Raw genomic sequence first — 56,488 nt, 5'->3', positions numbered from 1 at the left:
TGGAGGTGCACACCGGCAAAGGCATCTTCCTGGTGGCCGATGGCAGCGGCGAGGCGCCGGCGCAACCGCGGGCTGCCGCGCTGAACGCCGATGGCGCACCCGGGGCGGCTGCGCGCGCGCGTTCGGTCCTTGTGTTGCGCCGTGCGGTGCGTTTCGACCGTGGCCGCCAGTACATCGAGCAGTTGGGGCGGCGTTTCATGGCCAGCGGCCACAAGCTCATCGAGGTCTCGTATTCCGATGCCGAGCATGCGCAGCAGGTGCTCAAGGGCCTGCCGCGCTTCGACGCCTGCGTGATCCAGTCCGTCTACCACGCCATCACCAGCGGCATGCTGGCCACGCTGCAGGAGAAGACCCCCGCAGTGTTGTACGACGGCATCGCCATGGTGGGCAACGGCTTCGACTCCATCGGCACCGAATGGGGCGAGCCACTGGCGCTGGCCGCCGCGTTGCTGCACCGGCGCGGCCACCAGCGCCTGTGCTTTGCCGCGACCTCGGTGCCGCTGCTGTCGACCACGCTCGGATTCCGCCGCTGGGCGCACCTGGCCCAGCACCAGCCCGGCGTTTCGCTGCAGACCATTCGGCTGCCCTTCATGCCCGACGAGGGCTATGTCGAGGCGCTGGTGGCCGAGCTGCGCGCCCTGCAGGACGCCGATGGCCGCCTGCCGTTTTCGGCGCTGATCGTGTGGGGCATCTGGGACGGCGCGCGTTTTCGCCAGATGCTCGAGGAGGCCGGGGTGTCCGTGCCCGGCGCGCTCAGCGTGGTGCTGCTGGGCCGCACCGACCAGCAAAACGAACACGCCGACTTTTTCGAAGTGGTGGGCGCGCGCATCGAGGACCAAGTGGCGATGATGTTCGAGGCCACGAACCGCCGTTGGGCCGACCCCACGCTGCCGTTCGGCGCCGAACTGGCCCCCGTGACCCACCGGCCCGGCGCGTCGGTGGCGGCCCCCGCCGAGCGCGCGGTGGCCACGGCCCGCTGAACGCGGCTCAGCCCTTGCGTTGCGCCACGCGGCGCACGGTGTCTTCGGTGAGCGCGACCGATTCGCCCAGATTGGTTTCGGGATCGAGCCAGCGCGGCAGGTTGTCGGGCACCGGCGTATGGCGGAATTCGGGGTGTTCCTGGATGGCCGTGAGGTAAGGGACCTTGTCCGACTGCGCGCGTTGCGCCGCCTCGTACAACACGTGGTGGGCCTTCGGGCGGCCGATCTCCAGGCCCAGCCGCATCATCGCGGTCTCGGCGGCGATCAGGCCGTTGGTGAGGCCGAGGTTGTGGCGCATGGCGGCCTCGTCGGCCTGCAGGCCCTGGGTGAGGCGCGCCAGGAAGGCCACCAGCGACAGCGCGGTGATGCCGATGTCGGGCAGCAGCACATCGGTGACGAAGCTCGCCGAGCCGTCGCCCTCGTCCTGGCGGACCATGGCCTCGATGGCCACGGGCACCCGTCCGCGCAGCAGGCGCGCCATGCCGATCATCGACATGGCGGTGTTCGGGTTGCGCTTTTGCGCCATCGTCGAGCTGCCCATCTTGCCCAGGTGGAAGGCCTCGGCGACCTCGGCGATCTCGGTGCGCATCAGCAGCACCACGCTGGTCCCGATTTTTTCGATGGTGGCTGCCAGCAGCCCCAGCGTGGTGCAGTAGTCGGCCGCACGGTCGTACGAGGCACGGGAGGGCATGAGGTTGGCCTGCAGGCCCAGCAACTCGGCCACGCGTTGCTCGACCGCGCGCCCCACCGCGCCGGTGGCCCCATAGGTGCCGATGGCCCCCCCGAGCAGGGTGGGGAAAGAGGGCGCGAAACGCTCCGCCAGACGCTGGCGCTGGCGGTCCAGCTCGTCGATCCAGGTCGCCACCTTGAGGCCGAAGGTGGTGGGCAGGGCGTGCTGGCCATGGGTGCGGCCCGCCATCGGCGAAGCCTTGTGCGCCAGCGCCAGCCGCGACAGGTGGGCGATGGCGTCGTCCAGGCCTTGCACCAGCAGGCGGTGCGTCTGCGCCATCTGCAGCGAGGCGCCGGTGTCGAAGATGTTCTGTGTGGTCGCGCCCCAGTGGATGTAGCGCGCGGCCGGTTCGCCGCACAGGGCTTCGAACTGGTGCAGCACCGGCACCAGCCCGTGCTGGGAAAAGGCGATGTCGCGGGCCAGGCGTTCGCGGTCGAACAGGCTGGCTTGGCCCTTGGCCGCGATGACCTCCGCCGCCGACGCCGGGATCAGTCCCAGCTCGGCCTGCGCCCGCGCCAGCGCGACTTCGACGTCGAGCCAGGCCTGCAACGTGGCCGAATCGTTCCAGATGCGTTTGGCATCGTCGCTGAAGCAATAGGACGTCATGAACGATTCGAACATTCCAATGGGCATGGGGTCTCCGGACGGCTGTGGATGGGTGTGTATTGTATTGTATTTGGCGTATTGCGTATTCTCAAGTATTCAATACAATGTTCCTCAGGCCCGCGTGGCCGCCCACTACCACAACAGAAACAGGAGACTTCCCATGCAACGCCGAACCGTATTGAAGATCGCCTCAGCCGGTGCCTGCGGCCTCGCCCCGGGCTGGGCGCTCGCCCAGTCGGACAAGCCGATCTCGATGGTGCTCGGGTATTCCGCCGGCGGCACGACGGATTTCGTCGGTCGGCTCGTGGCCACCGAGATGAGCAAGGTATTGGGCCGCCAGATCGTGGTGGACAACGTGCCGGGCGCCAGCGGCATGATGGCCGCGCAGAAAGTCAGCCACGGGCCCACCGACGGCAGCGTGATCTACCTGGGCGGCACCGACACCATCGTCATCCCCATGGTCAACGACAAGACCAAGGTCGACTGGCGCCGTGATTTCCAGCTCATCGGCAGCTCGAGCTTCGTCTCCATGGTGTTCGCCGTGAGCGCCAAGTCGCCCTACCAGTCGATGTCGGAGCTGCTCGCGGCCTTGCGCAAGGGCAAGAAGGATTTCAACTACGCCACGCCCGGCATCGGCACCATGCAGCACCTGTTCGGCGCGCTGATCAACGAGAAAGGCAAGGTCGCCATGCTGCACGTGCCGTACAAGGGCGCGGCGCAGATCAACACCGACCTCGTCGGCCAGCACGTGGACAGTGCCATCCTGACCACCACCTCGGCCTTGCCTTTCATCAAGGACGGCTCCATGCGGGCGCTGGCGATCGCCGACAGCACGCGTTCCTCCATGCTGCCGAATGTGAAGACCATCGGCGAAGAGGAGGGCTTCTCGTCGCTTTCGCTGCCGCTGTGGCAGGCATTTTTCGTGAAAGCCGGCACGCCGCCGGCCATCGTGGCCGCGTATGAAAAAGCGCTGATGACGACGATGGCGAATCCCGAGGTGCAGAAAAAAATGCGCGATTCCGGCGCCACCCCGTGGGCCACCAACGGTCGCGACATGACGGCCTATGTGGCGCAGCAGGTGCCGGTCTACAAGGAAGCCATCGACGCCGCTAAGATCGTCGCGGAATAGCGCGCCGCGGGCCGGAACATTTCGCGCGGGGCTGGCCGCGCGTCAGCCTGCCGTCCTACAGCCGGGTTGCGGGTGCGGCCCTACAAACGAAGACGGATCTCTACCCGCCTTGCCCGCCATGACCGCCCCCCTCGCACACTTCGCTTTCAAAGTCCTCACGGTCAACATCCACAAGGGCTTCACCTTCTTCAACCGCAAGTTCATCCTGCACGAGTTGCGCGATGCGGTACGCGCGGTGGCGGCCGACGTGGTGTTCCTTCAGGAGGTGATGGGCACGCATGAGAAACACGTGCAGCGCGTGCCGGGCTATCCGGATACGCCGCACTATGAATTCCTGGCCGACACCATCTGGCCGCAGCACGCCTACGGCCGCAATGCGGTGTACCCGCACGGCCACCACGGCAACGCGGTGCTGTCCAAGTTCCCCATCGTGCATTATGAAAACCGCGACGTGTCGATCGCCGGCCCCGAGCGGCGCGGCCTGCTGCATTGCGTGCTGCGCGTGCCCGGCCAGCCGCACGACATCCATGCCTTCTGCGTCCACCTCGGCTTGCGCGAGTCGCACCGCCGCCAGCAATTGCACCTGCTCAGCCACATGATCAAGGCCGAGTCCGATCCCCTGGCCCCTGTGGTGGTGGCAGGTGACTTCAACGACTGGGGACGCCATGCGCATCGCATCCTCGAGCGCGAGGCGGGCTTGAAGGAAATTTTCGTGCAGGCCAACGGCCAGGCCGCGCGCACTTTCCCGGCGAAGATGCCGATGCTGCAACTCGACCGCATCTATGTGAAGAATTGCAAGCTGCATGCACCGATTCCGATGCCCAAGAAACCGTGGTCGCACCTGTCCGACCATGCGCCGCTGGCGGCGGTCATTGAAATTTAGTTCAGCGCTGGCGTCCGGGATGGATGTGCTGACGCGCCACCGTGGCCGCGGCCAGGCCCAAGGCCAGCAGGGCGAATGAGCCCGGCTCCGGGACGCTGGCCGGCTGGCCGTCGAACAACGCGTACGCGATGTGAATGTCGTAGAAGTCGCGGCCCACGGTCCCCGTGCCGTAATCGGTGACTTCCACCTTGGCGTAATGGCCTTCTGCGGTCAGTACGGCGAAAGTGTTGCCGACGTCGAGCAAGCTGCCGCCCGGTGGACCTTCGATGAATGGGGTCGAATACACGTAGCCCAGCAGATCGGTTTCGGTGATGCCGGCGAAAGGCGTGTTGCCCAATGCCAAGAGCGCAGCCGTCGAGTTGAGGAAAGCCGGCTGCAACTGGCGCGTGGTGCCCGTGAGCTGGTTCCAGAAGATGTCGGCCGTGGGCGACACACCGCTGATCGTGCCGCTTTCGAAATCGAACTGAAAAGTCCCTGGGATCCAAGCGCTACCGCTGTTGATCAAGCTGGCTTGGCTGGGCATGGACCACGCCAGAGCGAGGCCGAGCAAGGCGAGGATGGCTTTGTGTTTCAAGACAGGCTCCTTTTGCAGTCCAGTTGCCCATCATACGGAGGCGCTGCAAAAAGCGGGCCCATCGGCCGAAAATTTTTTTGTTCCGGGTTCAGTCGGCCTTGACCAGGCGCAGGTGCGTGATCTCCGACGGTGCGCCCAGCCGGTTCGGCGGGCCCCAGTAACCGGTGCCGCGGCTTGTGTAGACCCATAGGTCCTGGAGCTTGTGCAACCCGGCCGTGAATGGCTGTTGGAACCGCACGAAATGGTTCCAGGGCCAGAACTGGCCGCCGTGCGTGTGGCCGGAGAGCTGCAGCTGGAACCCTGCCTCGGCTGCCGCCTGCGCACTGCGCGGCTGGTGCGCGAGCAGCAGGTGCATGCCCGCGTCCGAGGGCGCGCCGAGCATGGCCGCGGCCGGATCGCTGCGGTGCGAGGGATCGAAATGGTGGGCGCCGTAGTCGGCCACGCCGGCCAGCACCAGCGGCGCGCCGTGCTGCAGCACCACATGCTCGTTCATCAGCACGTTCACCCCGAGCCGTTCCAGTTCGGCCACCCAGGCGTGCGCACCCGAGTAATACTCGTGGTTGCCGGTGACGAAATAGGTGCCATGGGTGGAGGACAGCTTGGACAGCGGCGCCACGTGCGGCGCCAGCTCGGCGACCTTGCCGTCCACCAGATCGCCGGTGATGGCCACCATGTCGGCGTCGAGGGCGTTCACCTTGCGCACGATGGACTGCAGGTAGCCCCGCTTGATCGTCGGGCCGACGTGGATGTCGCTGATCTGCGCGACGGTAAAGCCGTGCAGGGCCTCCGGCAGGCCGGTGATCGGCACGTCGACCCGCACCACCGCGGCCGTGCGGCGCGCGTTCAGGAAGCCGATCGAGGTGGCCGCCAGGCCCAGCACGGGCACGGCGGCGGCGCTCCAGGCGTGGGCCTCTTCCCAGGCCGCAACCGAAACCAGTTCCGGCGCAAACGATGAGAGGCCCCAGGCCGCGAACAAGGCCATTTCGCGCAGCAGCGTGAGCACGAACAGCGAGGAGAACAGGCCCATGCACAACAGGCCGACCCAGGTCAGCACCTCGGCCGTGCTTCGGCCGCGCGCCAGGCGCTGGCCGATCAGGCTCATCGGCATCAGCACGGCCGACACGCCGAGCAGCAGCGCCAGCGCGATGGCGGCGTCGGGTGCGAGGGTGTCGAGCGCCGGCACGATGCGCCAGCCGACGAAGGCATGCAGCAAGAACGAAAGAAGGTAGAGCGGAACGATGGACATGAAGACTCGCGCGTGCGCAAAAGGCGCGCCGCGGACCGACCAGATGCGAGGCGTCGGCGGCGGTTTCAAGCCGCCGAATGTGACGCGCAGGTAAAGCCGGATGCCGCGCCACGGGCGATCGCGGCGCTGCCGGCACAAACCGTCCAGGCGTCGCAGAATCACCATCGTCCGTTCATCATCAGGAGCCTCATGTGTTAACCACCCAACTTGGCCGCACCGGCCTGCAAGTCTCGCGGCTCGTGCTCGGCTGCATGACCTATGGCGCGCCCGGCCAGGGCCACCATCCGTGGACCCTCGACGAAGCTGCGAGCCGGCCGTTCATCAAGAAAGCGCTCGACCTGGGCATCAACTTCTTCGACACCGCCAATGTGTATTCGGCCGGCAGCAGCGAAGAGATCGTCGGCCGCGCGTTCAAGGACTACGCGCCGCGCGACGAGGTGGTCATCGCCACCAAGGTGCATGGCCGCATGCGGCCCGGGCCGAACGGCGCCGGCCTGTCGCGCAAGGCCATCTTCAGCGAGATCGACCACAGCCTGCGCCGGCTCGGCACGGACTACGTCGACCTCTACCAGATCCACCGCTGGGACTACGCCACGCCGATCGAGGAAACGCTGGAGGCATTGCACGACGTCGTCAAGGCCGGCAAGGCGCGCTACATCGGTGCCTCTTCCATGTACGCGTGGCAATTCGCCAAGGCGCTGGCGACCTCCGAGCGCCATGGCTGGACCCGGTTCGCCACCATGCAGCCGTACGTGAACCTGCTGTACCGCGAGGAAGAACGCGAGATGCTGCCGTTGTGCCGGGCCGAAGGCATCGGGGTGATTCCCTGGAGCCCGCTCGCGCGTGGCCGCCTCACGCGCGCGTGGGACAGCCAGAGTGCGCGGGCCGAGACTGACGACTTCGGCAAGACGCTGTACGCCAGCACCGCCGAGGCCGACCGCAAGGTCGTCGAAGCCGTGATGGCCGTCGCCAAGGCGCGTGGGGTGCCGCCCGCGCAGATCGCGCTGGCCTGGGTGCTGCAGGTGCCGGGCATCACCGCACCGATCATCGGGGCCACCAGGGTACAGCAGCTGGACGATGCGGTTGCGGCACTGTCGATCAAGCTCACGCCCGAAGAGATTGCGGCGCTGGAGAAGCCCTACGTGCCGCATGCAGTGGTCGGCTTTTCCTGATCGGCCGTGGCGGACAAGTCTGTGGATGGAAACAGCACAAGCCGTGGCTTATCCACAGCGAAAGGCGTGGCGCCGAAGTTGTTCATGTGTCGGGCGCAGCCCGAAAGCGCAGTCACCCACAAGGGTTGAGCGGCTGCAAGCCTTTGATCTGTCAGGGGAATCTCCGGTTACCCACACAAAAGGCCGCACTCTATGACTACTACTATGTATTCCTAAGGGCTTTAAAGAATAACTGGGCTTTCAAGGCTCGAGGGCCTGACCGGCCGCTTTCTGCACGGCGGCGGTCAGCCGGTCCAGCATCGGAATCTTCAGCCTGGCGTGTTGCCAGACCAGCGGCACCAGCAGGTCGTTTTCCGGGCCCGGCAGCAGCCGCACGAGCGCTCCGCTCTTCAAGTGCCCGGCCACCATCGCCATCGGGTTCATGCCCCAGCCCATGCCGGCCAGCGCCGCCTGCACGAATCCCTGCGAGGACGGCAGCCAGTGCTGCGGCATGGTCACCGCCTCGCCGCTGGCCCGGCGGGCCCACGTCGCCTGCAATTGGTCCTTGCGGTTGAAGCTCAGGCAAGGGGCATTGGCCAGGGCCGCCGCGGTGAGCCCGTTCGGGAAATGCCGATGCACGTATTCGGGGCTGGCCGAGGCCACGTAGCGCATCTGGCCCAGCGGCACGGCGTGGCAACCCTGGACCGGCTTGGTCGAACTGCTGACCGCGGCCAACACCGTGCCTTCGCGCAGCCATTCGGCGGTGTGGTCCTGGTCGTCGGCACTCAGGTCGAGCAGCGCCGGCTCCGCCTGGGTGAAAGCCTGTGCCGCGTCGATGAACCAGGTGGCCAGGCTGTCGGCGTTGACGGCGATGCGCAGCGTCACCCTGCCGTCGTCGGCGTCGAGGGCCGTCAGTGCGGGCAAGGCGGTGTGCAGGTCGCGCTCCAGCATGCCGACCTGCTCCACATGCCGGCACAGCCAGTGACCGGCCTCGGTGGCCGTGCAGGGCGTGCCACGGACGATCAGCGCCAGGCCCAGCCGCTCTTCGAGCAGCTTCACGCGTTGCGATACGGCGGAGGCTGTGACGTGCAAGGCCTGCGCTGCGCGTTCGAAGCTGCCTTCGCGCACCACTTGGGCCACGGCGGAGAGGGACACGTAATCGAGCATGCTTAGTAAAACTTAATAGGATGAAGAAAGTTTAACTGGGCTAATCCATCGACGCGTTGCATGCTTCGCCCATGACCGGTCTACCTTCCTACCTTTCCGCCTTCACCGCAGGGCTTGGCCTGTGTTTCGGCCTGATCGTCGCCATCGGCGCCCAGAATGCCTTCGTCCTGCGCCAGGGCTTGCGCCGTGAGCATCTGCTGCCGGTGGTGCTGTTCTGCTTCGGCGCCGACACCTTGCTGGTGCTGGCGGGTGTGGCCGGCATGGCGAGGGTACTGGCGAACCGGCCGACCCTGGCCATCACCCTCGCGGCGGGCGGTGCCGTGTTCCTGTTCGCCTACGCTGCCCTGGCCCTGCGCCGGGCTTGGCGCCCGCACGCACTGCAAGCGCAGGGCACGGCCGGTCTGCGCGCGCCCCTGAAGACGGTGATGCTGCAGCTGGCTGCTTTCACCCTGCTCAATCCCCACGTCTACCTCGATACCGTGGTGTTGATCGGGTCGGTGGGCGCGGCCCAGCCAGGCGCGGCGAAATGGTTCTTCGCGGCCGGCACGGCCCTGGCCAGCCTCGTCTGGTTCAGCGCCCTCGGCTTCGGCGCGAGGTTCCTGGCGCCCTGGCTGGCCCGGCCCGGCGCCTGGCGCTGGCTCGATGCAGGTGTGGGGCTGGTGATGGCGGTGCTGGGCGGCGTGGTCGCGCGACAGGCGTGGAGCTTGCTATCAAGTCAGTAGCTGACGGCGCCCGTATCGATTGTTCCGAAGCCGGATTTGATGCTGATTCTCAAGCGGCCTTTCCTTGCCCCAGCCGCGCCCCCATGAAATCCAGAAAACACGCGATACGCGCCGACAGCTGCGTGTTGCGGTAGTACACGGCGTGCACGGGTTGGCGCACGTCCAGCGTCTCGCGCGGCAGCACCTGGACCAGATCGCCGGCGGCGCGGTCGGCGTGGGTCATGAAGTCGGCCAGGCAGACGATGCCGGCGCCGGCCAGGGCCAGCTGGCGCAGGGTTTCCCCGCTGGAGGCCAGCAGCGAGGGGTTGATCTGCAATTCATTGCCGTCGGCGTCGCGCAGCGGCCAGCGGTTCAGCGAGGCCGGTTGTGTGAAGCCGAGCAAGCTGTGTTCGGCCACCAGCGCGGCCACGGTCCTGGGTCGGCCGTGGGCCTTGAGGTAGGCGGGGCTGGCCAGCACACGCAGGCCGTTGGTGCCCAGCGGGCGCGCATGCAGCGTTGAATCCTGCAGCGCGCCGATGCGGATGGCGATGTCGGTGCGGTGCTCGAGCAGGTCGATGATGGCATCGCTGCTGTTGAGCTCCAGTTCGATCGCCGGGTACAAGTTGCGGAACTCCGCTACCAGTGGCACCACCACGTGCAACATGTAGGGCACGGCGGCGTTCACGCGCAGCCGGCCGGCGGGTTGCTCGCGGCGCACGGCCATCTGCTCTTCGGCCTCGTCCACGGCCGCCAGGATCTTGCGTGCCTGGGCCAGGAAGATCCGGCCCTCTTCGGTCAGCTCAAGCCGGCGCGTGGTGCGCTGCAGCAGCGTGGTGGCGAGTTTGGCCTCTAGCCGGCCGAGCGCGCGGCTCACGCCCGAACTGGTCTGCCCGAGCTGGTCGGCAGCCGCCGTGATCGAGCCGGTGTCCACCACGGTGGTGTAGGCGCTGAGCTCCTCGAGTGTGGTTTTCATCGCTTGATTATTGACCAGTAGTCAAGAATCTTGTGCCGATCACCAGCTTTTTCTGCAAGAGCCAAAGCCTCAGACTCCAGCCATTCATCCACTGGAGTCCACCATGCCCCTTGCCTTGCTGGCGCTGACCATCAGCGCCTATGCCATCGGAACCACCGAATTCGTCATCGTCGGGCTGCTGCCCGTCATCGCCGCCGACTTGCAGGTGAGCCTGCCGTCGGCCGGCCTGCTGGTCAGCCTCTATGCCCTGGGCGTCGCCATCGGCGCGCCGGTGCTCACCGCGCTCACCGGCCGGTTGCCGCGAAAGGTGCTGCTGCTGAGCCTGATGGTGCTGTTCACCGCCGGCAACCTGCTGGCCTGGCAGGCGCCGGGGTATGCCTCGCTGGTCACGGCGCGCATCCTGACCGGCCTGGCGCACGGTGTGTTCTTCTCCATCGGCACCACCATCGCCACCAGCCTGGTGCCGCGCGAGAAGGCCGCGAGCGCGATCGCCATCATGTTCACCGGGCTGACCGTGGCGCTGGTCACCGGCGTGCCGCTGGGCACCTTCATCGGCCAGCATTTCGGCTGGCGCGAGACTTTCCTCGCCGTGTCGGCGCTGGGCCTGGTCGCGTTTTTCGGCAGCCTGGCGTTCGTGCCCTCCGGCATTCGCCACGCGGCGCCGGCTTCCTTGTTGCAGCAGGTGCGTGTGCTGGGCCAGCCGCGCCTGCTGCTGGTCTACGCCACGACGGCGCTCGGCTACGGTGGCTCGTTCATCGCCTTCACCTACCTTGCGCCGATCTTGCAGGACGTTTCGGGGTTCAGTGCCGGCACGGTGAGCTTGGTGCTGCTGGTCTACGGGGTCTCGGTGGCGGTGGGCAACATCTGGGGCGGCAAGCTCGCTGACAGACATGGGGCGATCCGCGCGCTGCAAGTGGTGTTCCTGGGCCTGGCCGCGGTACTGTTCGCGCTGACGTTCACCGCGCACAACCCGTGGTTGGCCGTGGCGACGGTGCTGCTGTGGGGCGCGGTGGCCTTCGGCAACGTGCCGGGCCTGCAGGTCTACGTGGTGCAGCAGGCCGAACGCGTGACGCCGCAGGCGGTGGATGTGGCCTCGGGGCTGAACATCGCGGCCTTCAACCTCGGCATTGCCGGCGGCGCGCTGGCCGGCGGCACGATCGTCGAAAAACTCGGCCTGATGCACACGCCGTGGATCGGCGCCATCGTGGTGCTCGGTGCGCTCGGCCTGACCACCTTCATGGGCCGTCTCGACCGCAGGCTGCCTGCCTCCCATCGACCCACCGCGATGCGCTCCCGCGCCGTCGCCCATTGATTCCTCCAACCCATCGGACCATGACCATGACCCTCCATACCAAACGCCTGGGCGCCGGCCCGGCCACCATCCCCTCGCTCGGCTTCGGCACCTTCCGCATGCCCGGTGCCGACGTGCTCGACATCCTGCCGCAAGCGCTTGCCATCGGCTACCGCCATGTCGACACCGCGCAGATCTACGGCAACGAGGCCGAGGTCGGCCAGGCCATCGAAGGCTCGAACGTGCCGCGCCAGGAGATCTTCCTCACCACCAAGGTCTGGGTCGATCACTACCGCACCGGTGACCTGCAGAAGTCTGTCGAGACCAGCCTGCAGAAGCTGCGCACCGACCACGTCGACCTGTTGCTGCTGCACTGGCCCAATCCGAAAGTGCCGTTCAACGAGACCATCCAGGCCTTGAACGCCGTGCAGCGCGCCGGCATGGCCCGCCACATCGGCGTGAGCAACCTCAACACCACGCAGATGGCCGAGGCGGCCCGCCTGAGCGCTGCCCCGCTGGTGACGAACCAGGTCGAGTACCACCCCTACCTGAACCAGGACCGGCTGCTGCAGGCCGCCCATGCCGCGAACATGACCGTCACCGCCTATTACGGGCTGGCCGACGGCACGGTGGTGAATGACCCCCTGCTGCGCGCCATCGGCGAACGCCACGGCAAATCGGCGGTGCAGGTCACGCTGCGCTGGCTGGTGCAGCAGCCCAGCGTGGTGGCCCTGACCAAGACCGTGCAGCCGGCGCGGGCCTTGTCCAACTTCGACATCTTCGACTTCGAACTGAGCGCCGACGAGATGGCGGCCGTGCATGCGCTGACCGCACGCCACCAACGCTTCGTGAGGCCCGACGGCCTCGCCCCCGAGTGGGACGCGGCCTGATCAGAGCGGCGCCGGCGCCGAGACCGGCGTGGCGGCCTGCTGCAGGAAATGTTCCAGCTGCGGCAGGGCCAGCGGCCGGCTGAAGAAATACCCCTGGTAGGCCAGACAGCCGTGGGCCAGCAGGAAGTCGCGCTGCTCGGCGCTTTCCACACCTTCGGCGATCACGTTCAGGCCGAGGCTCTGGCCCAGGCCGATGATGGTGCGCGCGATCACGGCATCGTTCGGGTCGGTCAGCACGTCGCGTACGAAGGACTGGTCGATCTTCAGCTGGTCCAGCGGGAGCCGGCGCAGATAGGCCAGCGACGAATAGCCGGTGCCGAAGTCGTCGAGCGAGAAACTCACGCCGTGCGCGCGCAGCACCATCATCTTGTCGATGATCAGCTCCATGTCGTCGACCAGCAGGCTTTCCGTGAGTTCGAGCTTGAGCCGGGACGGGTCGGCGCCGCTCCTGGCGAGCGTGTCGCACACCTGCTGCACGAAGTCCGCGTGCTTGAACTGGCGCGAACTGACGTTCACCGCCAGGCTCAGGTGTGCCGTGTGTTCGTCGCCCGCCCAGGAGGCCAGCAGCCCGCAGGCCTGCTGCAGCACCTGGCGGCCGATCTCCAGGATCAGCCCGGTCTCCTCGGCCACCGGGATGAACTCGGCCGGCGACACCGTGCCGCGCAGCGGGTGGTGCCAGCGCACCAATGCTTCTACGCCGGTGCACAGGCCCTGGGCGTCGATCTGCGGCTGGTAGTGCAGGAAGAACTCGTCCTGGGCCAGCGCAAGGCGCATGTCGGCTTCCAGCGAGGCTCGCGCCGTCACCGCGGCCTGCAGGCCGGGGTCGAAGAAGCGCACCGTGTTGCGGCCCGCGGCCTTGGCCTGGTACATGGCGATGTCGGCCTGCTTCAGCAACTCGCCGACGCTGTCCACCTGGCCGGTGAAACGCGTGATGCCGATGCTGCAGGTGCTCTGGTGTTCGTTGCCCTCGAGCTGGTAGGCCGCGCTCAGCGTCTGCAGGATCTTTTCGCCGATGGCCTTGGCCCGCACGCCGATCTCCTGCGTGTCCTCGCCGAGGTCTTCGAGGATCACCACGAATTCGTCGCCGCCGAGCCTTGCCACGGTATCCATCTGCCGCACGCAGGCGGCCAGGCGCCGCGCCACCTGCTGCAGCAACAGATCGCCGCGGTCGTGGCCCAGGGTGTCGTTGAGCGTCTTGAAGTTGTCCAGGTCGATGAACAGCAGGGCGCCACCACGGCCGTTGCGCGCGCAGCTGGACAGGGCGTGGCGCAGCCGGTCGGTCAACAGCTGGCGATTGGGCAGTTGCGTCAGTGCGTCGAAGAAGGCCAGCTTGTGGATTTCGTCCTCGGTGGCCTTGCGCTGGGTGATGTCGGTGTTGATGGCGAAGATCGAATGGGGCTGGTCGTTGGCGTCGCGCACCAGCGTCCAGCGCGCCTCCACCATCAACTCGCTGCCATCCTTGCGCACCTGGGCGATCTCGCCATGCCATTCCCCTTGTTCGATCACCGCTTGGTTGGCGAACTCGAAGCGGGATGGGTCGCCGTACAGCAGGTTCACCAGCGAGCGGCCCACGACCTCCTCGGCCGTCCAGCCGTACAGGCGCGCGGCGCTCTGGTTCCAGTACAGCACGCGGTGGTCGATGCCGCGCACGATGATCGCGTCCTGCGCCTTGTCGAGCAGCGAGGCCTGGTGACGGATCTGCGCGTCCGAATCCTGCCGATCGAGTTCCGCGGCGGCGCGTGCGGCGAAGATCTGCATCGTCGAAAAGATGAACTCCGAATGCTGCAGCGGCTCCTTGAACAGCACGAACAGCAGGCCCGCCGGTTCTCCGTTGCTGCTGTCCAGCCGGCGTCCCACGTAGGTGCGCGCGGTCAGTCCCGCGAGCGAAGGAATGCCGGCGAACATGCCGCACAGCTTCGGCGACACCATGCAGGTATCGACCTCGGCCAGGTTGTCGCACGGCGTGCCGGCCAAGGCGAACGCGAAGTTCGGCAGCGCCCGGCCTTCCAGCACCCCGGCCATGGTGTGCGCCATGCGCGGCGGTGCGGCGTCGGGCGTGGTGCCGGCCGAGTCCACTGCGGGCAGAGGCATCAGGCGCACGATGAAGCCCGCTTGCGCGCCGAGCGCCTCGGCCATGTTGCGCGCCAGCTGCTCGAAGAACGCGGTGCCGGTGCTGGCCGACACGCCGGCGGCCACCTTCATCACCGCGGCATGCAGCCGGCGCTGGCTCTCCTGGGCGCGCAGGTGCAGGATGCCGAAGGCCAGGTCGTTGGCGAGTTGCTGCAGCAGGCGCACCTCGTCGCTGCCGATCTTCACCACCTCGGGTGCGTACAGGTAGAACAGGCCGAAGGTGCGGCTGCCGTCGCGCAACGGCAGGCTGGCCGCGCCACGGAAGCCGCTTTGCAGGATCTGCGCGAGCCACGGGGCGAAAGAAGGGTCGCGGGCCACGTCTTCGACGATCACCGCCTCGCCGCTGCGGATGGTGCGCCCGGCGGGGCCCTGTCCGCTCGGCGTGTCGGCGTCCCAGGACAGCGGCTCGCCTTTCATCGAATCGGCACCCGTGCCGGCGTTCGCCACGGCCACGATGGAGCGCTCGGCATCGTCCTGCGCAAAGCCCACCCAGGCCATGCTGTAGCCACCGATCTGCACCGCGATGTTGCAGATCTCGGTGAGCAGCGCGCCTTCCGAGGCGGCGCGCACCAGGGCCTCGTTGCAGGCGCTGAGCAGATGCTGCGCGCGGCTGACGCGGGCCAGGTCGCGTTCGGCCCGGCGGCGTTGTGTCACGTCGTGCACCAGCACCAGCCGCGCGGCCTGGTTGTTGAAGCTGATGGCATCGGAGGAAATCTCCACATCGATGATGCTGCCGTCCTTCAACCGGTGCCGCCAGGGTACGGCCAGCACCTTTTCCTCTTTCGGCGTGTCGTTCCAGCGGGCCTCCAGGTCCTGGGCGCTGACGTCGATCCAGAGGTCGCGCACGTGCATCTGCAGGAATTCGGCCTCCGTGTAACCGTAGTGCACGATGGCCGCGCGGTTCACCGCGAGCAGTTTGCGGCTGTCGCGTGCCGCCACCCACATCGGATAGGGATTGTTCTCGAACAGCATGCGGTATTGCTGTTCGGAGGCGCGCAGCTGCTGGCCCATGCGATAGCGCTGGATGATGCCGCCCAGCGACTCGGCCAGCGTCGCCAGGCTGCTGCGTTCGCGCAGGCCGAAGGCGTCCACCTTTTTCGACTGCAGCTGCAGTACGCCGATGGCCTCATTGCCGACGCGCAGCGGCGTCGTCAGCAGGCTGTGCACTTCTGGCATGAGCCGGACCGCGAGCGGGCTCGCCAGCGGATGGGCCTCGATGTCGGGCGCGTAGACCGTCTCGTTGCGGCCCAGGGACAGGCCGGCCAAGCTCGTGTCCATGGCGAAGCGCATGCCCACGTGCACCGCGACCAGGCCGGCACCCGCGCGGCAGACCAGCTCGCCGTCTTCGGCCAGGTCGATGGCGCTGCCGTCGGCGCCCGTGAGCAGCAGCACCCGCTCGGTGATCAGCCCCATGACGGTTTCGAGGCCGACGTCCGGATCGAGCTGGACCTGAGCCAGCTCCTGCTGGATGTCGCGCACACGGCGCCAGGCTTCGGCATCGAGCGTGGCCGCGGTCTGCGCATTGCGTGCCTGGACCGCCTGCGCCTCGTGCCAGGCCAGTTGGCTGGCCACATGGGCGGCCAACTCGGTCAAGGCCTGCTGCTGAGTGGCACCCAGCAAGGTGCCGGCGGGTCCCATGACGACGAGAACACCGTTGGTGTCGGGCAATGGCCAGCCCGCGAGGAAGCCGTCCTCGGGCGAGGTTTCCTGGAGCGGCTGGCGCGTCAGCGCCACCCTGTCTTGTATGCGCATGGCAAGGCCCTCGGCCGCGTTGGGCAAGCCGAAGCACGCCACCAGGCATGGCCCGTCCTCATCGGCCAACAGCAGCGCCGCGGTGGGGCAACCACAAAGGGTGGCGGCCATGCGCACCAGTGGGTCGAGCCGGGCTGCCTCGTGGACAGCACAGTCATGCATCGGGGGCGAGCCTGGGCACGGCGCGCCAGATCGGCGCAGTCGCTAAGACAGGGGTGGACATGGAACGTTACAGAAGGCCTTTGGCTACGTATAGTTACACGTACGCTCCTTCCGCGTCAAGGCGAGGGCGCCAAACTGTGGCGTCCGCGCTTGGCCTCTGTCGATGTGGCCGGTCTTCGGTCGTCGACGGACTCAGCCTTCGATGGCGTCGTGGGTCGCGGCGCTGCCATGGCGCCAATAGCCGGCAGCCTTGGTCCATTTCGGCTCCGCGCCGCGCTCGCCGACCAGGTGGCTGCGCAAGGCCTTGGCCACGCCGGTTTCGGCGGCGACCCAGGCATGGAATTCCCCGGCAGGCAGCGTCAGGCCACGCAGGGCGGCCAGCAGGTGCTCGGTTTGGCCGGGTGCCGCACCGCGGCGATGCACCCAGTGCAGCGTGACATCCGCGGCGCTGTGCAGCGCGAGTTCGTCCTCGGGTGAATCGACTTCGGCCAACACCACGGCGCGGGCGCCAGCGGGCAGTTGTGCAAGGCGGCGCGCGATCGCCGGCAGCGCCGTGTCGTCGCCGATCAGCAGGTGCCAGTCGAACTCGACGGGCAGGATGAAAGAGCCGCGTGGACCTCCAACGCCGAGCCGTTGGCCGGGTCGGGCCTGCAACGCCCAGGTGGTGGCCGGTCCGGCATCGTGCACGGCAAAATCGATCGTCAGCGTCCGGGCCTGGATGTCGAAGTGCCTTGGCGTGTAGTCGCGCATCGTCGGACGCGGGCCGTCCAGCGCCTTCTCCGGGCCATTGGCGCCCAGCTGTGGCATGGCGATCTCGCCGGTCGCGGGGTCGGGAAAGAAGAGTTTCACATGGTCGTCGAAACCAGGGCTGTCGAAGCCTTTGAGATCGGCGCCGCCGAGCGTGACGCGCACCATGCCCGGCGTGAGGCGCTCGGCCCGCACGACCTCGACCAAGCGGAACCTGAGTTCGTGGCGCACGCGCCGCGGCGTACGGTCGGGAGGGGCGCTCGCTGCTGCACCTTCGGGTGCTCGGGCGGCGCTCACGGCAGCCTTTCGATGTTCTGCGCCGCGGTGTCGAGCACGGCGGCGAAAGCGTTGGCCTGGTCCTCGGTCAGCGGCGCCCGCCCGAGGCGCATGCGCACGGCGAGCTTGAAGTTCTCGAGCGCCCGCACCACCTGTGGCGGCCGGCCGTTGCCCGGGCTGCCGGCTTCGTTCATGCGTGCCAAAAGGGCGTCGGCCGCCTCGCGGTTGGCAGCCAGGAAATCGAGGCCTGCCGCCGTGGCGCTGTAGAGCTTGCGCCCGCCTTCGCTGTCGGCCACGGTGGCGTAGCCCAAGTCTTCGAGCAGGGTGAGCGTCGGATAGACCACGCCGGGACTCGGGGTGTAGGCGCCGTTGAGCCTTTCCTCGATGGCCTTGATCAGCTCGTACCCATGGCTGGGTTTGTCGGCGATGAGCTGCAGCAGCACCAGGCGCAGTCCACCGTGTCCGAAGACCCGGCCACCCCCACGGCCACCGCGGCCGCCCCGGTCGCCGGGTGCGCCGCCCAGGCCCGCGCCATGCGGCGCATGGCCGTGGTGCCTGCCCCGCGAAAAATGATCGAAGTCGTGCATTTCAGATCCTATTTAGATATGTCGATTTTAAGAAGATATATCTAAACTCGATCTAAAACAAGCGTCGGAGACTTGCCCCTTCCGTCCAAAGGGGCAAGAGGGCAATTCAGGCGTCGAGGCCTGCGATCACGGGCGATCTTTCGCGGATGAATGCGGCCAGGGCGGCTTCCGTCAGCGGCCGGCTGTAGAGGTAACCCTGGTAGGCATGGCAGCCGTGGCTGGACAGGAAATCGCGCTGCGCCTCGGTTTCCACGCCTTCGGCGATCACGTTCAGGCCCAGGCTCTGGCCGAGCGCAATGATGGTGCGGGCGATGGCCGAGTCGTTGGCATCGGTGAGCACGTCGCGCACGAAGGACTGGTCGATCTTGAGTTGGTCCAGCGGCAGCCGTTTCAGGTAGGACAGCGACGAATAGCCCGTGCCGAAATCGTCGAGCGAAAAACCGACGCCCTGGCGCTGCAACTCCGTCATCTTCTCGATGGTGACGTCCATGTCGTCGACCATCAGGCTTTCGGTGAGTTCCAGCTTCAGGCGATGCGGATTGGCGCCGGTGCTGCGCAGCACGTCGGTCACATGACCCACGAAATCGGGGTGGCGGAACTGGCGCGAGCTTACGTTCACGGCCATCGTGAGGTGCGCGGTCTCGGGCCGTCGCGCCCAGTCGGCCAGCAGGGTGCATGCGATCTGCAGCACCTTCTGGCCGATCTGCAGGATGATGCCGGTCTCCTCGGCCAGCGGGATGAATGCCGCGGGCGAGACCGGGCCGCGCTGCGGATGGGCCCAGCGGATCAGCGCTTCCACGCCCGAGATGTGTCCCCGCCCGTCGGACTGCGGCTGGTAGTGCAGCGTGAATTCGTCCTGCGCCAGCGCGGTGCGCAGATCGGCCTCGAGCGAGGCGCGCGCCGTCACCGCCGCCTGCAGCCCGGGGTCGAAGAAGCGCAACGTGTTGCGGCCCGCGGCCTTGGCCTGGTACATGGCGATATCGGCCTGTTTCAGCAGTTCGCCCATGCTGTCGTGGTGGTTGTTGAAGGGCGCGATGCCGATGCTGGCGGTGCTCTGGTGTTCGCCGTGGGCCAGCCGGTAGGGCGTGGCCAGCGTGGCCAGCACCTTTTCGCCGACCAGCTTGGCCTGGGTGGCGATCTCGGCCGCGCCCTGGCCCAGGTCTTCGAGCATCACCACGAATTCGTCGCCGCCGAGCCGGGCTACCGAGTCGGCCCCGCGCACGCAGGACGTCAGGCGCAGTGCCACCTGTTGCAGGAGCAGGTCGCCCTGGTCGTGACCGAGTGTGTCGTTCAAGGTCTTGAAGTTGTCCAGGTCGATGAACAGCAGCGCGCCGCCGCGACCGCTGCGTGCGCTGGCGGCGAGCGCTTGCTGCAGCCGGTCCATCAACAGGAGCCGGTTCGGCAACTGGGTCAGCGGGTCGTAGAACGCCAGCTTCTGGATCTCGCGCTCGGCCGTTTTCCGGGCGGTGATGTCGGTGTTGATCGCCAGCACCGAGACCGGCGAGCCAGCCGCATCGCGCACCAGGGTCCAGCGCGCCTCCACCGTCAGCAGGCTGCCGTCCTTGCGCATCTGGGTGATTTCGCCGCTCCACTCGCCGCTGGCCATGAGCTCGGCATGCGCCTGCTCGAACGCGCCCGGGTCCATGTGGGTGCGGTCCGCCAGCGCCTGGCCCAACGCCTCCTCCGAGGTCCAGCCGTACAGCCGCTCGGCGCTCTTGTTCCAGTACAGCACCCGGTGGTTCAGGCCGCGCACGATGATCGCGTCCTGCGCCTTGTCGAGCAGCGAAGCCTGGTCGAGGATGCGTGCGTCGGCCTCCTGCCGTTCGATTTCGGCGGCGGCGCGCGCGGCGAAGATCTGCAGCGTGGAGACCACGAAGTCCGGCCTGGTCAGCGGCGCGTCGAACATCACCGCGATCACACCGATCGGCTGCCCGGCGCTGTTGTCGAGTCGCCGGCCGGCATGGGCCCGCACAGGAAAGCCGGCCAGGGTGGAGGAGGTTGGCAGTCCGCCCACGGGAATGTCCGTCAACAGCCATTGACCTTGCGTCAGGTCTTCGCACGGCGTGCCGGACAGCGGGCAATCGAAGGGCGGCCGCGGGGCACCATTGACCACGGCCGACAGCACACGCAGGCTGGGCGGCGCAGATGCCTCGGCGGGCAGCAACTTGGCGATCGCACCGACTTGCGCCCCGAGGGCCTCGGCCATGTTGCGCGCCAGGTGTTCGAAGAAGGTGGAGCCGGTGCCGGCCGACACCGCCACAGCCACCTTCAGCACCGCAGCCTGCAGCCGGCGCTGCTCTTCCTGGGCGCGCAGGTTGGCGATGCCGAAAGCCAGGTCGTTGGCGAGTTCCTCGAGCAGGCGCACCTCGTCGGCACCGATCTGCAGCACCCGCGGTGCGTACAGGTAGAACAGCCCGAAGGTGCGGTCCGTGGGGCCGTTCGCCCCGCCGTCCGCCGTGCGCAGCGGCAGGCACACCACGCCGTGGAAGCCGCTGGCCAGCGCGCGCTGCACCCACGGCGCGAAGCTGTCGTCCTTGGAGATGTCTTCGACGATGACCATCTCGCCGCTGCGGATCGTGCGCCCGACCGGCCCCTGGCCGATGCGCACGTCGGGCGACCACGACAGCGGCAGGTCGTGCAGGTAGTCGGTGGCCTTGCCCCAGTGGGCCGCGATGGACACGCTCTTCTCGGCGTCGTCCTGCGCATAGCCGACCCAGGCCATGCGGTAGCCGCCGATGTCCACGGTGATGCGGCAGATTTCCTGCAGCAGGTCGGCCTCCGACGTGGCACGGATCAGGCTTTCGTTGCAGGCGCTGAGCATGCGCTGGGCGCGGCTCACGCTGGCCAGTTCACGCTCGGCGCGCAGCCGGTGCGTCACATCGTTGGCCATGGCCAGCCGCGCGGACTGGCCGTTGAAGACGATGCTGTTGCCCGAACTCTCCACGTCGATGAATTCGCCATTTTTCTTGCGGTGGCGCCGCTTCACGGCGTACTGCGGCCGGTTGTTCAGCACGGCGTCGCTGAGTTGCGCGAAGGCGGCCACGTCGTCCGGCGGCCAGATGTCGCTCAGCCGCATCGACAGGAACTCGGCCTCGCTGTAGCCGTAGTGGTCCATCGCCGCCTGGTTCACCGCGAGAAAGCGCCAGTGCTCCGCCTCATAGACCCACATCGGCATGGGGTTGTTGTTGAACAGCAGCCTGTACTGGCTTTCGGACTGACGCAACTGCTCGGCGATGCGGTGGCGCTGGATGATGGTGCCCAGCGAGGTCACCAGGATCTGCATGTTCACCACGTCGCGCTCTGTGAACGCCTGCGGTACATCGGACAGAACCTTGAGCACACCGATCATCTCGGCCCCGGAACGCAGCGGCGCGGCGATCACGGAACGCGCGCCGATGTGGTGCGAGGCGGCCCGGTTCACGCGCGCGTCGGTCTCCACGTCGTGGCTGATCAGCACATCGCCGCTCTTGAGTGCGCGGCCCGACAGGCTGTCGTCGAGCGGAAGCTGCACCCCGATCTGACGCGCCGTCTTGCCCGACGAGGCGCGGCACACCAGGTACGCGCCCTCGAGCAGTTCGATCAGCCCGCCGGTGGCGCCGGTCAGCATGCGTGCGCGCTCGGCGGTGAGCGTCATCACGGCCTGGAGGTCGAGGTCGAGCGCGGCGATCTCCTGCTGGATCTTGACGATGTTGGCCCGCGTCTCCGCGTCCAGCAGCGCCTCTTCCTCGGCCAGCCGCTCTTCACTCAGGTCGCTCATGCCGCCGACCATGCGCACCGCCGCACCGTGCGCATCGTGGATCACGAAGCCGCGATCGAGCACCTCGGCATACGAACCGTCCTGGCGGCGGAAGCGGTACTCCGCGCTCCAGTTCCGGCCACCGCCGTCGATGACTTCGTGGATGCTGTCGAGCACCCGTTGCCGGTCGGCAGGATGGAGACGCGACACCCAGGAGGCGCTGTCGGGTGCGGTACCTTCCGGCGCCACGCCGAAGAGGTGGTTCAGCCCCTCGTTCCACCACATCGCGTCGGTGCGGAGATCCCAGTCCCACACCGCGTCGGCCGTGGCCCGGCTCACGTACTTGAAACGCTCCTCGCTCAGGCGCAGATCTTCCTCGATCTGCTTGCGGTCGGAGATGTCCTGGAACGCGCCCTGCACGCGGCGCACCCGTGCCTCGCCGCCCGCGTCGCCCTCGGCAAAAACCGCGCGGCCCATCACCCGCACCCAGCGGCGCGCGCCGCGCGCGGTGACGATCTGCAGTTCCAGGTCGAACGGGGTGCCGCGCTGTGCGCATTCGCCGAAGGCCTCGCGGATCGCGGCGCGGTCATCGGGGGCATACAGCGCGAATGCCTCCTCGAGCGGCGGCGTGGTGCCCGGCGGCAGTTCGTGGATGACGGCCACCTCGTCCGACCAGGTCAGCTGGCCCCACGGCAGATCGACGATCCAGCCGCCGATGCGGGCCACCTGGCTTGCCACCTCCAGCGCCTCGGCATGCGCGGGCCGCACGCCAGCGGATGCGGGGCGCGGCAGGTCGTGTCCGTCGGTTTTAGCCAGGATGCCCAGCGTGCTGGGTTCCCGCTGGTTGCCGGCATCCGGGGCGGAGGTTTCGTCTTTCACCGCCGAACTTTAGCGTGAACCATGCGAAATTCCGGGATTGGACCGAAAAAGTCAACGATTGTGCAATCGATTTGTGTTGTTTGTGCGCGAGAGCAGCGTCGGTCCACCACCACGGATAATCCCCGTGCGGCCCATGCGGGCAAGGACTTCCAAGGATCGACGCCATGCCATCTCTTCCGCTGCTCTGGTCGGATGCCATCGGCTGGACCGGTGCCCATATCGTCGTGCCGGTGCTTGCCGCACTCCACATCGGTGCCGCCGCGGGCGACCCGCGCGAGGTTGCCGAATCGCTGCTGATCGCGGGTATTCAGTTGTTGCTGATCGCCGGCGTGATGCGGCCGCTGGAGGGCCTCTGGCCGGCCGAGCGCTGGCAGGACCGGCGCCTGACCACGGTGGACCGCCACTACACGCTGCTGATGCTGCTGGGCCTGTTTCCGCTGTTCAGCTTCCTGGTACTGATGCCTTTCGCACAGCTGCTCGGCGGCGGGCCGGCCGAGGACGAGCCGGGTGGGCTGCGTGCGTGGTTCCCCTGGTTCACCGGGCACCCGTTCGCGATGTTCTTCGTCTACTACGTGGTCTATGACCTCGCCTACTACTGGATGCATCGCGCCCAGCACGCCATTCCCTGGTGGTGGGCGCTGCACAGCATGCACCACAGCCAGCGCCAGATGAGTTGCTGGAGCAACGACCGCGGCAGCTACCTCGACGGCGTGCTGCAATCGTTCATCCTGGCCGGTGTCGGATTGGCCATGGGCGTGGACGCTTCTGAATTCGCGCTGCTGGTGCTGCTGAGCGAACTGATCCAGAACCTTTCCCACGCCAATGTCCGCCTTCAACTCGCCGCGATGGGACGCATCGGCGAACGCTGGCTGGTCGGGCCGCGCTTCCACCGGCTGCACCACATGCGCCGCGACCCCGAGCGGCCGACCCTGCACAACTGCAACTTCGGCCAGGTGCTGTCGGTATGGGACCGTTTGTTCGGCACCGCGCTGTATGGCGCCGCGCTGCGGCCGACCGGCGTCAGCGATCCGGTGGTCGACGCCGACAACGAGCGCGGCCTGGTCGCCATGCAGTGGCACGTACTCAAGCGCTTCTGGGGCGCGGTGCGCAGGCCGTCGGGCTGGCGGCTCGGCGACGTGTCGTTTGGCGGCCCGGGCTATGCGCCACTGCGCGACGATGAACCCGATCAGCACCGGCATGACGGCCGGCGATGATGGCGGGTGGACATCGCGTGCTTCACCGCGGTGGCCGCCGGACGCGCCACAGGCCCTCGATCGCCACCATGCACATGCAGAAGCCGGCCAGCAGCGCCACCGCGAAGAAGTAGTCGAGCGCGCCCATCAGCGTGGCCTCCTGGTTCACCCACAGGCCGAGCTGGGCCAGCGCCATGGCCGGCGCCCTGGCCGTGTCCTGTGCGGCCGCGAACCAGCGTGTCAACAGCGCCAGCGAAGGCTGCAGCGCGCCGTTGCTGGCCGACAGGCTTTCCGTGAGGTGGGCGTAGTGCAGGCTGCTGCGCCACTGCAGACACAAGGTGGCCAGCGCCGTGCCCGCGGCCACGCCGAACTGTCCCAGCATGCTCTTCACCTGGTTCGCATGCGAGAACGTGACCTCGTCGCGCTGCAACGTCTGGAAGGTCTGCATCGCCGTGGTGGACAGCGCCAGGATCACGAAGGCACCGTTGCACAGCAGCGCCGGCAGTACGCTGCGCCAGGGGTCGGCCGCCTCGCTGATGGACGACAGCCGCAGGCCACAGGCGAGCAGCGCGGCGAAGCCGGCCAGGTAATACCGCGTCGGCCCCGGGCTTTTCGGCATCAGCCGCGAGACCACGATCCAACTGGCCACACCGGCCAGGGCGCCGATGCCCATGTAACGGCCGATGACTTCGAGCGGCAGGCCCAGTGCGCGCTGCAGCAGCACCGGCAGCATGGTGTTGTTGGCGCCGAGCACCAGGTAACACAGGGCGAACATGCCCAAGCCGACGAGGTAACGACGCTGTGCCAGTGGCCGGAACGCGATGGGCGCGGCCGCATCGCGCCGGCTCAGCCACACGAACATCGCCAGCGCGATCAGCGCCAGCAAAGCGCCGGCCCATAGCAGGCGCGCGCCGTTGAAGAAGTCGTAGTTCGAGCGCTGCAGCACATGCAGCAGGGTGAAGCTGCCGCCGATCAACAGCAGCAGGCTACGAGGCAACGCCAGGTGCGGCTTGGCCTGGTCGTGCGGCGTGTTGTCCAGCGCCAGGCTGGCCAGCATGAAGATGATCGCCGCCGGCAGCAGCAGCGCGAAGAAACCGAGCCGCCAGCTGTGCGAGGCGAGCGCCGCCGCGGCCAGCCACGGCCCGGCCACGCCGCCCCAGGCCAGGCCCGACGCGAAGAACTTGATGCCGGTGAAACGCCTGGGCGACAGCGGGATGTGGTTCACCAGCACCCGGCCCGCGGTCAGGAACGAGGCGCAACCCAGCGCCATCAACACCCGGCCGAGCGCAAACAGCGGCAGGCCCTGGCTCAAGCCGCAGACCACGGCGCCGCTGGCGAAGAACAGGCTCGCACCCTGCACCATTCGGCGCCAGCCGAGCCGATCCAGCAACTGCCGGTGCACGGCGATCACGGCGATCGCCACCACCGCGTACAGCGTGGCCACGCTGCTGTATTCCTCGGGGCTGGCGGCGATGTCGCCCATCACCGGCGCGGCGCTGAAGGCGACGATGCCGGTCTGCAGGAAGTCGCTGAACGGCAGGCTGCCGATCAGCAGATAGAGCAGGTACGGCCCGCGTGGCCCGCGGCTGGCGGTGGTTGGTGTCGGCATCGCGGTCTCGCTGCTTATTCGGCCAGCGGCTGCTTGACCTGGCCGCCTTCGTCCATCAGCAGCCAGACCAGCAGCCTGGCCGGCCGTGTCTGGCTGGCGTTGCGCGAAACGCGGTGCGGCGCATGCGGTGTCTCGACCCAGGACTGGCCTGCGTGGAAGGTCGTGGCCGGCTGGTCGCCGACCTGCGAGACCACGCTGCCTTCGAGCACATAGGCCATCACCGTGCCGCCATGCTGGTGCGGCGTGCTGGCCTGACCGGGCTGGTAAGCGACCACGGCCATGACCGCCTGCTTGCCGGGCAGCTCGCGCAGCAATTCGTGCTGCAGCGGGGTCACGGTTTCTTCGCCGGCCCCGTGTGCCGCAGCCACGCCGGCCAACGTCAGCAGGGCGGAGAACAACACCGGCGCGAAAGACGTTCGGATTTTCATCGTGGCTCCTTATGCGGGCATCTTGCGGAACGCGACCGACAGCCGGTTCCACACGTTGATCAGGCCGATGGCCAGCGTCAGGTTCACGCGTTCGGCTTCCGTGAAATGTTCGGCGAGGTCGGCGTAGTCGGCGTCCGGCGCATGCGTGTCGGCGATGCGGGTCAGGGCTTCGGTCCAGGCCAGTGCGGCGCGTTCGCGCGGCGTGAAGAACGGCGTCTCGCGCCACACCGTCACGGCGTTGAGGCGGCGTTCGGTTTCACCCTTCTTGCGCGCGTCGCTGCTGTGCAGGTCGACACAGAATGCGCAGCCGTTGATCTGCGAGGCGCGCAACCGCACCAGCTCCTGCAGCGCGGGTTCGATGCCGAGTTTGGAAACGGCCGTTTCCAGTGCCACCAGCGCCTTGATGGCATCGGGCGAGGTTTTGTACATGTCGAGACGTTGTTCCATGATGATCTCCAGCTGTGTTGAGGTAGGTCTATGCTAGGTAGCCAATGGCATCCCATCGGCGGCCAATTCGAGGCATTTCGAGGAGACCAATTCATGGAATTGCACGTCGTCATCGAAGGTGACAAGGACCTCACGGGGCAACTGGTGCGGCAGTTGCGCGAGGCCGTGCGCGCCGGCCGGCTCGCGCCAGGCGCGAAGCTGCCACCGTCGCGCCTGCTGGCCGAGCAGCTCGGCCTGTCGCGCAAGACGGTGAACGAGGCCTATGCGCGGCTCACCTACGACCGTGTGCTGATCGGCCGTGTCGGCAGCGGCACCTTCGTTGCCGGCAAGGCGGTGCCGCAGGCGCCCGCGCCGCAACGTTCCGATTTCGCCGGTGCCGACATGCTGGCGCGCTGGCGTGGTCTGCACACGCCGCTGCGGCATGCGCCGCACGAGGGCGGTTCGCGCTTCGAATACATCGGCGGCGCGCCCGACCGCAAGCTGTTTCCGCAGGCCGAATGGCGCCGCTGCGTGATGCAGGCGCTGCGCGAGAGCAGCCGTTCACGCGGCCTGTATGGCCCGACCGAAGGCCTGCCGGCTTTGCGCGAAGCCATCGCCCGCCACGTGGCGTTCTCGCGCGGCGTGCGTTGCGGCGCGGCCGACATCATCGTCACCAACGGTGCGCAGCAGGCCTTCGACCTGGTGGCGCGCGTGCTGGTGGCGCCGGGCGCCACCGTGGCCGTGGAGGAGCCGGGCTATCCGCCCGTGCGGGCGCTGTTCGAGGGCCTGGGTGCACACGTGGTCGGCGTGCCTGTGGATGGCGAGGGCCTGCAGGCGGAGCGGATTCCCGACGGCACCTGCCTCATCTACGTCACACCCGCGCACCACTTCCCGCTCGGCATGCCGATGAGCACACGCCGCCGCGAGGCTTTGCTGGCGCGCGCCGAGGCGCTCGGCGCGCTGGTGGTGGAGGACGACTACGACAGCGAATTCCGCTACGAGGGCCGGCCCAACGATGCCTTGCAAAGCCTGGACCGGCACGGCCGCGTGGCCTTCGTCGGCAGCTTCTCCAAGACGATTTCGCCCGAGCTGCGCCTCGGCTACCTGATCGCGCCGCCGGCCATCAACGAAGCCGTGGCTGCGGCCAAACATCTGGTCGACTGGCACACCGCTTTGCCGGCGCAGGCCGCGCTGGCCAAGTTCATCGACGAGGGTGAATTGCTCAAACACATCCGCCGCTGCCATGCGGTGTACGCGGCGCGCCGCGAGCGGCTGATGCAGCGTTTCGCCGCCGACCTCGCACCCTGGCTCGAACTGGTGCCGACCCAGGCCGGCTTCCACATGGCCGCACTCGCGCGTCGCACACTCGACATGGACATGCTGCTCAAACTCACGCGGCGCGTCGACGTGGGGCTGTACAGCATCGATGGCTTCTACCATTTCTCGCCACCGCGCCAGGGCCTGATGTTGGGCTTCGGCGTGATCGCCACCGAGGACATCGACACCTCGCTGGACCGCCTGCGCGACATTCTGCAGCAGATGGGCTGAAAGCTACCGCGGGGATTTGCCGCGCCGCGCGCGCACGGCCTCGGCCAGGCCCTGCAGCACGGGCAGGGTCTGGGCCATGCTGATGCAGGCGTCGGTGACCGAAACGCCGCGTTTCAGCGGCTGGCCGGGCACGATGTCCTGCCGCCCTTCCTCGAGATGGCTCTCGATCATCAGGCCGACGATGCGCCGGTCGCCCGCGGCGATCTGCGCGGCCACGTCGGCGGCCACCTCGATCTGGCGGCGGTGCTGCTTGCTGCTGTTGGCATGCGACACGTCGATCATCACCTGCGGGCGCAGGCCTGCGCCCTGCAGCAGTGCGCAGGTGGCATCCACGTCCGCAGCCGCGTAGTTGGGCTGCTTGCCGCCGCGCAGGATCACATGGCAGTCGTCGTTGCCACGTGTCTCGAAGATCGCCGCCTGCCCCATCTTGGTCATGCCCATGAAGGCGTGTTCGGCCTGCGCGGCCAGCATCGCGTCGCTGGCCACTTTCACCCCGCCGTCGGTGCCGTTCTTGAAGCCCACCGGGCAGCTCAGGCCGCTGGCGAGCTGGCGATGGCTCTGGCTTTCGGTGGTGCGCGCGCCGATCGCGCCCCAGCTCACCAAATCACTGATGAACTGCGGCGACAGCAGGTCGAGGAATTCCGTGCCCACCGGCAGGCCCAGCGCCAGCAAGTCGAGCAGCAGCTGGCGTGCGCGCTCCAGGCCTTCGTTGATGGCGAAGCTGCCGTCCAGGCGCGGGTCGTTGATGTAGCCCTTCCAGCCCACCGTGGTGCGGGGTTTCTCGAAGTAAACGCGCATCACGATCAGCAGCTCGTCCCGCAAGGCGTCGGCCTGCACCTTCAGCTGCCGTGCGTAGTCGAGCGCCTGGTCGTGGTCGTGGATCGAGCACGGCCCGACCACCACCACCAGCCGATCATCGCCACCGTGCAGCACCCGCGAGATGGCGCCGCGGCTGACCTCCACCAGGGCCTCTGCGGCCTCGGGCGCGGGCAGCCATTCCTGCAGCAGGGCAGGGGTGATCAGCGGGCGCACGGCCTTGATGCGGGTGTCGTCGATGCGCGTCGTGTCATGGGTGCGCGGCGCGGCCGCAGCGGCGGGATGGGCGTGGGTGGGCATGGCGGGGCCTCTTCTCTTGTTTTGTGTACGACTTCTCGTTGGGACGAGGATGGTACTGCGACGCGCGCGGCGCCTCAATCCAGTTGAACGAGGGTCAGGCGGTGGCGGGCTCGGCGTGGCGCGCCAGCAGCGCCGCCACCGCCGGCTTGGCGCAGCGCTGCAGCGCCATCAGCAGCGTGTGCTCGGGGCAGGCCACGCGCCAGCGCTGGCGCAGGTCGTGCTGCATGTGGGCCAGCAGCGCGGCCGCCATCTCGGCGTCGGCCAGCGCGCGGTGGGCCTGACCGAAGCGCGGCAGCCGGTGGAAATCGACAAGCGAGCCGAGCTTGTGGTTCGGCGCGTGCGGATACAGGCGGCGCGACAGCAGCACCGTGCAGGCGAAGGGCTGGGCCGCCTGCACTTCGGCCCGGGCGAGTTCGGCCTGCCAGAACTTGCGGTCGAACGCGGCGTTGTGCGCCACCATGGGCAGGTCGCCGACGAAGCGCGCGGCGTCCGCCATCACCCGCTCGGCCGGCGGCGCGGCGGCCACCATGGCATTGGTGATGCCGGTGAGCTGCGTGATGAAGTGCGGCACATGCACACCGGCGTTCATCAGGCTCTGGAAACGATCCACCACGCGCCCGCCTTCGAGCAGCACGATGGCCACTTCGGTGGCGCGCGCGCCCTGGCCCGGCGAAATGCCGGTGGTCTCGAAGTCGATGACGGCGATGGGCGACAAGATGGTCAGCGCTTGGCGACGAGGCGGCAGGCCGCCTGGATGATGCGCTGCGTGGGATTGGGCGTCATGTCGCGGAACGCCATCATGCGCGGCGTGCCCGTGGAGTAGTCCACCGTCTTGTCCGGCTCCCCCGGCCATAGCGGTTGCCCGTGGTAGCTCAGGCTCAGGTAACGCGCCTGGTTCCTGTCGCACTCGAAGGCCACGTTCGAGGTGTACGAACGGTAGGGCACGCCGTCCCAGCTGCTGCGCGCGGTTGAGCGGCTCACGCGCACGCGCATGGTGCGGGGATTGCCGTCGTGGTCCACAGGATCGACCTGCACGGTGTCGACGTTCGGGTCTTCCGGGTCGCCCACCACGGTGAACCAGGTGGTGCGCGAGGTGCTGACCGGTGCCGGGCTCTGGGCCTGGGCTGCGGTCCCGGTGAGTGCCGCCAGCAGCAGCGTGGTTTTCAGCATCTTCATTTCAGGGCATTTTAGCGCCCTCGTCCACTGAGGACTGACGCGGACAGCTATCAATACAAGAGCTAAAAAAAGGAGCCAGGGGCTCGAACGAATGACCCCTGCGAGTGCCCGCATGGTGCGACCCACGGGACAGCACAACCGCTCGGCCTCCTACATGCGGCCCGCCCGGGCCCGCGTACGCTGGACGCAACTCTGCTTTGCATTGAAAGGAAAAGCCATGGCCATGATCGCCACCGATGAACTCACCAACGGCCAGTTGATCGACCTGCCCGCCGCCGCGGGCGACCTCACGCAGCCGCGTTTTGAACCGGTGGACGACTGGCTGCGCGGCGCGCCCGAGCTTGAACAGAAGACCGCGATGTGGCGCTGGTTCGCCACGCGCTACGAGGAGATGGAACTCAACACCCCACACGACGAAGAAGGCAACTTCCTGATCGGCGAGAAGAAGCCTGTAAAGGCCGACGAAGTGCTGGCCGAGCGCTTCGGCGCGGTGGTGCCGGCGCCGGTGCTGCAGTCGCTGGTGCAGACGCTGAAGGACAAGGTCGGCAATCGCTGGGCCGTCATGCCGCTCGACAAGGTCGGAAGCTGATGCAAACGCCGGGGCAAACCGTCGATCCGGCTGTGGTTGGTGTTGGCTGGATTTGGGCTGGCGCGATGATCGCTCCGCCTCCTACACGCGTCGGGGCGCGTTGCATTCAGCATCAACCCAAGGTGGATTGCGCCGCCAGTTCCGATTCAGCTTCTTCAACCGACCGACCCCAGCGAGGTGCCAATTGATTGCCATCATCGTCCCCGCCCACAATGCCCAGGACACCATCGACGCCTGCCTCGAGTCATTGGTGCGTGCCGCACGCCACCCGGCCCTGGCCGAAGATGACGTGCAGATCACCGTCGTGCTCGACCGTTGCGACGACCGCACCGGCTGGCTTGCACGCAGCTGGGGCGTGCACACCATGGACGTGGAGGCGGGCAATGTCGGTGCCGCGCGCAAGGCCGGTGCCGATGCGGCCGTGCGCGCCGGCGCGCGCTGGCTGGCTTTCGCCGATGCCGACAGCGTGGTGACGCAAGACTGGCTCGCCGCACAGATCCGCCAGAGCACCGACGTGGTCTGCCCCGCCGTGGTGGACGGTGCGCTCGACGAAGGCAACGCCCTGTTCCACGCTGCCAACTTCGGCCTGAGCGCCAAGGCCTATCTGGCCGCCGACGAACGCAAGGCGGCGCAAGCCGTGGCACCCTCCGCCGGACAGGCTGTCTCACCCGTACCCACGATGCTGGCCGTGCCGGCCGCGCGCACCATCGGCGCCGGCGGCGGTGCCAAGTCCATCCTGCAAGCCGCGCCGCGGCGCATCAGCATGGGCTGAAGCATGGCCCCGGCCGGCCATGACCTGGAGCGATTCGTGGCGGCGCAGGCGCCGGTGTTCGATGACGCAATCGCCGAACTCCGCGCCGGCCGCAAACGCAGCCATTGGATGTGGTTCGTGTTTCCCCAATTGCGCGGCCTTGGCAGAAGCCAGATGGCTTGGCGCTATGGCATCGTCTCCATCGACGAAGCCCGCGCCTACCTCGCGCATCCGGTACTGGGCCCGCGCTTGAAAGCTTGCTGCGAAGTGCTGATGCGCCTGCCGCCATGTTCGGCAACGCAGGTCTTCGGCTCGCCCGACGACCTCAAGCTTGCGTCCAGCATGACTTTGTTTTCAGAGGCAGCCAATATGCCCGAAGACAGGGGGCTGTTCGATCGCGTGCTGGCCCAGTTCTGCGGTGGTGAACGTGATGCGGCAACGCTGGCGTTGCTGCGCTGAGGCCTCAGCCCAACCTCAACACACAGCCATCCCCCGTCGACTCGCGCCACACCCGTACCGCGCTGAGCATCGACGCGTAGCTCGCCATGCCGTCGGCGATGAACCTGCACAGATTCTCCAGCGTGGGCACGCCCAGGCCCGGCACTTCGTCGAGCAGGCGGTGGTCCAGCTGTTCGCGCAGCGTGGCGATGTGGGCGCGTACCTGGCCGAGGTCGACCACCATGCCGGTCTGCGGGTCGGGCTGGCCGGCGAGCGTGACCTCGGCATGGTAGGTGTGGCCGTGGATGCGTGCGCTGCTCTCGGCTTCGATCTCGCGTTGGAGCGTGTGGGCCGCATCGAAGAAGAAACGCTGGCTGACCTCGAACCTGCCGAGCAAGGCTTCGGTGCCGGGGGTGTGGGGCTGGCTCATCGAATGCCCGTGAATTTGTGGGTCTGCACGCTGAGCTTCCAGGCCGGTTGCGCCATGCAGGCGGCGATGCACAGGCCGGTGTTGGTCTTCTGCAGCGGGCCGTCCATGGGTTGCAGGTAGTGGTGACGAAACGGCAGTTGTGCCAGCGCCGGCAGGTCCAGCCCGGCTTGGGGCCAGACCACCTTCAACTCGTCGCCCTGCTTCTGGACCAGTTGCGCGCCCGCTTTGGGGCTGATGCACAGCCAGTCGATGCCTTCGGGCGCGACCACCGTGCCGTTGGACTCGACCGCGATCCGGAAACCGCGGGCGTGCAGGGCCGCTACCAGGGCGTCGTCCACCTGCAGCAGCGGCTCGCCGCCGGTGAGCACGGTGAAGCGGTGGGTGGCGTCACCGGCGGGCCAGAACGCGGCGATCTGCTCGGCCAGCAACTCAGCCGTGGCGTATTTGCCGCCGGACGTGCCATCGGTGCCGACGAAATCGGTGTCGCAGAACTGGCAGACGGCTTTGCTCCGGTCTTCCTCGCGGCCCGACCAGAGGTTGCAACCGGCGAAGCGGCAGAACACCGCCGGCCGGCCGGCGTTGGCGCCTTCGCCCTGCAGCGTATAGAAGATTTCTTTGACCTGGTAGCCCATGGCAATCGCGTGTGTTTCGTCTGAATCGGAGCCCCGTATTGTCGCCGCTGCCGGGGCACCGGTCGAGGAGGCGCTGAGCCTGATACCTTTTGCGCATGACGCCAACGGTATTGGCCGGACGCGGCATGGCAGCCTAAGCTGGGGGTTGATCCACCACAGAAAGCCCGCCGTGACCTCTTCCTCCGTTTCTTCACACGTTTCTTCGCCCGCCCCTTCCTCCCCCCGCTACGCCGCCGGCCTCGCGCAGCTCGCCCGCATCGAAGGCCGAAGCCCGCCGTCGCTGGAGACCGCGCTGGCCGACATTGCGCCGGACCTCGCGCGGTTCGCCATCGAGTTCGCGTACGGGGACATCTACGCGCGGCCGCAGCTCGACCTGGCCCAGCGCCAATTGGCCACCTCGGGTGCGCTCGCGGCGCTCGGCAATGCCAGCCCGCAGTTGAAGTTCCATCTCGCGGGCGCGCTGCAGGTGGGCTGTACCGCCGAAGAACTCGTCGAGCTCGCGACCCACATGGCGGTGTACGCGGGTTTCCCGGCGGCGGTCAACACCGCACTGGTGCTGAAGGAGCTGTTCGCGGAGAAAGGCATCGCCCTGCCGCCGAAGCCTGACGCGCAGGCCTTGGAAGGGTCACGCTACGCGCGCGGCTGGGCCGGCCTGCAGGCCATCGACGGCCACGCCGGCGAACGCGTCATTGCCGCGCTCGGCGAGGTGGCGCCGGATCTTGGCCGCTACATCGTCGAGTTTGCGTTCGGCGACGTCTACGCGCGCCCGGGCCTGAGCGTGCTATCGCGTGAACTCGTCACCGTGGCGGCCCTCACCGCGCTCGGCACCGCCCCGGCGCAACTCAAGGTGCACATGCACGGCTTCATGAACGTGGGCGGCAAGCGGGAGCAGTTGGTGGAAATCGTCACCCATACCGCCGTCTACGCGGGCTTTCCGGCCGCCATCAACGCCGCCCTTGTCGCGAAGGAAACGATGGCCGAGCGAAACCTGGGTTGACCGGCTCCCGCCGTTTCAACCGGCTTTCGGCAAACCCAGCCCATGGTGGTCGCGCAAGGCCTGCAGCACGAGCTCCGCATGCGAAGACAGACCTTCGCGCGGATAGGCCACAGCGATCTCGATGCGCAGGACGGACTGCTCTTTCAGCGGCTTGTAGACCACGCCCTCGCGCGCGATCGTCTTCAGCGAAGAAGGGATCAGCGCGATGCCCTGGCCGGCGGCGATCAGCCCGAGCAGCACATGGTGGTCGGCCGGTTCCTGAAGCCGTGGCGGATCGAAACCCAGTTGCCGGAACACGGTGCCGAAGTGGTCGAAGTAGGCCGGATTCAGCGAACGCGCAAACCAGAACAGCGCATCGTCGTTCAACTCGGCCAGCGCAATGCGTTTGCGCCGCGCGAGCGGGTGCTGTGCAGGCAGCGCCGCCACCAGCGGATCGACGGCCAACACTTCCACCGCCAGCCCGCCGGTCAGCGAAGGCAGGCCGATGATCGCCAGGTCCAGCAAGCCGCGGCGCAGGTCGGCCACCGACTGCTGCGAAATCTGCCGCTTCTGCGTGAGCGCCAGGCCCGGCACACGCTGGCGCAACGCCGGCGCGAGCCAGGTGAACAGCGCCGCATCTACCACGGTGGTGATGCCGATGCGCACCTCCTCGCCCTTTGGTGCGCCGCGCCGGGTCTGGCTCACCAGTTGCTCGGCGCGCTCCAGCAGATCACGCGCCTTCGCCAGGAAGGCCGCGCCGCTGGCGGTGAGCGCCACACCCGTGCGGTCGCGCTGCAGCAGTTGCACGCCCAGGTCATCCTCCAGCGCGCGGACCTGCCGGCTCAGCGGCGGCTGCGTGATGGCCAGGCGGTCCGCGGCGCGCCGGAAATTCAGTTCTTCGGCGACGGCAACGAAATAGCGGAGCTGGCGCAGTTCGAGATGGCTGGTCATGGTGGGCCTGAACGCTAACACGGGAACACCGATTGCAGGCAACATCGGGTCCATGAGAACTTTTTCCATTCTCTTCGTCTGCATGGGCAACATCTGCCGCAGCCCCACCGCCCATGGCGTGTTCCTGCACAAGGTGAAGGCCCTCGGCCTGGAAGATCGCATCCGCGTGGACTCGGCCGGCACGCACAACTACCACCCCGACAGCCCGCCGGACGCGCGCTCGCAGCAACATGCCAGCCGCCGCGGCTACGACCTGTCCGCGCTGCGCGCGCGGCAGATCATCGATGCGGACTTCGAGGCGCATGATTTGATCCTGGTCATGGACTGGGACAACCTGGCCCTGGCGCAGGACCAGAGCGATCCGCGCCACCACACCAAGATCCGCCGCCTCACCGAGTTCTGCGAGCGCCACGACAGCCCGGTGGTGCCCGACCCGTACTACGGCGGCGAGCGCGGCTTCGAGCACGTGCTGGACCTGGTCGAGGATGCGTGCGACGGCCTGCTGAAGCAGGTACGGCAGCGGCTCGATCCTCTGCCTTGATCAGGCTCGTCAACTGCGGCCCAGCATGGGCCCCAGCAAGGCCCACACATCCTCCCCAAAAAGCATGGAACCATACGGCGTGATGTGGTACGTGTCCTCATACAGGCCGACGTCTCGAAAGGACATTGCGCATACCGTGGCGCATATCTTGGCGGCCGGGTCGAAGACGCGTGTGTGACGAGTGCGCCCGCTGGTCATCACGCGGGCCAGGGTTTCGTGAACCACGGCCGACTCCTCTGCGTGTTGCGCGGCTGGCTTGAGTGGCATCGACGCATTCGATCGGATGAAGGGCAGGCGGTCGACCTGGTAGTTCGGCAAGGTCAACAGGCTCGGCCAACTGTTGAATACCAGGACGTTGGTCACATCGTCCAGCGCCTCGATGGTGAGCGGCAACTGGTTGCGGATGGCGGTAATGCTCGATGTCCGGTCGGCGTCGGCGCTTGGATCCGTGGTGATGTATTCGTTGGTGGCGGCGTTTTCGTCCCGATAGTGGCTGTAACCGACCCAGGCACCCATCAACACCACCGCTTGAGGCTGCAAGGCGGTGATCGACTGCAGCACCACTTGGCCCAGGCGTGCGTCAGAACAATACCGGTTGGATTGGGGGTGGTGGTGGAAGGACTTACGCACGCCGAGCAAGGGCGGACACGAGGGATGGCTGAACAGGACCACATTGAAGTCATGCCGTTCGGCAAGTTGGTAGAACATATGGCTCCAGGCGCCACTCGACGAGTCACCCCATAGGAGCACCGTAGGAGCACCTGCGCGCACGACATACTGACGGCAGTGGGGCTGCAGCATTTCCGGGATGGCGTTGTTGCCGGAACATGGAACGACTCCCACCGGGATCGCCGCCTGGAACACGAGACTCGGGCTGCGTTTGTTGGCGTTGCGTGCGGCAATCGCCCGATCGGGCAGGCCCTGGCTCATCAAAACGACCAGACCGCTTGCCAGGATCGCCATCGCAACGGCTACCAGTCCCATGTTCTTCAAGCGCAGACGCTGGTTGTTTCGGAAACGCACCTCGATCAACCGGTAGGTCAGGTATGCCGCCACGACGCTGAACGTCACCGCGCCGACGCGCACGGTGGCGCTGGGCGTGCCGCCGGCGACGATGCGGGCGAAGCTCAGTGCTGGCCAATGCCACAAATAGAGCGGATAGCTGATCAGGCCGAACCACACCATCGGCCGACTGGCCAGGACAGCCCTGTTCACCCAAGCAGCCGGTCCGGCCGAGATGAGCAGGAAGGCACCCAGTGTCGGCATCAAGGCGCGCCAGCCTGGAAACGGAGAATCCTTGGTGAGAGTTGCAAAACCAAGCGCCAGCAAGGCCATGCCCAGGGCGGACTGTGCGTTGGAGAATCTGTCGAGCATCCGAGGGCGGTGCAGCAGCAGATATGCCAGAATTCCGCCGATCATCAATTCCCAGAAGCGCGAGAGCGGGGAATAGAAAGCCGCTACAGGGTTCGACGGTACCGTCACGAGGTTGATGGCGAATGAGACCACCGCAACGACGCTTGTGACGATCAGGAAGCTCCATTTCTTGCGCCAGACCAGACCCAGCAGGATTGGCCAGAAAATATAGAACTGCTCCTCGATCGCCAGACTCCACAAGTGCAGCAGCGGCTTGAATTCGGCGGACGTATCGAAGTAGCCCGCCTCATTCCACAACACGAAGTTGGCGATGAACATGGCGCCACCTGCCGCGTGTTTGCCCAGCTGCTGGAACTCGTCGGCCAGCAGGCTGCACCAGCCCAGCAGCAAGCTACAGCCCAGCACCAGCACCAAGGCTGGAAAGATCCTGCGAATGCGGCGGCCATAGAAATCGGCATAGCTGAAACGGTCGCGTTCCAGCGTCCCCATGATGATGGTGCTGATCAGGAAGCCCGAGATCACGAAGAATATGTCGACCCCGATGTAGCCGCCCCTGATCCAATTCGGAAAAGCATGGAATCCCACCACGGACAACACGCCGATCGCACGTAGGCCGTCGATATCGGCTCGGTATTTCGGGTGGTGCATCATTTCGGGTCTTTTCCAGATTCAGATGACTCCGCATCGCCGCGGGTTGATGGTGTCGAAAGCAGGCGCACCACGATCCGGAAGATAACAGTCCCAACTTACGGCTTCTTTCGAACTTTCTGAGGTGTTCTCCCACAGGCGCGGTTGCCTGCGGGCCTTACCATCGTTCGATGAATTCGTGGACAAAACGTCGCTTTACCTTCAGGAGCGTGCTGCTCATCGTGCTGGCCACGGTGATCGCCGCCGTGCTCGTCTCCAATTTCAAGGGCGGCGAAAAGAAGATCGAGCGCCAGGTGGCGCGCGTGTACGGCATCGAAGACCCGCGTTTCCTGCACGAACTGGGTGTGCTGCTCGGCCCGCCCTTTCAGCCCGGCAACCGGGCCACGACGCTGGTCAACGGCGATGCCATCTTTCCGCCGATGCTGACGGCCATCCAGGAAGCCAAGGCCACCATCACCTTCGAGACCTACATCTACTGGGCGGGCGACATCGGCCGCGCTTTCGCCGACGCACTGGCCGAGCGCGCGCGTGCGGGCGTCAAGGTGCACGTGCTGCTCGACTGGGTGGGCAGCGCGAAGATGGATGACGCGCTGCTCGAGGAGATGCGCGCGGCCGGCGTGCAGATCCAGAAGTTCCACCCGCCGCACTGGTCCCACCTGGGCCGGCTCAACAATCGCACGCACCGCAAGCTGCTGGTGGTGGACGGCCGCATCGGCTTCACCGGCGGCGTGGGCATCGCGCCCGAATGGACCGGCCACGCGCAGGACCCGGCGCATTGGCGCGACACCCACTTCGAGGTGCGCGGCCCGGTGGTCGCGCAGTTGCAGGCCGTGTTCATGGACAACTGGATCAAGGCCACCGGCCACGTGCTGCAGGGCGAGCCCTACTTTCCCATGCTCGACAAGGCGGGCGACGCGCAGGCGCAGATGTTCAGCAGCTCGCCCTCGGGCGGCAGCGACAGCATGCAGCTCATGTACCTGCTGGCCATCACCGCCGCGAACAGGAGCATCGACCTCTCGGCCGCCTACTTCGTGCCCGACGAGCTCACCCGGCACGCACTGCTCGCCGCGATGCAACGCGGCGTGCGCCTGCGCATCGTCGTGCCCGGCGAACACATCGACAGCGACAGCGTGCGCAGCGCCTCGCGCGCGCAATGGGGAGAACTGCTGCAGGCTGGCGCGACCATCGCCGAATACGCACCGACCATGTTCCACTGCAAGGTGCTGGTGGTCGACAATCTGTTCGTCTCGGTGGGCTCCACGAACTTCGACAACCGTTCGTTCCGCCTCAACGACGAAGCCACGCTGAACATCGTCGACAACGCATTTGCCGCGGAGCAGACGCGGATTTTCGAGGCCGACCTGGCCAGGTCCAAGCCCGTCTCCTTCGCCCAGTGGGCCGATCGGCCGTTGAAGGAAAAGCTCGCGGAAAAGTTCGCCTCGGTGATCGCTTCGCAGCTTTGAGGCGCGGCCGCAAAAGGTGGGTCCGGGCCGTGGTGCCGCCTACAGCAGTTTCCCCGGGTTCATGATCTGGTTGGGATCGAGTGCCTGCTTGATGCGCATCATCAGTTCGAATTCGAGCGCCGGCTTGTAGAGCGGCAGTTCGTCGCGGCGCAATTGGCCGATGCCGTGTTCGGCGCTGATGCTGCCGCCGATGGCATGCACCAGGTCGTGCACGGTCCGGTTCAGCAGCGCCGTTTTCTCGGTCATTTCGGCGTAGGGGGTGTCGGCCGGCTGCAGCACGTTGTAATGCAGGTTGCCATCGCCCAGGTGGCCGAAGTTGACGATGCGCACGTCCGGCTGCAGCGCCTGCAGTGCTGCATCGGCCTGCGCCACAAAACCGGCAATGGCCGAGATGGGCAGGGCGATGTCGTGTTTGATGGCCTTGCCTGCGCGCACCTGGGCCTGTGAAATGCCTTCGCGCAGTTTCCAGAACGCGGTAGCCTGGCTGGCGTTGGTGCACACCGCGACGTCCTGCACCAGTCCGTCTTCCAATGCCGCGCCCAAGCCTTCTTCCAGCAGTTCGGCCAGGCCGTCCGCGCGGGTGTCGGCCAGCTCGACCAGCGCGTGGAAGGCATGCTGGCCGGCCAGGGGCGCGCGGGTGGCGGTCACGTGCGCCAGAACCAGGTCGAGCGAGGCCTGCGACATCATCTCGAACGCCACCAGCCGTTCGCCGCAATGCGAGCGAAGCCGGGCCAGCAGGGCCACCAGGGCCTCGAGGCTTGCCGCGCCGATCCATGCGGTGGCGCGTGCCACCGGGCGCGGGTAGAGCTTGAGCACGGCCGCGGTGATCACGCCCAGCGTGCCCTCGGAGCCGATGAACAGGTGGCGCAGGTCGTAGCCGGTGTTGTCCTTGCGCAGCGCGCGCAGGCCATTCCAGATGCGGCCATCGGGCAACACGGCTTCGATGCCCAACACCAGGTCACGCGTGTTGCCATAACGCAGCACGGCGATACCGCCCGCGTTGGTGGCCAGGTTGCCACCAACGGTGCAACTGCCTTCGGAACCCAGGCTCAGCGGGAAGAAACGGTCGATCTCCGCGGCCGCCGCATGCACGTTGGCCAGCAGCACACCGGCCTCCACCGTCAGGCTGTTGTTCATCGGGTCCACGTGGCGGATGGCATTCATGCGCACCATGCTCAGCACCACCTGGGCGCCGCTGCCGTCCGGTGTGGCGCCGCCGCTCATGCCCGTGTTGCCGCCTTGGGTCACCACCGGGGTGTGGGTTTCGTGGCAGATGGCCATGACGGCGGCGGTCTGCTCGGTGCTTGACGGGCGGACCACCACCGGTGTGCGGCCATGCCATTTGCCGAGCCAGTCCTGCAGGTAGGGCGCTTGTGCTTCGGCATCGAGCACCAGGCCGGCGTCGCCCACGGTGGCGTGCAGGCGTTGCAGCAGATCAGGATGTGCCGCGGCAGCGGGAGGTGTCGTAGGGGGTGTGGTCATGTTCGAAAGGCTTCAGTGGTTGGAGGGAGGCCGGTGTCACCAGCCGAGCTGCACGCGGCCGAGGGCCATGGCGGTGGCCGCCTGCGTCGGCTCCACCACAGGCAGCCCGGTGGCTTGCTGCAGCGGTTCGCGGAAAGGCGCCATGCCGGCGCAACCCATCACCAGCACCTGCGCCCCACGTTCGTCGCGCAGGCGGCGGCCGGCATCGCACATGGCCGCGAGCGTGGCGGGGCGGTCGGCCAGCGCGGAGACGTCCCGCCCGATGGCCACTTCGCCCGCGCATCGGCTGGCCACGCCCATGGCGCTCCAGTTGCGCAGGTGGCGCGGAATCGAGCCTGGCAGGATCGCGATCACGCCAAAGGTCTGGCCCATCGTCAGCGCCGTCAGTACCGCACTTTCGCTGATGCCCAGCACCGGCACACCGGCACTCTCGCGCAGTGCAGCCAGGCCGGGATCGCTGAAGCAGGCCACCACGAAGGCGCTGGCCCGGCCCCGGTGGGCCTGGGCGAAGCGGTAGACCGACAACGCTGCCGTGTCGACATCGAGCTGGCTTTGCACACCGGGCGGGCCGTCGGACAAGGTCACGCAGGTGATGGGCGGGCCGCCGGCGAGGCGCAGGGGGCCACGGCGGCATCCAGCCCAGCGGTCACGCCGCTGTCGTTGTTGGGGTTGATGACGTAGATCGGATGCTGCATGGCGAAGGCGTCGGTGTGTCCTGGCGACCATCGCCGGGCTCGCCGCCAGTCTAGGGCGGGGTGGGCGGCATGGCACTTGCTATGTTGTGGGTCACCCTTAACCGTTTGTTAATTGGCTGTGCACCATGTCCTTGAATCTGCGCCAGATCGAAGTGTTTCGTGCCGTGATGATCACCGGCTCCATCAGCGGCGCCTCGCAGCTGCTGTTCGTCTCCCAGCCGGCCGTGAGCCGGCTGTTGTCGCACACCGAGTCGCGGGTCGGCTTTGCCCTGTTCGAGCGCATCAAGGGTCGGCTCTACGCCACCCCCGAGGCCAAGAAACTGTTCCGCGAGGTGGAGCACGTCTACGCCGGTGTGCAGCGCGTCAACGAATTGGCGCGCGAACTGGGTGAACACCGTGAGGGCATCCTGAACGTGGTGTCCAGTCCCAGCGTGGGCCAGATGGTGATTCCGCAAGCCATGGCCGCGTTTCGCCATACCCATCCGCAGGTCAAGCTGGGTTTCCAGTACCTGGGTTTTGCGCCGCTGGTGGAGCGGCTGCTCAACCACCAGGCCGACCTGGGCGTGACGATCCTGCCGGTGGAGCATCCGAACCTCGAATCCACCCCGCTGGGCAGCGGTCGCCTGGTGTGCATCTGCCCCTACAACCATCCGCTGTCGCGCCGGGCCACGCTCACGGCCGCGGATCTGCTGGCCTACCCGTTGATCGCCTACGACCGCGGCTCGCCTTTCGGCGTGCTGGTGACCGGGCTGTTCGAGGCGGCCGGCGAGAGCTACCGCACCGCCATCGAAGTCGGCTCGCCGCAGAACGCCTGCGCGCTGGTGCAGGCGGGTGCCGGCATTGCGCTGGTCGACGAGTTTTCCGTGCGCAGCTGGCCGGCCAGCCAACTGGTGGTGCGGCCACTGCTGGATGCGCCCCGTCTGCAGGCCAACCTGGTGCACTCGCGCTTCGAGCCGCTGTCGCAAATGGCCCAGACGTTTGTCGGCGTGCTGCGCCAGCTCATGCAAAGCGAGGGATTCCAGCCGGCGCCCGACCCTGCGCCGGCAACGGGTGGTTAACACGTTGTTAAGGGTGTCCGCCATAAAAGCACGCGACACCGGCCGGGGTGTTTCGAATAATCGGCCACAACTTCACAGCAACCCGGCTATCGACCATGACCGCAAACCCCGCCACCACCGACCGCCTTGCCACCGCCAAAGGCGTGTTCACCATCTGCCCGACGCCCTTTGCGGCGGACGGCGCGCTCGACCTGGCCAGCATCGCTTCGCTGGTCGACTTCCAGTTGGAGGCCGGTGTCGATGGCCTGGCCATCCTGGGCTTCCTGGGCGAGTCGCACAAGCTGTCGCAGGAAGAACGCGGCCAGGTGATCCGCGCCTTCATCGCCCAGGCCAAGGGCCGCGTGCCGGTATGGGTGGGTGTACGCGCCCTGGGCATCGCCGGCGCGGTGGAGCAGGCGCGTGAAGCCGAAGCACTCGGCGCCGGCGCCGTGTTCGTGGCGCCGCTGGACACCACGGCCGACGCCGTGCAGTTCGACTACTACCGCACCGTGGCCCAGGCGGTGAAGATTCCGGTCGTCATCCATGACTTTCCCGACTCCTTCGGCACCGAGATCGGCGCCGAGCTGGTGGCCCGCCTGGGCCGCGAGGGCGGCGTGGGCATGATCAAGATGGAGGAGCCGCCCGTCGGCCAGAAGATCTCGCGCATCCTCGAGCTGGCCCAGGGCAGCATGAAGGTGTTCGGCGGCCTGGGTGGTGTCTATTTTCTGGAAGAGCTGCAACGCGGCGCGGTGGGCACGATGACGGGTTTCGCCTTCCCCGAGATCCTGGTGCGCATCTACCAGCACCATGCCGCCGGCAACCATGCCGCCGCCGCCGCGACGTTCGACCGCTATTGCCCGCTGATCCGCTACGAGTTCCAACCCAAGATGGGCCTGGCGCTGCGCAAGACGACCTACATGCGCCGTGGCGTGATCGCTTGCGACGCCATCCGCTCGCCGGGCATGCGCATGGACCCGATCACCGCGCGTGAACTCGAGGCCACCGTGCAACGCGTCGGCCTTTCGCTCGACCAGCGCAGCCCCTTTGTCATCGCCTGAGCCGGAGTACAACCAATGGATCTCGGAATCTCCGGACGCAGCGCACTGGTGTGCGCCTCGAGCAAGGGCCTGGGCCGTGCCTGTGCCATTTCGCTGGCGCGCGAAGGCGCCCGCCTGACGCTGGTGGCGCGTGGCGTGGAAGCCCTGGAGCGCACCGCCGCAGAAATTCGTGCCACCACGGGCGCCGATGTCGTCACCGTGGCCGCCGACGTGACCACCGACGCCGGCCGCGCCGCGGTGTTGGCCGCGTGCCCGCAGCCCGATATCCTGGTCACCAACGCGGGCGGCCCCAAGCCTGGCGATTTCCGCGACTGGGACCGCGACGCCTGGATCGCCGCACTCGACGCCAACATGCTCACGCCCATCGCCCTCATCAAGGCCACGGTGGACGGCATGATCGCGCGCCGCTTCGGCCGCATCGTCAACATCACCTCGGGCGCGGTGAAGGCGCCCATCGACATCCTGGGCCTGTCCAACGGTGCGCGCTCCGGCCTCACCGGTTTTGTGGCCGGCCTGGCACGCGTCACCGTGGCCCACAACGTCACCATCAACAACCTGCTGCCCGGCCCGTTCGAGACCGACCGCCTCAAGGAAACCGCTGCGCAGTGGGCCGCCAAGAGCGGCAAGACGGTCGAGGCCGTGATCGCCGAACGCGGTGCCGCCAACCCCGCGCGCCGCCTGGGCGACCCGGCGGAATTCGGCGATGCCTGTGCCTACCTGTGCAGCGCACAGGCCGGCTTCATCACCGGGCAAAACCTGCTGCTCGATGGCGGCCACTACCCCGGCACTTTCTGACACCAGCCCTTCGCACCACCATGGATTTCGACCTCACCATCCGTCACGGCCGCATCAGCAATGCGGATGCGACCTTCCATGCCGACATCGGCATCCAGGGCGGGCGCATCACCGCCATCGCGCCAGCTCTGCCCGCCGGACGCGAGGACGTGGATGCCAGCGGCCGCTGGGTGCTGCCCGGCGGCATCGACAGCCATTGCCATATCGAGCAACTCTCGGGCATGGGCGTGATGTGTGCGGATGACTTCTACAGCGGCACGGTATCGGCCGCGTTCGGCGGCACCACCACCATCCTGTCGTTTGCCGCCCAACACCGCAACGACGCCATTCCCGAGGTGCTGGCCGACTACCACCGCCGCGCCGCCGAGAAGGCGGTCATCGACTACGGCTTTCACCTGATCCTGACCAACCCCGACGAGACCGCGCTGCGCGAACACCTGCCGCAGGCCGTGCGCGACGGCATCAGCTCGCTGAAGGTCTACATGACCTACGACAAGCTCAAGCTTGACGACTATCAGCTGCTCGACGTGATGGCCACCGCCGGCGAGTTGGGCGCGCTGGTGATGCTGCACGCCGAGAACCACGACATGATCCGCTGGGTGGCGCACCGCCTGCTGGAGCGCGGCCACACCGCACCGAAATTCCATGCCGTGGCGCACGACGCGCTGGCCGAAACCGAAGCCACCCATCGCGCCATCGCGCTGGCGCGCCTGGTCGATGTGCCGGTGCTGATCGTGCATGTGGCGGGCCGCGAAACCGTGGAGGTGATCCGCGCCGCCCGCCAGCTCGGCGCGCCGGTGCTGGCCGAGAGCTGCCCGCAGTATCTGTTCCTGGAGGCCGGCGACAGCGACCTGCCCGGCATGGAAGGCGCCAAGTTCTGCTGCAGCCCGCCGCCGCGCGACGCCGCCTCGCAGCAAGCCGTGTGGGACGGCCTGCTCGACGGCACGCTGGGGGTGTTCTCGTCCGACCACGCTCCTTACCGCTTCGACGCCTCGGGCAAATTGCCCAAGGGAGACGCCACCACCTTCAAGGAAATGGCCAACGGTGTGCCGGGCATCGAACTGCGCCTGCCACTGCTGTTCTCCGAAGGCGTGATGACCGGCCGCATGGGCATCGAACAGTTCGTCGCCCTCACCGCCACCAACCACGCCCGCATGTACGGCCTGGCGCCGCGCAAAGGAAGCATCGCCATCGGTGCCGACGCCGACATCGCGCTGTGGGACCCGACCCGCGTGGTCGACGTGACGGCCGGCATGCTGCACGACAACGTGGGCTATACGCCCTACGAGGGCCGGCGCATCACCGGCTGGCCCACCGCCGTGTACAGCCGCGGGCGGGCGGTGGTGCGCGATGGCGTGCTGCTGGCCTCACGCGGCAGCGGCAGCTTCGTGCCGCGCGGGCGGCCCGAGCCGCTGCGCACGTCCGCGCCTTCGCCGCAGCGCGGGGCCTTCAGCGCACTCGTGGGCCTGAAGCGTGCGGACTGACGCCGCCACCGAATTTCTCTTCGCCATCCATCCTCATCACCGTCTACCAGGAGTGCCTTCCATGCAACGCCGTTCCACTTTCAAACCCTCGTTCCGTGCGCTGGCCCTCGGCACCGTGACCTGCTTGGCCGCGCTGTGCGCCAGCGCCGTGTGGGCGCAAACCGGCCCGCTGAAGACCGCGGTGGACGCCACCTTCGCGCCCCACGCCATGGCCAAGCTCGGCGGCGGCGCGCAGGGCTTCAACATCGACCTGGGCGAAGAGCTGGCCAAACGCCTGGGCCGCAAGATCGACATCGAGGCCACCGAGTTCTCCGGCCTGGTGCCCGGCCTGAACAGCAAGCGCTACGACTTCCTGCTCGCGCCGGTGACGGTGACGCCCGAGCGCGCCAAAGCCATGCTGTTCACCGAAGGCTACCTCGACACCGACTACACCTTTCTCGGCCGCAAAGGCGCACCGCTGGCCCGCCTGGAAGACCTGAAGGGCAAGACCGTGGCCGTGAACAAGGGCTCCAACTACGAAGGCTGGGCACGCGACAACGCCGCCAAATACGACTTCAAGTTCGACGTCTACGGCAACAACGCCGACGCCGTGCAGGCCGTGCTCGCCAACCGCGCCGACTACAACCTCGCCGGCACCACCGTCGTGGCCTGGGCCGCGAAGCAGAACGCGGCGCTGCAGACCGGCTACACCGTCAAGACCGGCCTGGTCTGGGCGCTGCCCTTCCGCCTGGATGACAAGGCCGGCCGCGCCGCCGCTTCCAACGCGCTCAAGTGCATGAAGCAGGACGGCACGGTGGCCAAGCTGGCCGTCAAGTGGTTCGGCTTCACCCCGGGCGCGGACGACGCTGCCGTCAAGCTCGCGCCTGGCACCGGCGTGCCCGGCATGGACGGCTACGACGCCACGCCCGTCACGGCCAAGTGCAGCTGAAGCCAGTGGCACCCGTCGTTCCCCCGCCATCCTGTTGAACGTTTTGCCGAGCCCGCCATGGTCATGCCCCCACCCTTGTTAGAAATTGTCGGACTGCGCAAGTCCTATGGCGCCAACGAAGTGCTGCGCGGCGTGGACCTGCGCGTGCGGCCGGGCGAGCTGGTGTGCGTGATCGGGCCGTCGGGCTCGGGCAAGAGCTCCATGCTGCGCTGCTGCAACCGGCTCGAAGAAGCCAGCGGCGGCCAGGTCATCTTCGATGGCCGCGACATCACCCGCGCCGACGTCGACATCAACGCCGTGCGCCAGCAGATCGGCATGGTGTTCCAGGCGTTCAATCTCTACCCGCACCTCACCGCACTCGACAACGTGGCCCTGGCGCTGCGCCTCGTGCAGGGCCGCAGCAAGGCCGAGGCGCGGCAACTGGCGCAGGCCGCGCTGGAACGGGTGGGCCTGGGCCACAAGGCGGGCGCCTACCCGGCGCAGCTCTCCGGGGGCCAGCAGCAGCGCGTGGGCATCGCCCGCTCGGTGGCCTTGCAGCCGCGCGTGATCCTGTTCGACGAACCGACCAGCGCGCTCGACCCCGAGCTGGTGGAAGACGTGCTGCAGGTGATGCGCCAGTTGCGCGAAGGCGGCATGACCATGCTGGTCGTGACCCACGAAATGGCCTTTGCGCACGCGGCGGCCGATCGCGTGGTCTTCATGGACGGCGGCGTGGTGGTCGAGGAAGGCTCCGCCGCCGACGTGTTCGAGCACCCGCGCGAAGCGCGCACCCGCAGCTTCGTCAGTCGCTACAGCGGCGCGCGTGCCGCGTGAACGGGACGGGCAGCATGAGCGGCGACAACTCGGGCCTGGTCTTCACGTTCTTCAACCAGGAGGTTGCGGCGCGCTACTGGCTGCAGATCCTGCAGGGCCTGGGCGTGACCGTGGGCGTGGGGCTGGCCGTGGTGGTCACCGGGGTCTTGCTGGGGCTGGCGCTGGCCGTGCTGCGGGCGCTGCGCATCCGCCCCATCGCGTGGGGCGTGGTGGGCTTCGCCGACGTGATGCGCTCGCTGCCGCCGTTGATTCTGCTGATCGTCGTGTACTTCGGCTTCCCATCCATCGGCTTGCCGCTGTCGGCCTTTGCCACCACCTGGCTGGCCTTGTCGCTGGTGCTGGCGGCCTATGCGGAAGAAAGCATCTGGGCCGGCATCGTTTCCTTGCCGGTGGGCCAGATGGAAGCCGCGCGGTCGACCGGCATGCGCTGGTGGCAGGCCATGGGCTGGGTGGTGCTGCCGCAGGCGCTGCGCCGCGCCGTGCCACCGCTGACCAACCGCGTCATCTCCATCACCAAGAACACCGCCCTGGGCTCGGTGGTGGCCCTGAATGAAATCCTGAACCAGGCCCAGGCCGCCAGCAGCACCTCGGGCAATCCCACACCGTTGACGCTGGGGGCCCTGGCCTACCTGGCGGTGTTTCTGCCGGTGGTGGTGCTGGCACGCTGGATCGAGCGCCGCTGGAAGGGCCGTTGAGCATGGAAGCGCTGCTGCAAAACTTCTTCAACTTGCCGATCTATGCGCAAGTGTTCCCGTACCTGCTGCAAGGCCTGTGGACCACCATCTGGCTGTCGGCCCTGGTCATCCCCCTGGGCGCCGCGGCCGGCCTGGCGCTGGCCCTGGTCTTGAGCCAAAGCCGGCGGCGCACGCTGCGCTGGGCCGCGGTGGCCTTCATCGACTTCTTCCGCGCGTTTCCGCCGCTGGTGCTGCTGGTGTTCGTGTACTTCGGCCTGCCTTTCCTTGGCTGGGAGATTCCGAAACTCGGCGCCGTGGTGCTCGGCTTCCTGCTGAACAATGCCGCCTACTTTGCCGAAGTGTTCCGCGCCGGCCTGGAAGCCGTGGCCCCCGGCCAGATGGAAGCCGCACGCTCCACCGGCCTCACCCGGCTGCAGGCATTGCGCCACGTGGTCATTCCGCAGGCGGTGAAGAACGTGATGCCCGACCTGGTGAGCAACAGCATCGAGGTCGTCAAGCTCACCACCATCGCCAGCGTGGTCGGCCTGCCCGAGTTGCTGCGCGCGGCGCGCGACGCGCAATCGCTGGTCTACAACCCGTCACCCGTGGTGCTGGCCGCGCTGATGTACCTGGCCTTGCTGTGGCCCTTGACACGCTGGATGGCCCGGCTGGAGCACCGGCGCACCGCGGCACGGTGAGCGTCCATCACATCCCGCGATCGCGCGAGCGCATCCTTCAAAAGGATGAACGCCTCTGGGCCGACCCGTCGCGCCTTCGCGGCATTCACGCAAGGCGCCCCTTTTCCTAGAGTCACGAGACACGTCGAGCGATCGCCACGATCGCCGTCTCACTCCGGAAAGGATGCGCCATGCCGTCTTCATCCCATGTCGCCCAGGCCTTGCCGCGCGAGGCCGATGCCGCCTATGCGTGTGCCATGACTTCGGCCATCTTCGTTGCCACCTACTGGCTCGCGAACCACTTCACCAGCCTGCGCCACGACGTCGGTGCCACCGTGTTCGACTGGGAGCGCCACATTCCGTTCGTGCCCTGGACGATCGTGCCCTACCTGTCGATCTGCGTGTTCTTCGTGCTCTCGTTTTTCGCCGAGGGCGGCCCGATCGAACTGCGGCGCCACGTGGCCCGGCTGATGCTCGTGCTGCTGGTGGCGATGCTGTGCTACGCCGCCTTTCCGCTGCGTTTCACCTTCGAGCGGCCGGTGGTCGACGGCCTCTTCCACCCGATGTACGCCGCACTCGTCTGGTTCGATCGACCGTACAACCGCGCGCCGTCGCTGCACATCGCGGTGCTGCTCGTGTTGTGGGCCCGGTTCTCGCCGTGTCGTGGCCAATGGGCGGGGCGATGCCTGCACCTGTGGTTCGGCTTGATCGCTGTTTCGGTGTTGACGACGTATCAGCATCACGTGATCGATGTGCTGGCGGGGTGGCTGCTGGGGGCGGGGGTGGTGGCCGTCACCGCATTGCCGGATGGTGGACGGCCGAGGCGAGCACGCCAGTGATGGCCCATGGGCCGCCAACCGTTGTCCGAAGTGTGCGAACATATTTCTAACCCAAAAGCGCTGGCGCCAAGCGGCGGCAAGTTTGCTTCTAAATCAGGAGCTACCCGCGCAGATGGATTCAGCGCCAGATGCCAATTTGGCTTGAAAAATTTGTTGATTGATTTCGTCAAGGAAGGATCCATGGCGGTTGCAGACGATGAGGAGCGCAGGGCGCCTTCACCTTTCAGCCCCGCGCCCGAGAAGCGCCGCTGGCCGGCGTTCCTCCTGGCCTTGTTGCTCCTGCTGGCGCTGGTCGCCTGGGTCTGGCACGAGCCAGCCGGACTCGGCGTCACCGTGCGCGGCCTGGCCCATTCCGTCGCTACACCTGACACAGCCCCGGTACCAGACGCAGACGCCCCACCCGCCTCGCCCACGCCGCCGGCAACTGCCACCCGCCTCGCGCCCGCGCCCGGACAGACCGTCAGCAAATGCGTGCTCAAAGGCAGAACCACGTACTCCGATGGCCCGTGTCCCGACGGCGCCAAAGCGGAGCAGCTCGCCGTGCGGCCTGACGTGAACTTGATGCAGGCGTCCGTGTTGGCGCAGGCCACGCCTATCCGCAGTGCCCTGCCGCCGCCCGCGCCGGCTCCGGTGGTGATCCCGGCGCCGCCGCCGGACGCGGACAAGGCCGCCACGTGCTCCGGGTTGGCGCGCTACATCGAAGATCTGGACGCCTGGGCGCGCCAGCCGCAGAGCGGGGAAATGCAGGACTGGATCACCGCGCGGAAGCGGGAGGCGCGGGATCGGCAGTTTCGGTTGAAGTGTTGAGGACCAGTCCTCCGGGACGCTTGCAAGCAAACCTCAAAGGGATTGGCTGAACACTGGCCCGGTTTAGGCCTCGCAAAAGGCGTCTCGTCGCAAATCAAGAAAAACTTGCCTTGTAGGAGATTGGGTCCAAAAGGCAATGTTGATCCAACTGACCAGCTAGATCGAAGAGGCGGGGTGCTCTTCGAAATTCGAACAAACGATAAAGATGAAATTGTTCTTTGGCTTGTCTGGACAGCAATAATTCGCCGCGAGAAACAAAAAATGGGGTGTCTTTGCCGAATGACGTCGTTTTGACTTCGATGAAGCGTTCGCGACCATCGGCTTCAAAAGACCTTACGTCGTAGCCAAGACCATCGCCCTTGGTGACTGAAACATGTTCGACGCGATCGGCAAGACGCTGCTGGCCAAATTGCACCAATCGCCAGTGCTCAAACTGAACGATGAATTCTTCGCCCGCCAATCCCAGAGATCGATTGGCGGCCTCTCGCTCAAAATAGTCTCGCTTCATCGCGCGGAATGCGTATGGCATTTCTGGCTCAGCAACTTTGGCCTGGCATGCCGGAGCCTGGGTTTTGACCTGCGAGAAATCTTCGACCACGGGCGCTATCGCGGGCCGTTCGACGGCGGCCTGGGCAGCTTGGTCCAAACGAGACGTAACTTGAACCTGAGCTGCTAGTATTTCGGCCAACAACGCTTGATAGTTGAACCGTGGCTGATAACCTTGAATCCGGGGAAAGCCAAGGTCCATCAGGGCGGCACTGATGTTGCAATGCTTGAATTCAATGGACCCATCGGATCTCCCCGCCAGCAAGGCTTGCAGCCGGCGACGGTGTTCCGTCTTGCTGTAAGACTGCCCGCTCAACTCCAGTGTGAGCATATGCAGGTAATCGGCAACGATCGCCTCTACTTCTTCGCGAGACCAGTCCACCTTCGCCTTATATTTTTCGCGGCCAAGCGGCAGCAGCACATAACCTCAAATATCAATATTTCCCGCCCTAAGCGCATTCGTCTCAATAAACTCCCGCCGCGGCTCCACCTCATCCCCCATCAGCATCGTGAACACCCGATCCGCCTCGATCGCATCGTCGATCTGCACCTTCAGCAGGCGGCGCACGGTTGGGTCCATCGTGGTTTCCCACAGCTGGGCGGGGTTCATTTCGCCCAGGCCCTTGTAGCGCTGGCGGCTGGTGGCGTTTTCGGCCTGGCCGATGAGCCAGCGCATGGCCTGGCGGAAGTCGCCGACCTTTTCTTCCTTCTGGCGCTCGCCTTCGCCACGCATGACCTTGGCGCCTTCGCTCAACAGGCCGCGGAAGGTGTTGGCGGCCTCGCTCAGGGCGGCGTAGTCGGCGCCGTGCACGAAGTCTTGCGTCAGGACGCTGCTCTTCACGTTGCCGTGGTGGCGGCGGCTGATGCGCAGCACGGGTTTGTCGGTGCGGATGTCGAATTCGCCGGCCACTTCGGCGCCGCTGCCCAGGGCGCGCAGGCTGGCCTGCAGGGCCACGGCTGATTTCTCGGCGTCGGCCACGGTATCGAGGTTGAGCGACACGCCGTCGGCGATCGAGCGCAGGGCTTCGGCGTCCATGAAGTTGCGCAGGCGCGCGATCACGGCTTCGGCCACCTGGTGCTTGCGCGCGAGTTCGGCCAGGGTGTCGCCGCTGAGCGTGGTGCCCGCGTCGCCGCCGGTGAACACCGAGGCGTTGACGAGCGCGATGCGCAGCAGGAAGCCGTCCAGATCGGTCTGGCCCTGCAGGTACAGCTCTTCCTTGCCGGCCTTGACCTTGTACAGCGGTGGCTGGGCGATGTAGATGTGGCCGCGCTCCACCAGTTCGGGCATCTGGCGGTAGAAGAAGGTCAGCAGCAGGGTGCGGATGTGGGCGCCGTCCACGTCGGCGTCGGTCATGATGATGATGCGGTGGTAGCGCAGCTTGGCGACGTTGAAGTCGTCGTTGCCGGTGCTGCCGCCGGCCTTGCCGATGCCGGTGCCGAGCGCGGTGATCAGCGTCAAAATTTCATTGCTGGTGAGCAGCTTCTCGTAGCGCGCTTTCTCCACGTTCAAGATCTTGCCGCGCAGCGGCAGGATGGCCTGGAATTTCCGGTCGCGGCCCTGCTTGGCGGAGCCGCCGGCGGAGTCACCCTCGACGATGTAGATCTCGCAGGCGGCCGGGTCTTTTTCCTGGCAGTCGGCAAGTTTGCCGGGCAGGCCCATGCCGTCGAGCACGCCCTTGCGGCGCGTCATGTCGCGGGCCTTGCGTGCGGCTTCGCGGGCGCGCGCGGCTTCGATGATCTTGCCGACGATGATCTTGGCGTCGTTGGGCCGTTCCTGCAGGTAGTCGAACAGCAGCTTGCTGACGATGTCTTCCACCGGGCCGCGCACTTCGCTCGACACCAGCTTGTCCTTGGTCTGGCTGCTGAACTTGGGCTCGGGCACCTTCACGCTGAGCACGCAGGTCAGCCCTTCGCGCATGTCGTCGCCGCTGACCTCTACCTTGGCCTTCTTGGCCAGTTCGCTGTCGTCGATGTACTTGTTGATAACGCGCGTCATCGCGGCACGCAGGCCGGTCAAATGGGTGCCGCCGTCACGCTGCGGAATGTTGTTGGTGAAGCACAGCACCTGCTCGTTGTAGCCGCTGTTCCACTGCATCGCCACTTCCACGCCGATGTTGGTGCCCTGGTCGCTCTGGCGGTCGCCCATGGCGTGGAACACGTTGGGGTGCAAGACCGTCTTGCCCTTGTTGATGAAGTTCACGAAGCCCTGCACGCCGCCGGCGCCGGCGAAGTCGTCTTCCTTGCCGGTGCGTTCGTCCTTCAGGCGGATGCGCACGCCGTTGTTCAGGAAGCTGAGTTCGCGCAGGCGCTTGCTCAGGATCTCGTAGTGGAAGTCGTTGTTCTGCTGGAAGATCTCGGTGTCCGGCAGGAAGTGCACTTCGGTGCCGCGCTTTTCGGTGTCGCCGATGATCTGCATCGGCGAGACTTCCACGCCGTTCTGCGTTTCGGTGATGCGGTTCTGCACGAAGCCCTTGCTGAACTCCATCACGTGGATCTTGCCGTCGCGACGGATGGTCAGGCGCAGCATCTTGCTGAGCGCGTTCACGCAGCTCACGCCCACGCCGTGCAGGCCGCCCGACACCTTGTAGCTGTTCTGGTTGAACTTGCCGCCGGCGTGCAGTTCGGTGAGGGCGATCTCGGCCGCGCTGCGCTTGGGCTCGTGCTTGTCGTCCATCTTCACGCCGGTGGGAATGCCGCGGCCGTTGTCGACCACGCTCACCGAGTTGTCGGAATGGATGGTGACGAGGATGTCGTCGCAATGGCCGGCCAGCGCTTCGTCGATGGAGTTGTCCACCACTTCGAACACCAGGTGGTGCAGGCCGGTGCCGTCGGAGGTGTCGCCGATGTACATGCCGGGCCGCTTGCGCACGGCTTCCAGGCCTTCGAGGATCTGGATCGCGCCTTCGCCATAGGCTTCGGACGCGCCGGCCTGGTTGGTGTCGATCTTGGGCTGGAAGTTGGAGCTGCCCGCCGTGCTTTCGCCGGTGTTCACGGCGTCTGCGTTCGGGTCGATGGGTTGGTTGGCTTCTGTCATGGCGGTCTTTTCAGCAATCTCTTGAATGACCAAACCCGCTTTGAACAGCGTTCATCGCGGGTTGGTGCGGGGGCGTCTTGTCGGCGACTAGGCGGATACGGCCTAGATGCGCATCGGCATCACGACATATTTGAAGCTCGTGTTCTCGGGAATCGTCAGCAATGCGGAACTGTTGCCGTCGCTGAGTTCGATGGTCACCATGTCCTGGCTCATGTTGGCCAGCGCGTCGATCAGGTAGGTGACGTTGAAGCCGATCTCGATGCTGTCGCCGCCGTAGTCGATGTCGAGCTCGTCCACGGCCTCTTCCTGCTCGGCATTGTTGGAGGCCACACGCAGCGTGCCGGGCTCCAGGTTCAGGCGCACGCCCTTGAACTTCTCGCTGGTCAAAATCGCGGTGCGCTGCAGGCTGGAGAGCAGCGCCTGGCGGCCCAGGGTGATGCTGTTCTTGTGGTTCTTGGGGATCACGCGGTTGTAGTCGGGGAACTTGCCCTCGACCAGCTTGGTGACGAATTCCATGCCGCCGAAGCTGAACTTGGCCTGGTTGTTGGCGAACTGCATCTCGATGACGGGCTGGTCGTCGCCGCCCACGTCGGAGAGCAGGCGCTGCATTTCCAGCACGGTCTTGCGCGGCAGGATCACTTCCTGCTTCGGCACTTCCACGTCGAGCGTGGCCGAGGCGAAAGCCAGGCGGTGGCCGTCGGTGGAGACGAGGCTCAGTTGCTTGCCTTCCGCGACGAACAGGATGCCGTTCAGGTAGTAGCGGATGTCGTGCACGGCCATGGCGAACGACACTTGGCCCAGCAGGTCCTTCAGCACCTTCTGCGGCACGCTGAAAGCGGGGCCGAAGCTGGCCGCCTCCTGCACCAGGGGGAAGTCTTCGGCGGGCAGGGTCTGCAGCGTGAATTTGCTCTTGCCGCCCTTGAGGATCAGCTTGCTCTGGCTGGATTCGAGCGACACGGTCTGGTCGGCCGGCATGGTGCGCAGGATGTCGATGAGCTTGCGGGCGCCCACGGTCGTGGTGAAGCTGCCGGTGTCGCCGTCGAGTTCGGCGGTGGTGCGGATCTGGATTTCGAGGTCGCTCGTCGTCAGTTGCACAGAGCTGCCGGTCTTGCGCAGCATCACATTGGCCAGGATCGGCAGGGTGTGACGGCGCTCCACGATCCCCGAGACGGATTGGAGAATCGCGAGCACTTTGCTCTGTGTTGCCTTCAAGACGATCATGTCAACCTCTTCTTTAATTTAATGAAATCCTGCCAACGAGGGTCGCGCGCAATTCCCTGCCCATCCCTCGATTTTCACTGTTTTTGCATGCCATTCCGCAGGCGACCGAAGCCACCTGCTTTCAGCCCTTGAGCGTCTGCTCCAGGACGTGGAGTTGCTGGTTCAATTCGGTGAGCTGCTGGCGTTCGCCGCCGATCTTGCGCACCGCATGCAGCACGGTGGTGTGGTCGCGGCCGCCGAACAGTTCGCCGATCTCGGGCAGGCTTTTCTGCGTGAGCTCCTTGGCCAGGTACATCGCGATCTGGCGCGGCCGGGCGATGCTGGCCGGGCGCTTCTTGCTGTACATGTCGGCGACCTTGATCTTGTAGTAATCGGCCACTGTTTTCTGGATGTTTTCCACCGAAATCTGCCGGTTCTGGATCGACAGCAGGTCGCGCAGCGCCTCGCGCGCGAGCTGGATCGAGATTTCCTTCTGGTTGAAGCGCGAATAGGCCAGGCACTTGCGCAGCGCCCCTTCGAGCTCGCGCACGTTGGAGCGCACGTTCTTGGCCACGAAAAACGCCACCTCCTCGGGCATCTCCGTGCCTTCGGCGCGCGACTTGTTGATCAGAATCGCCACGCGCATTTCGAGCTCGGGCGGCTCGATGGCCACCGTCAGGCCCGAGTCGAAGCGCGAGACCAGCCGCTCGTGGATGTCGGCGAGGCCCTTCGGATAGGTGTCGCTGGTCATCACGATGTGCGACTTCTTGGTCAGCAAGGCCTCGAACGCGTTGAAGAACTCTTCCTGCGTGCGGTCCTTGTTGGCGAAGAACTGCACGTCGTCGATCAGCAGCAGATCGAGCGAGTGGTAACGCTCCTTGAATTCGTCGAAAGTCTTGCGCTGGTAAGCCTTAACCACATCCGAGACAAATTGCTCGGCATGGATGTAGAGAACTTTGGCGTCCGGCCGGTCGGCGAGCAGGCGGTTGCCCACGGCGTGCATCAGATGGGTCTTGCCGAGGCCGACGCCACCGTAGATGAAAAGTGGGTTGTAGAGTTGGCCCGGCGTGCCGGCCACGTGCATCGCGGCCGCGCGCGCCATGCGGTTGGCCGTGCCTTCGATCAGCGTCTCGAAGGTCAGCGCGGAGTTCAGCCGGTTCTTGAAAGCCGCCTGGCCATTGTCTTCCGCCAGGCTGGTCGGCTCGGTGGCCGGGCTGACTGGCGCGGACTGGTTCGGTGTGGCGTAAGCCCTGGCAACCGCTTCGCGCTGAGTGAGTGCTAACTCGAGCGGAATCGCCTGGCCATACAGCTTTTCGAGCGTGGCTGTGATGCGGCTTGCGTACTGCGCGCGGATCCAGTCCAGCTTGAAGCGGTTGGCGACGAAAATGGTGACTTTGGAGAAGTCTTCGTTGATCTGCGCCACCAGCGGCTTGATCCAGGTGTTGAACTGCTGCTCGGGCAGTTCTTGCGCCAATTGGTCGATGCAGGCCTGCCAGAGGCTGTCACCTGCGCCGCCAGCGGCATGGGTTCCCTCGGTCAT

50 protein-coding genes (1 of these 50 cut by a window edge) are annotated in these 56,488 nt (G+C 66.8%); 25 read left to right on the top strand and 25 right to left on the bottom strand.

What is annotated here, in order from left to right; genetic code table 11:
• Window positions 1–980, top strand: partial view of a GntR family transcriptional regulator gene (locus RD110_RS00250; protein WP_076195607.1) — the 3' portion only. The gene continues 163 nt to the left of window position 1, outside the view; only the last 980 of its 1,143 coding nucleotides appear in the window; the start codon falls outside the window, past its left edge; its stop codon occupies window positions 978–980.
• A 7-nt stretch (window positions 981–987) separates the two neighbouring features.
• On the opposite strand, the gene RD110_RS00245 is transcribed toward RD110_RS00250, so the two are convergent.
• A complete protein-coding gene (locus tag RD110_RS00245) occupies window positions 988–2,343 on the bottom strand; it encodes a class-II fumarase/aspartase family protein (protein WP_076195594.1) in 1,356 nt (451 codons plus the stop codon).
• A 133-nt stretch (window positions 2,344–2,476) separates the two neighbouring features.
• Between RD110_RS00245 and RD110_RS00240 the strand changes: the two genes are divergently transcribed.
• Window positions 2,477–3,445: a Bug family tripartite tricarboxylate transporter substrate binding protein gene (locus RD110_RS00240; protein ID WP_076195592.1), complete on the top strand. Its 969-nt coding sequence runs from the start codon at window positions 2,477–2,479 to the stop codon at window positions 3,443–3,445.
• A gap of 118 nt (window positions 3,446–3,563) precedes the next feature.
• Window positions 3,564–4,328: an endonuclease/exonuclease/phosphatase family protein gene (locus RD110_RS00235; protein WP_076195590.1), complete on the top strand. Its 765-nt coding sequence runs from the start codon at window positions 3,564–3,566 to the stop codon at window positions 4,326–4,328.
• Window position 4,329: 1 nt separating this feature from the next.
• Here the strand turns inward: RD110_RS00235 and RD110_RS00230 are convergent, their stop codons facing one another.
• Window positions 4,330–4,902 (bottom strand): PEP-CTERM sorting domain-containing protein, encoded by a 573-nt coding sequence (locus tag RD110_RS00230; protein WP_076195588.1) that lies wholly within the window; start codon window positions 4,900–4,902, stop codon window positions 4,330–4,332.
• An 88-nt stretch (window positions 4,903–4,990) separates the two neighbouring features.
• A complete protein-coding gene (locus RD110_RS00225; RefSeq protein ID WP_076204118.1) occupies window positions 4,991–6,148 on the bottom strand; it encodes a metallophosphoesterase in 1,158 nt (385 codons plus the stop codon).
• Window positions 6,149–6,399: 251 nt separating this feature from the next.
• On the opposite strand from RD110_RS00225, the gene RD110_RS00220 reads away from it, so the two are divergent.
• Window positions 6,400–7,320: an aldo/keto reductase gene (locus RD110_RS00220; RefSeq protein ID WP_076204116.1), complete on the top strand. Its 921-nt coding sequence runs from the start codon at window positions 6,400–6,402 to the stop codon at window positions 7,318–7,320.
• Between the two features lie 240 nt (window positions 7,321–7,560).
• Here RD110_RS00220 and RD110_RS00215 read toward each other — a convergent pair whose 3' ends face one another.
• Window positions 7,561–8,466 carry a LysR family transcriptional regulator ArgP gene (locus RD110_RS00215; RefSeq protein WP_076195586.1) on the bottom strand — a complete coding sequence of 302 codons (906 nt, stop codon included), beginning with the start codon at window positions 8,464–8,466 and terminating at the stop codon, window positions 7,561–7,563.
• 71 nt (window positions 8,467–8,537) lie between these two features.
• Here RD110_RS00215 and RD110_RS00210 point away from each other — a divergent pair, with 71 nt between their 5' ends.
• Window positions 8,538–9,188, top strand: a complete 651-nt coding sequence (locus tag RD110_RS00210) for a LysE/ArgO family amino acid transporter (RefSeq protein ID WP_076195584.1) — start codon at window positions 8,538–8,540, stop codon at window positions 9,186–9,188.
• Window positions 9,189–9,237: 49 nt separating this feature from the next.
• Here the strand turns inward: RD110_RS00210 and RD110_RS00205 are convergent, their stop codons facing one another.
• On the bottom strand, window positions 9,238–10,140 hold the full coding sequence (locus tag RD110_RS00205; RefSeq protein WP_076195582.1) for a LysR family transcriptional regulator: 903 nt from the start codon (window positions 10,138–10,140) through the stop codon (window positions 9,238–9,240).
• A gap of 103 nt (window positions 10,141–10,243) precedes the next feature.
• Between RD110_RS00205 and RD110_RS00200 the strand changes: the two genes are divergently transcribed.
• Window positions 10,244–11,452 carry an MFS transporter gene (locus RD110_RS00200; RefSeq protein WP_076195580.1) on the top strand — a complete coding sequence of 403 codons (1,209 nt, stop codon included), beginning with the start codon at window positions 10,244–10,246 and terminating at the stop codon, window positions 11,450–11,452.
• Between the two features lie 26 nt (window positions 11,453–11,478).
• On the top strand, window positions 11,479–12,321 hold the full coding sequence (locus RD110_RS00195) for an aldo/keto reductase (protein ID WP_076204114.1): 843 nt from the start codon (window positions 11,479–11,481) through the stop codon (window positions 12,319–12,321).
• Here the strand turns inward: RD110_RS00195 and RD110_RS00190 are convergent, their stop codons facing one another.
• The 4 genes from RD110_RS00190 to RD110_RS00175 form a co-directional block, all read right to left on the bottom strand.
• Complete coding sequence (locus tag RD110_RS00190; RefSeq protein ID WP_157900013.1) at window positions 12,322–16,365, bottom strand: EAL domain-containing protein; 4,044 nt, start codon at window positions 16,363–16,365, stop codon at window positions 12,322–12,324.
• 192 nt (window positions 16,366–16,557) lie between these two features.
• Window positions 16,558–17,409 carry a siderophore-interacting protein gene (locus RD110_RS00185; RefSeq protein ID WP_076195578.1) on the bottom strand — a complete coding sequence of 284 codons (852 nt, stop codon included), beginning with the start codon at window positions 17,407–17,409 and terminating at the stop codon, window positions 16,558–16,560.
• On the bottom strand, window positions 17,406–17,975 hold the full coding sequence (locus RD110_RS00180) for a PadR family transcriptional regulator (RefSeq protein ID WP_076195576.1): 570 nt from the start codon (window positions 17,973–17,975) through the stop codon (window positions 17,406–17,408). Before RD110_RS00180 ends, RD110_RS00185 begins: the two co-directional genes overlap by 4 nt.
• Window positions 17,976–18,081: 106 nt before the next feature.
• Window positions 18,082–22,590 carry an EAL domain-containing protein gene (locus tag RD110_RS00175; RefSeq protein WP_076195574.1) on the bottom strand — a complete coding sequence of 1,503 codons (4,509 nt, stop codon included), beginning with the start codon at window positions 22,588–22,590 and terminating at the stop codon, window positions 18,082–18,084.
• 164 nt (window positions 22,591–22,754) lie between these two features.
• On the opposite strand from RD110_RS00175, the gene RD110_RS00170 reads away from it, so the two are divergent.
• Window positions 22,755–23,804: a sterol desaturase family protein gene (locus tag RD110_RS00170; RefSeq protein WP_076195572.1), complete on the top strand. Its 1,050-nt coding sequence runs from the start codon at window positions 22,755–22,757 to the stop codon at window positions 23,802–23,804.
• Between the two features lie 22 nt (window positions 23,805–23,826).
• Here RD110_RS00170 and RD110_RS00165 read toward each other — a convergent pair whose 3' ends face one another.
• The 3 genes from RD110_RS00165 to RD110_RS00155 are packed head-to-tail and all read right to left on the bottom strand — an operon-like array spanning window position 23,827 to window position 26,267.
• Window positions 23,827–25,392: an MFS transporter gene (locus RD110_RS00165; RefSeq protein ID WP_076195570.1), complete on the bottom strand. Its 1,566-nt coding sequence runs from the start codon at window positions 25,390–25,392 to the stop codon at window positions 23,827–23,829.
• Window positions 25,393–25,406: 14 nt separating this feature from the next.
• Window positions 25,407–25,820, bottom strand: a complete 414-nt coding sequence (locus tag RD110_RS00160) for a cupin domain-containing protein (RefSeq protein WP_076195568.1) — start codon at window positions 25,818–25,820, stop codon at window positions 25,407–25,409.
• Between the two features lie 9 nt (window positions 25,821–25,829).
• The gene (locus tag RD110_RS00155; RefSeq protein ID WP_076195566.1) at window positions 25,830–26,267 is read right to left on the bottom strand and encodes a carboxymuconolactone decarboxylase family protein; all 438 of its coding nucleotides are present in this window, start codon (window positions 26,265–26,267) and stop codon (window positions 25,830–25,832) included.
• A gap of 93 nt (window positions 26,268–26,360) precedes the next feature.
• Between RD110_RS00155 and pdxR the strand changes: the two genes are divergently transcribed.
• Window positions 26,361–27,794, top strand: coding sequence for a MocR-like pyridoxine biosynthesis transcription factor PdxR (gene pdxR, locus RD110_RS00150; protein WP_076195564.1), 1,434 nt, complete (start codon window positions 26,361–26,363; stop codon window positions 27,792–27,794).
• Between the two features lie 3 nt (window positions 27,795–27,797).
• Here pdxR and RD110_RS00145 read toward each other — a convergent pair whose 3' ends face one another.
• The 3 genes from RD110_RS00145 to RD110_RS00135 form a co-directional block, all read right to left on the bottom strand.
• On the bottom strand, window positions 27,798–28,910 hold the full coding sequence (locus tag RD110_RS00145) for a 3-deoxy-7-phosphoheptulonate synthase (RefSeq protein WP_076195562.1): 1,113 nt from the start codon (window positions 28,908–28,910) through the stop codon (window positions 27,798–27,800).
• Window positions 28,911–29,004: 94 nt separating this feature from the next.
• Entirely contained in the window at window positions 29,005–29,625 is a 621-nt protein-coding gene (locus RD110_RS00140) for a 3'-5' exonuclease (RefSeq protein ID WP_076195560.1), read from the bottom strand.
• A 5-nt stretch (window positions 29,626–29,630) separates the two neighbouring features.
• Window positions 29,631–30,086, bottom strand: a complete 456-nt coding sequence (locus RD110_RS00135; RefSeq protein ID WP_239467140.1) for a surface-adhesin E family protein — start codon at window positions 30,084–30,086, stop codon at window positions 29,631–29,633.
• A gap of 217 nt (window positions 30,087–30,303) precedes the next feature.
• Between RD110_RS00135 and RD110_RS00130 the strand changes: the two genes are divergently transcribed.
• From RD110_RS00130 to RD110_RS00120, 3 genes are all read left to right on the top strand, one after another.
• Window positions 30,304–30,675, top strand: coding sequence for a hypothetical protein (locus RD110_RS00130; protein ID WP_076195558.1), 372 nt, complete (start codon window positions 30,304–30,306; stop codon window positions 30,673–30,675).
• A 184-nt stretch (window positions 30,676–30,859) separates the two neighbouring features.
• Window positions 30,860–31,447, top strand: a complete 588-nt coding sequence (locus tag RD110_RS00125; RefSeq protein ID WP_076195557.1) for a glycosyltransferase family 2 protein — start codon at window positions 30,860–30,862, stop codon at window positions 31,445–31,447.
• A 3-nt stretch (window positions 31,448–31,450) separates the two neighbouring features.
• The gene (locus RD110_RS00120; protein ID WP_076195555.1) at window positions 31,451–31,885 is read left to right on the top strand and encodes a DUF1810 domain-containing protein; all 435 of its coding nucleotides are present in this window, start codon (window positions 31,451–31,453) and stop codon (window positions 31,883–31,885) included.
• Window positions 31,886–31,889: 4 nt separating this feature from the next.
• On the opposite strand, the gene RD110_RS00115 is transcribed toward RD110_RS00120, so the two are convergent.
• Together RD110_RS00115 and queE are read right to left on the bottom strand one after the other, a co-directional pair.
• Window positions 31,890–32,294: a 6-pyruvoyl trahydropterin synthase family protein gene (locus RD110_RS00115; RefSeq protein WP_076195553.1), complete on the bottom strand. Its 405-nt coding sequence runs from the start codon at window positions 32,292–32,294 to the stop codon at window positions 31,890–31,892.
• Window positions 32,291–32,926, bottom strand: coding sequence for a 7-carboxy-7-deazaguanine synthase (queE, locus tag RD110_RS00110; protein ID WP_076195551.1), 636 nt, complete (start codon window positions 32,924–32,926; stop codon window positions 32,291–32,293). Before queE ends, RD110_RS00115 begins: the two co-directional genes overlap by 4 nt.
• 169 nt (window positions 32,927–33,095) lie before the next feature.
• Between queE and RD110_RS00105 the strand changes: the two genes are divergently transcribed.
• Entirely contained in the window at window positions 33,096–33,923 is an 828-nt protein-coding gene (locus RD110_RS00105) for a carboxymuconolactone decarboxylase family protein (RefSeq protein ID WP_076204106.1), read from the top strand.
• Between the two features lie 15 nt (window positions 33,924–33,938).
• Here the strand turns inward: RD110_RS00105 and RD110_RS00100 are convergent, their stop codons facing one another.
• A complete protein-coding gene (locus RD110_RS00100) occupies window positions 33,939–34,853 on the bottom strand; it encodes a LysR substrate-binding domain-containing protein (RefSeq protein WP_076195549.1) in 915 nt (304 codons plus the stop codon).
• A 52-nt stretch (window positions 34,854–34,905) separates the two neighbouring features.
• Here RD110_RS00100 and RD110_RS00095 point away from each other — a divergent pair, with 52 nt between their 5' ends.
• A complete protein-coding gene (locus RD110_RS00095) occupies window positions 34,906–35,394 on the top strand; it encodes a low molecular weight protein-tyrosine-phosphatase (protein ID WP_076195547.1) in 489 nt (162 codons plus the stop codon).
• A 9-nt stretch (window positions 35,395–35,403) separates the two neighbouring features.
• Here RD110_RS00095 and RD110_RS00090 read toward each other — a convergent pair whose 3' ends face one another.
• A complete protein-coding gene (locus tag RD110_RS00090) occupies window positions 35,404–37,419 on the bottom strand; it encodes an acyltransferase family protein (protein WP_076195545.1) in 2,016 nt (671 codons plus the stop codon).
• A 167-nt stretch (window positions 37,420–37,586) separates the two neighbouring features.
• Here RD110_RS00090 and RD110_RS00085 point away from each other — a divergent pair, with 167 nt between their 5' ends.
• Window positions 37,587–38,879 (top strand): phospholipase D-like domain-containing protein, encoded by a 1,293-nt coding sequence (locus tag RD110_RS00085; protein ID WP_076195543.1) that lies wholly within the window; start codon window positions 37,587–37,589, stop codon window positions 38,877–38,879.
• Window positions 38,880–38,918: 39 nt separating this feature from the next.
• On the opposite strand, the gene RD110_RS00080 is transcribed toward RD110_RS00085, so the two are convergent.
• Window positions 38,919–40,361 carry an FAD-binding oxidoreductase gene (locus RD110_RS00080; protein ID WP_076195541.1) on the bottom strand — a complete coding sequence of 481 codons (1,443 nt, stop codon included), beginning with the start codon at window positions 40,359–40,361 and terminating at the stop codon, window positions 38,919–38,921.
• A 36-nt stretch (window positions 40,362–40,397) separates the two neighbouring features.
• A complete protein-coding gene (locus tag RD110_RS00075) occupies window positions 40,398–40,946 on the bottom strand; it encodes an aspartate/glutamate racemase family protein (RefSeq protein WP_338053082.1) in 549 nt (182 codons plus the stop codon).
• Window positions 40,947–41,181: 235 nt separating this feature from the next.
• Here RD110_RS00075 and RD110_RS00070 point away from each other — a divergent pair, with 235 nt between their 5' ends.
• The 10 genes from RD110_RS00070 (at window position 41,182) to RD110_RS00025 (ending at window position 50,168) form a co-directional block, all read left to right on the top strand.
• Window positions 41,182–42,114: a LysR family transcriptional regulator gene (locus RD110_RS00070; RefSeq protein WP_076195539.1), complete on the top strand. Its 933-nt coding sequence runs from the start codon at window positions 41,182–41,184 to the stop codon at window positions 42,112–42,114.
• A gap of 95 nt (window positions 42,115–42,209) precedes the next feature.
• Window positions 42,210–43,151, top strand: a complete 942-nt coding sequence (locus tag RD110_RS00065) for a dihydrodipicolinate synthase family protein (protein WP_076195529.1) — start codon at window positions 42,210–42,212, stop codon at window positions 43,149–43,151.
• Between the two features lie 15 nt (window positions 43,152–43,166).
• Window positions 43,167–43,946, top strand: coding sequence for an SDR family oxidoreductase (locus RD110_RS00060; protein WP_076195527.1), 780 nt, complete (start codon window positions 43,167–43,169; stop codon window positions 43,944–43,946).
• Between the two features lie 20 nt (window positions 43,947–43,966).
• Complete coding sequence (gene hydA, locus RD110_RS00055) at window positions 43,967–45,430, top strand: dihydropyrimidinase (RefSeq protein WP_076195525.1); 1,464 nt, start codon at window positions 43,967–43,969, stop codon at window positions 45,428–45,430.
• A gap of 61 nt (window positions 45,431–45,491) precedes the next feature.
• Window positions 45,492–46,358 carry a transporter substrate-binding domain-containing protein gene (locus RD110_RS00050; RefSeq protein ID WP_076195523.1) on the top strand — a complete coding sequence of 289 codons (867 nt, stop codon included), beginning with the start codon at window positions 45,492–45,494 and terminating at the stop codon, window positions 46,356–46,358.
• A 57-nt stretch (window positions 46,359–46,415) separates the two neighbouring features.
• Window positions 46,416–47,171 carry an amino acid ABC transporter ATP-binding protein gene (locus tag RD110_RS00045; RefSeq protein ID WP_076195521.1) on the top strand — a complete coding sequence of 252 codons (756 nt, stop codon included), beginning with the start codon at window positions 46,416–46,418 and terminating at the stop codon, window positions 47,169–47,171.
• 14 nt (window positions 47,172–47,185) lie between these two features.
• Window positions 47,186–47,866: an amino acid ABC transporter permease gene (locus tag RD110_RS00040; RefSeq protein WP_076204103.1), complete on the top strand. Its 681-nt coding sequence runs from the start codon at window positions 47,186–47,188 to the stop codon at window positions 47,864–47,866.
• 2 nt (window positions 47,867–47,868) lie between these two features.
• A complete protein-coding gene (locus RD110_RS00035; protein ID WP_076195519.1) occupies window positions 47,869–48,543 on the top strand; it encodes an amino acid ABC transporter permease in 675 nt (224 codons plus the stop codon).
• Between the two features lie 170 nt (window positions 48,544–48,713).
• Window positions 48,714–49,361, top strand: a complete 648-nt coding sequence (locus RD110_RS00030) for a phosphatase PAP2 family protein (RefSeq protein ID WP_157900012.1) — start codon at window positions 48,714–48,716, stop codon at window positions 49,359–49,361.
• Window positions 49,362–49,382: 21 nt separating this feature from the next.
• On the top strand, window positions 49,383–50,168 hold the full coding sequence (locus tag RD110_RS00025; protein ID WP_157900011.1) for a DUF4124 domain-containing protein: 786 nt from the start codon (window positions 49,383–49,385) through the stop codon (window positions 50,166–50,168).
• Window positions 50,169–50,262: 94 nt separating this feature from the next.
• On the opposite strand, the gene RD110_RS00020 is transcribed toward RD110_RS00025, so the two are convergent.
• From RD110_RS00020 to dnaA, 4 genes are all read right to left on the bottom strand, one after another.
• Window positions 50,263–51,135, bottom strand: coding sequence for a protein NO VEIN domain-containing protein (locus tag RD110_RS00020; RefSeq protein ID WP_239467139.1), 873 nt, complete (start codon window positions 51,133–51,135; stop codon window positions 50,263–50,265).
• A 6-nt stretch (window positions 51,136–51,141) separates the two neighbouring features.
• Window positions 51,142–53,748, bottom strand: coding sequence for a DNA topoisomerase (ATP-hydrolyzing) subunit B (gyrB, locus tag RD110_RS00015; protein ID WP_076195513.1), 2,607 nt, complete (start codon window positions 53,746–53,748; stop codon window positions 51,142–51,144).
• Window positions 53,749–53,850: 102 nt separating this feature from the next.
• Complete coding sequence (gene dnaN, locus RD110_RS00010) at window positions 53,851–54,969, bottom strand: DNA polymerase III subunit beta (RefSeq protein ID WP_076195511.1); 1,119 nt, start codon at window positions 54,967–54,969, stop codon at window positions 53,851–53,853.
• A 121-nt stretch (window positions 54,970–55,090) separates the two neighbouring features.
• Entirely contained in the window at window positions 55,091–56,488 is a 1,398-nt protein-coding gene (dnaA, locus tag RD110_RS00005; protein WP_076195509.1) for a chromosomal replication initiator protein DnaA, read from the bottom strand.

It is taken from the genome of Rhodoferax koreense, assembly GCF_001955695.1.
Taxonomy (GTDB): domain Bacteria; phylum Pseudomonadota; class Gammaproteobacteria; order Burkholderiales; family Burkholderiaceae_C; genus Rhodoferax_B; species Rhodoferax_B koreensis.
This window is presented reverse-complemented; position numbering and strand designations above follow the sequence as displayed.

What these genes read in the sequence shown, in the direction of transcription:
- RD110_RS00070 (WP_076195539.1), top strand. Translation starts at nt 41,182, where the DNA reads ATGTCCTTGAATCTGCGCCAGATCGAAGTGTTTCGTGCCGTGATGATC.
- RD110_RS00130 (WP_076195558.1), top strand. Translation starts at nt 30,304, where the DNA reads ATGGCCATGATCGCCACCGATGAACTCACCAACGGCCAGTTGATCGAC.
- RD110_RS00115 (WP_076195553.1), bottom strand. Translation starts at nt 32,294, where the DNA reads ATGAGCCAGCCCCACACCCCCGGCACCGAAGCCTTGCTCGGCAGGTTC.
- RD110_RS00240 (WP_076195592.1), top strand. Translation starts at nt 2,477, where the DNA reads ATGCAACGCCGAACCGTATTGAAGATCGCCTCAGCCGGTGCCTGCGGC.
- RD110_RS00120 (WP_076195555.1), top strand. Translation starts at nt 31,451, where the DNA reads ATGGCCCCGGCCGGCCATGACCTGGAGCGATTCGTGGCGGCGCAGGCG.
- RD110_RS00035 (WP_076195519.1), top strand. Translation starts at nt 47,869, where the DNA reads ATGGAAGCGCTGCTGCAAAACTTCTTCAACTTGCCGATCTATGCGCAA.
- RD110_RS00210 (WP_076195584.1), top strand. Translation starts at nt 8,538, where the DNA reads ATGACCGGTCTACCTTCCTACCTTTCCGCCTTCACCGCAGGGCTTGGC.
- RD110_RS00030 (WP_157900012.1), top strand. Translation starts at nt 48,714, where the DNA reads ATGCCGTCTTCATCCCATGTCGCCCAGGCCTTGCCGCGCGAGGCCGAT.
- RD110_RS00190 (WP_157900013.1), bottom strand. Translation starts at nt 16,365, where the DNA reads ATGCATGACTGTGCTGTCCACGAGGCAGCCCGGCTCGACCCACTGGTG.
- RD110_RS00045 (WP_076195521.1), top strand. Translation starts at nt 46,416, where the DNA reads ATGGTCATGCCCCCACCCTTGTTAGAAATTGTCGGACTGCGCAAGTCC.
- pdxR (WP_076195564.1), top strand. Translation starts at nt 26,361, where the DNA reads ATGGAATTGCACGTCGTCATCGAAGGTGACAAGGACCTCACGGGGCAA.
- RD110_RS00165 (WP_076195570.1), bottom strand. Translation starts at nt 25,392, where the DNA reads ATGCCGACACCAACCACCGCCAGCCGCGGGCCACGCGGGCCGTACCTG.
- RD110_RS00200 (WP_076195580.1), top strand. Translation starts at nt 10,244, where the DNA reads ATGCCCCTTGCCTTGCTGGCGCTGACCATCAGCGCCTATGCCATCGGA.
- hydA (WP_076195525.1), top strand. Translation starts at nt 43,967, where the DNA reads ATGGATTTCGACCTCACCATCCGTCACGGCCGCATCAGCAATGCGGAT.
- RD110_RS00215 (WP_076195586.1), bottom strand. Translation starts at nt 8,466, where the DNA reads ATGCTCGATTACGTGTCCCTCTCCGCCGTGGCCCAAGTGGTGCGCGAA.
- RD110_RS00235 (WP_076195590.1), top strand. Translation starts at nt 3,564, where the DNA reads ATGACCGCCCCCCTCGCACACTTCGCTTTCAAAGTCCTCACGGTCAAC.
- gyrB (WP_076195513.1), bottom strand. Translation starts at nt 53,748, where the DNA reads ATGACAGAAGCCAACCAACCCATCGACCCGAACGCAGACGCCGTGAAC.
- RD110_RS00100 (WP_076195549.1), bottom strand. Translation starts at nt 34,853, where the DNA reads ATGACCAGCCATCTCGAACTGCGCCAGCTCCGCTATTTCGTTGCCGTC.
- dnaN (WP_076195511.1), bottom strand. Translation starts at nt 54,969, where the DNA reads ATGATCGTCTTGAAGGCAACACAGAGCAAAGTGCTCGCGATTCTCCAA.
- RD110_RS00065 (WP_076195529.1), top strand. Translation starts at nt 42,210, where the DNA reads ATGACCGCAAACCCCGCCACCACCGACCGCCTTGCCACCGCCAAAGGC.
- RD110_RS00155 (WP_076195566.1), bottom strand. Translation starts at nt 26,267, where the DNA reads ATGGAACAACGTCTCGACATGTACAAAACCTCGCCCGATGCCATCAAG.
- RD110_RS00040 (WP_076204103.1), top strand. Translation starts at nt 47,186, where the DNA reads ATGAGCGGCGACAACTCGGGCCTGGTCTTCACGTTCTTCAACCAGGAG.
- RD110_RS00195 (WP_076204114.1), top strand. Translation starts at nt 11,479, where the DNA reads ATGACCCTCCATACCAAACGCCTGGGCGCCGGCCCGGCCACCATCCCC.
- RD110_RS00170 (WP_076195572.1), top strand. Translation starts at nt 22,755, where the DNA reads ATGCCATCTCTTCCGCTGCTCTGGTCGGATGCCATCGGCTGGACCGGT.
- queE (WP_076195551.1), bottom strand. Translation starts at nt 32,926, where the DNA reads ATGGGCTACCAGGTCAAAGAAATCTTCTATACGCTGCAGGGCGAAGGC.
- RD110_RS00050 (WP_076195523.1), top strand. Translation starts at nt 45,492, where the DNA reads ATGCAACGCCGTTCCACTTTCAAACCCTCGTTCCGTGCGCTGGCCCTC.
- RD110_RS00085 (WP_076195543.1), top strand. Translation starts at nt 37,587, where the DNA reads ATGAATTCGTGGACAAAACGTCGCTTTACCTTCAGGAGCGTGCTGCTC.
- RD110_RS00180 (WP_076195576.1), bottom strand. Translation starts at nt 17,975, where the DNA reads ATGCACGACTTCGATCATTTTTCGCGGGGCAGGCACCACGGCCATGCG.
- RD110_RS00225 (WP_076204118.1), bottom strand. Translation starts at nt 6,148, where the DNA reads ATGTCCATCGTTCCGCTCTACCTTCTTTCGTTCTTGCTGCATGCCTTC.
- dnaA (WP_076195509.1), bottom strand. Translation starts at nt 56,488, where the DNA reads ATGACCGAGGGAACCCATGCCGCTGGCGGCGCAGGTGACAGCCTCTGG.
- RD110_RS00220 (WP_076204116.1), top strand. Translation starts at nt 6,400, where the DNA reads ATGACCTATGGCGCGCCCGGCCAGGGCCACCATCCGTGGACCCTCGAC.
- RD110_RS00080 (WP_076195541.1), bottom strand. Translation starts at nt 40,361, where the DNA reads ATGACCACACCCCCTACGACACCTCCCGCTGCCGCGGCACATCCTGAT.
- RD110_RS00205 (WP_076195582.1), bottom strand. Translation starts at nt 10,140, where the DNA reads ATGAAAACCACACTCGAGGAGCTCAGCGCCTACACCACCGTGGTGGAC.
- RD110_RS00245 (WP_076195594.1), bottom strand. Translation starts at nt 2,343, where the DNA reads ATGCCCATTGGAATGTTCGAATCGTTCATGACGTCCTATTGCTTCAGC.
- RD110_RS00095 (WP_076195547.1), top strand. Translation starts at nt 34,906, where the DNA reads ATGAGAACTTTTTCCATTCTCTTCGTCTGCATGGGCAACATCTGCCGC.
- RD110_RS00090 (WP_076195545.1), bottom strand. Translation starts at nt 37,419, where the DNA reads ATGATGCACCACCCGAAATACCGAGCCGATATCGACGGCCTACGTGCG.
- RD110_RS00060 (WP_076195527.1), top strand. Translation starts at nt 43,167, where the DNA reads ATGGATCTCGGAATCTCCGGACGCAGCGCACTGGTGTGCGCCTCGAGC.
- RD110_RS00145 (WP_076195562.1), bottom strand. Translation starts at nt 28,910, where the DNA reads ATGCCCACCCACGCCCATCCCGCCGCTGCGGCCGCGCCGCGCACCCAT.
- RD110_RS00160 (WP_076195568.1), bottom strand. Translation starts at nt 25,820, where the DNA reads ATGAAAATCCGAACGTCTTTCGCGCCGGTGTTGTTCTCCGCCCTGCTG.
- RD110_RS00135 (WP_239467140.1), bottom strand. Translation starts at nt 30,086, where the DNA reads ATGAAGATGCTGAAAACCACGCTGCTGCTGGCGGCACTCACCGGGACC.